Annotated in this window: 35 protein-coding genes; 13 read left to right on the top strand and 22 right to left on the bottom strand. The window is 52.2% G+C overall.

Annotation, left to right across the window (positions count from 1 at the left end):
* The 4 genes from JW953_04795 to JW953_04780 all read right to left on the bottom strand — a co-directional run.
* A partial coding sequence (locus JW953_04795) for a family 43 glycosylhydrolase (GenBank protein MBN1991998.1) occupies window positions 1-494 on the bottom strand: 494 nt, incomplete at its 3' end.
* Between the two features lie 519 nt (window positions 495-1,013).
* Window positions 1,014-1,427 carry an LD-carboxypeptidase gene (locus JW953_04790; GenBank protein ID MBN1991997.1) on the bottom strand — a complete coding sequence of 138 codons (414 nt, stop codon included), beginning with the start codon at window positions 1,425-1,427 and terminating at the stop codon, window positions 1,014-1,016.
* A 97-nt stretch (window positions 1,428-1,524) separates the two neighbouring features.
* Window positions 1,525-2,379 carry an LLM class flavin-dependent oxidoreductase gene (locus tag JW953_04785; GenBank protein ID MBN1991996.1) on the bottom strand — a complete coding sequence of 285 codons (855 nt, stop codon included), beginning with the start codon at window positions 2,377-2,379 and terminating at the stop codon, window positions 1,525-1,527.
* A gap of 29 nt (window positions 2,380-2,408) precedes the next feature.
* Window positions 2,409-2,795 (bottom strand): VOC family protein, encoded by a 387-nt coding sequence (locus JW953_04780; GenBank protein MBN1991995.1) that lies wholly within the window; start codon window positions 2,793-2,795, stop codon window positions 2,409-2,411.
* A gap of 1,285 nt (window positions 2,796-4,080) precedes the next feature.
* On the opposite strand from JW953_04780, the gene JW953_04775 reads away from it, so the two are divergent.
* From JW953_04775 to JW953_04765, 3 genes are all read left to right on the top strand, one after another.
* Window positions 4,081-6,930, top strand: a complete 2,850-nt coding sequence (locus tag JW953_04775) for a cellulase family glycosylhydrolase (protein ID MBN1991994.1) — start codon at window positions 4,081-4,083, stop codon at window positions 6,928-6,930.
* Window positions 6,931-7,001: 71 nt separating this feature from the next.
* A complete protein-coding gene (locus JW953_04770; GenBank protein MBN1991993.1) occupies window positions 7,002-8,732 on the top strand; it encodes a CotH kinase family protein in 1,731 nt (576 codons plus the stop codon).
* 114 nt (window positions 8,733-8,846) lie between these two features.
* The gene (locus tag JW953_04765) at window positions 8,847-11,717 is read left to right on the top strand and encodes a lamin tail domain-containing protein (protein ID MBN1991992.1); all 2,871 of its coding nucleotides are present in this window, start codon (window positions 8,847-8,849) and stop codon (window positions 11,715-11,717) included.
* 43 nt (window positions 11,718-11,760) lie between these two features.
* Here JW953_04765 and JW953_04760 read toward each other — a convergent pair whose 3' ends face one another.
* A complete protein-coding gene (locus JW953_04760; GenBank protein MBN1991991.1) occupies window positions 11,761-13,092 on the bottom strand; it encodes an alkaline phosphatase family protein in 1,332 nt (443 codons plus the stop codon).
* A gap of 525 nt (window positions 13,093-13,617) precedes the next feature.
* A complete protein-coding gene (locus tag JW953_04755; GenBank protein ID MBN1991990.1) occupies window positions 13,618-14,157 on the bottom strand; it encodes a flavodoxin domain-containing protein in 540 nt (179 codons plus the stop codon).
* Between the two features lie 515 nt (window positions 14,158-14,672).
* Between JW953_04755 and JW953_04750 the strand changes: the two genes are divergently transcribed.
* The 3 genes from JW953_04750 to JW953_04740 are packed head-to-tail and all read left to right on the top strand — an operon-like array spanning window position 14,673 to window position 17,904.
* Entirely contained in the window at window positions 14,673-15,422 is a 750-nt protein-coding gene (locus JW953_04750) for a QueT transporter family protein (protein ID MBN1991989.1), read from the top strand.
* Between the two features lie 20 nt (window positions 15,423-15,442).
* Window positions 15,443-17,119: an energy-coupling factor ABC transporter ATP-binding protein gene (locus JW953_04745; protein ID MBN1991988.1), complete on the top strand. Its 1,677-nt coding sequence runs from the start codon at window positions 15,443-15,445 to the stop codon at window positions 17,117-17,119.
* Window positions 17,116-17,904, top strand: coding sequence for an energy-coupling factor transporter transmembrane protein EcfT (locus tag JW953_04740; GenBank protein MBN1991987.1), 789 nt, complete (start codon window positions 17,116-17,118; stop codon window positions 17,902-17,904). Before JW953_04745 ends, JW953_04740 begins: the two co-directional genes overlap by 4 nt.
* 8 nt (window positions 17,905-17,912) lie before the next feature.
* On the opposite strand, the gene JW953_04735 is transcribed toward JW953_04740, so the two are convergent.
* The 16 genes from JW953_04735 to JW953_04660 form a co-directional block, all read right to left on the bottom strand.
* The gene (locus JW953_04735) at window positions 17,913-20,360 is read right to left on the bottom strand and encodes a glycoside hydrolase family 9 protein (protein ID MBN1991986.1); all 2,448 of its coding nucleotides are present in this window, start codon (window positions 20,358-20,360) and stop codon (window positions 17,913-17,915) included.
* Between the two features lie 331 nt (window positions 20,361-20,691).
* The gene (locus JW953_04730) at window positions 20,692-21,903 is read right to left on the bottom strand and encodes an acyltransferase family protein (protein MBN1991985.1); all 1,212 of its coding nucleotides are present in this window, start codon (window positions 21,901-21,903) and stop codon (window positions 20,692-20,694) included.
* A 14-nt stretch (window positions 21,904-21,917) separates the two neighbouring features.
* Window positions 21,918-22,340, bottom strand: a complete 423-nt coding sequence (locus tag JW953_04725) for a response regulator transcription factor (protein ID MBN1991984.1) — start codon at window positions 22,338-22,340, stop codon at window positions 21,918-21,920.
* A gap of 2 nt (window positions 22,341-22,342) precedes the next feature.
* Window positions 22,343-22,531, bottom strand: a complete 189-nt coding sequence (locus tag JW953_04720) for a hypothetical protein (protein ID MBN1991983.1) — start codon at window positions 22,529-22,531, stop codon at window positions 22,343-22,345.
* Between the two features lie 174 nt (window positions 22,532-22,705).
* Window positions 22,706-23,380: a response regulator transcription factor gene (locus JW953_04715; GenBank protein MBN1991982.1), complete on the bottom strand. Its 675-nt coding sequence runs from the start codon at window positions 23,378-23,380 to the stop codon at window positions 22,706-22,708.
* Window positions 23,373-24,590 (bottom strand): sensor histidine kinase, encoded by a 1,218-nt coding sequence (locus JW953_04710; GenBank protein MBN1991981.1) that lies wholly within the window; start codon window positions 24,588-24,590, stop codon window positions 23,373-23,375. The genes JW953_04715 and JW953_04710 overlap by 8 nt, the downstream gene beginning before the upstream one ends.
* 241 nt (window positions 24,591-24,831) lie before the next feature.
* On the bottom strand, window positions 24,832-27,960 hold the full coding sequence (locus JW953_04705) for a SpoIIE family protein phosphatase (GenBank protein MBN1991980.1): 3,129 nt from the start codon (window positions 27,958-27,960) through the stop codon (window positions 24,832-24,834).
* Window positions 27,961-28,128: 168 nt separating this feature from the next.
* Window positions 28,129-29,520, bottom strand: a complete 1,392-nt coding sequence (locus JW953_04700) for a cobyrinate a,c-diamide synthase (protein MBN1991979.1) — start codon at window positions 29,518-29,520, stop codon at window positions 28,129-28,131.
* Window positions 29,517-30,395, bottom strand: a complete 879-nt coding sequence (locus tag JW953_04695) for a dihydropteroate synthase (protein MBN1991978.1) — start codon at window positions 30,393-30,395, stop codon at window positions 29,517-29,519. Before JW953_04695 ends, JW953_04700 begins: the two co-directional genes overlap by 4 nt.
* 183 nt (window positions 30,396-30,578) lie before the next feature.
* A complete protein-coding gene (locus tag JW953_04690; protein ID MBN1991977.1) occupies window positions 30,579-31,661 on the bottom strand; it encodes a glucose-1-phosphate thymidylyltransferase in 1,083 nt (360 codons plus the stop codon).
* A gap of 21 nt (window positions 31,662-31,682) precedes the next feature.
* Window positions 31,683-32,489, bottom strand: a complete 807-nt coding sequence (locus tag JW953_04685) for a hypothetical protein (protein ID MBN1991976.1) — start codon at window positions 32,487-32,489, stop codon at window positions 31,683-31,685.
* A 1-nt stretch (window position 32,490) separates the two neighbouring features.
* Window positions 32,491-33,843 carry a hypothetical protein gene (locus tag JW953_04680; protein ID MBN1991975.1) on the bottom strand — a complete coding sequence of 451 codons (1,353 nt, stop codon included), beginning with the start codon at window positions 33,841-33,843 and terminating at the stop codon, window positions 32,491-32,493.
* A gap of 30 nt (window positions 33,844-33,873) precedes the next feature.
* A complete protein-coding gene (locus JW953_04675) occupies window positions 33,874-34,527 on the bottom strand; it encodes a CpsD/CapB family tyrosine-protein kinase (GenBank protein ID MBN1991974.1) in 654 nt (217 codons plus the stop codon).
* Between the two features lie 446 nt (window positions 34,528-34,973).
* Window positions 34,974-36,422 carry an Asp-tRNA(Asn)/Glu-tRNA(Gln) amidotransferase subunit GatB gene (gatB, locus tag JW953_04670; protein MBN1991973.1) on the bottom strand — a complete coding sequence of 483 codons (1,449 nt, stop codon included), beginning with the start codon at window positions 36,420-36,422 and terminating at the stop codon, window positions 34,974-34,976.
* Window positions 36,423-36,533: 111 nt separating this feature from the next.
* Entirely contained in the window at window positions 36,534-38,162 is a 1,629-nt protein-coding gene (locus JW953_04665) for a hypothetical protein (GenBank protein MBN1991972.1), read from the bottom strand.
* 57 nt (window positions 38,163-38,219) lie between these two features.
* Window positions 38,220-38,951 carry a hypothetical protein gene (locus JW953_04660; protein MBN1991971.1) on the bottom strand — a complete coding sequence of 244 codons (732 nt, stop codon included), beginning with the start codon at window positions 38,949-38,951 and terminating at the stop codon, window positions 38,220-38,222.
* Window positions 38,952-39,680: 729 nt separating this feature from the next.
* On the opposite strand from JW953_04660, the gene rpoD reads away from it, so the two are divergent.
* From rpoD to JW953_04625, 7 genes are all read left to right on the top strand, one after another.
* A complete protein-coding gene (gene rpoD / locus JW953_04655) occupies window positions 39,681-40,895 on the top strand; it encodes an RNA polymerase sigma factor RpoD (protein MBN1991970.1) in 1,215 nt (404 codons plus the stop codon).
* A 1,044-nt stretch (window positions 40,896-41,939) separates the two neighbouring features.
* Complete coding sequence (locus tag JW953_04650; GenBank protein MBN1991969.1) at window positions 41,940-42,398, top strand: LysM peptidoglycan-binding domain-containing protein; 459 nt, start codon at window positions 41,940-41,942, stop codon at window positions 42,396-42,398.
* A gap of 23 nt (window positions 42,399-42,421) precedes the next feature.
* Complete coding sequence (locus tag JW953_04645; GenBank protein ID MBN1991968.1) at window positions 42,422-42,913, top strand: LysM peptidoglycan-binding domain-containing protein; 492 nt, start codon at window positions 42,422-42,424, stop codon at window positions 42,911-42,913.
* Between the two features lie 303 nt (window positions 42,914-43,216).
* Window positions 43,217-44,140 carry a DnaJ domain-containing protein gene (locus JW953_04640; protein ID MBN1991967.1) on the top strand — a complete coding sequence of 308 codons (924 nt, stop codon included), beginning with the start codon at window positions 43,217-43,219 and terminating at the stop codon, window positions 44,138-44,140.
* Window positions 44,141-44,152: 12 nt separating this feature from the next.
* The gene (locus JW953_04635) at window positions 44,153-44,494 is read left to right on the top strand and encodes a helix-turn-helix transcriptional regulator (GenBank protein ID MBN1991966.1); all 342 of its coding nucleotides are present in this window, start codon (window positions 44,153-44,155) and stop codon (window positions 44,492-44,494) included.
* A 29-nt stretch (window positions 44,495-44,523) separates the two neighbouring features.
* Window positions 44,524-46,194, top strand: a complete 1,671-nt coding sequence (gene murJ / locus JW953_04630; GenBank protein MBN1991965.1) for a murein biosynthesis integral membrane protein MurJ — start codon at window positions 44,524-44,526, stop codon at window positions 46,192-46,194.
* Window positions 46,195-46,327: 133 nt separating this feature from the next.
* Window positions 46,328-47,347, top strand: a complete 1,020-nt coding sequence (locus JW953_04625) for a LysM peptidoglycan-binding domain-containing protein (GenBank protein MBN1991964.1) — start codon at window positions 46,328-46,330, stop codon at window positions 47,345-47,347.
* Window positions 47,348-47,483 lie beyond the last annotated feature (136 nt).

Raw genomic sequence — 47,483 nt, 5'->3', positions numbered from 1 at the left:
TCAAAAGAGCCGGTCTGCCATTTTTCCAGTTGCCCGCCCCACAGCCCGCCAAAGTAGAGGTAAGCCTGGCCGTCATCGTCTATAAAAACAGCCGGATCAATGCTGAAGCTGCCCGGAATAGGTTCCGGTTGAGGGATGAACGGTCCAGCCGGTGAGGGGCTGGTCGCCACGCCAATGCGAAAAATACCCTCGTCATCCTTGGCCGGGAAATACAAATAGTAAGTATCGTTCTTAAAGGCGGCGTCGGGCGCCCACATCTGTTTTTCGGCCCAGGGAACATCGTTTACGTGTAAAACCTGCCCGTGGTCCACCGGCAGAGAATGCATGTTCTCCATTGAAAAAACGTGGTAATCTTCCATGTCATATTGGTCCCCCATTTGGGTTTCCGGGTTGTTGTGGTCTAAATCATGAGAGGGATAAATGTACAGTTTGTTGGCAAACACGTGAGCAGAAGGATCGGCGGTGTAGAGGTGGGTGATCAATGGTTTTTTCATAAGTTCTACTTTGCCGGTTGCAGTGGGAGTGGGCGTGGCAGGGCGGGCAGGAATATTGGTTGGCGATGTTTGAATTTTAAACTGAGTGCAGGCGCATACGCCTAACGCCGTAAAAAAAACGGCCATAAAACCAATCAAGCCTGAAGATTTTTTACGCTGCCACATAAAGAAAAATCCGTTGTTTTTTATTAAACTCAATGGTCGTATTTTTTGCAACCTATGCCCATACATTTTTGAATCTGGCTGCCCCAATTTATTCCTGATTTCTTGCTCATTCGCCTTTTGGTCGAACGACCGACGGCAGACGACGGAAAAGCGGCCAGGAGACCGCCGGCGTTAGTTTAACATGATTTGGTAATTTTTGCACACCGGGGTTGAGATGGAGAATTGAGGTGGATGTGGGCCGGAGCGGGTTTTGCGTCCCTTGAGGTTACCAAAGGATCTGTTTCCCTTTTTAGGCCATAGGGTAGGGACAGGACATTGTCCTGTCCCTACTGCCAAAATTTTGGAATGTACCCGCTACCCAACACATTGTTGCAAGATTTCTATTTTGTGCCCGGCGGCGTCCATGCTCACCCTCCCTCCCACCGGCAAGACGGTATTAGGGCACTTATGGCCAAACTCATTGACTTTGAGAATAGGGAAGTCATACTCAGCCGTAGCGTTCAGCAATACCGAAATGTCGCTGATGCCCAAAAATATTTTGGGGTTGGCTTTGATGGTTTGCCAGTGGAGATAGGGCAAACAAACATTGGCCGTATAGCCGCCTTGCGAACAGATAATGGCTTTGACGGACTCGTCGGCAAACATGGCGTTAATGTCCGCTGCCTTTTTTTGAGGCAAGGCGGCGTAGCCCAGCGTGTTTGAAAATACGTGTTGGCCAAGTACCACTTCAAACCCCATTTCCGCCAAAAACTTGATGCCGTTGTTCATATTTGCGGGTCATCTTGAGCCACCGGGTTTGAGGGCGAAACAATCCCAATTTTATTGCCTTTTTTTAATCTTGGAGCAATCATTACTCAACCTCTCTCTAAATTGTTGGCGGCCCTTGCCGGATGCGTTGATGCATGGCTTCTAGGGGCCATGTTTCTTCCATAGTTTGGCCAAAACTGAAGGGGGTGATATTTTCCAACCACCAGGTAACGCCTGCTTTGGCATATCGGCTGACAATTTCCGCAGCTTGCGCCGGGTCGTCGCCGGGCGTGGGCCGGCCCGCGTAAATCACGTCAAAGGGTTGGTTGTTTTGCCGGTGAGCTTGCACGTAGGCTACGGCTTGTTTAATGTTCTCAATCTCAACCTCAACGTCACCCTCTTTGTTAAATAGGGTAAACATTCCATCCCACCGCGCCGCCCGCCGTAGCGGAGCTTTATTGGGCCAAACGCCGCCCACCCATACCGGAATACGCGGCGATTGCCCCGGCCTGGGTAAAAAACGGGCCTCTTTGATGGGGTAATATGGCCCCCGGTTAGTGATTGTTTCCCCCGTCCACAATTTTAGCAACACCTCCAGCGCCTCGTCCAGCATTGCACCACGTATTTTGGGATTGGTTTCTTCGCCCAGGTAGGCAAATTCTTCTTCGTGCACGCCCAGGGTCAACCGTCCCCTAGAAAGATGGTCAACTGACACCGTTTCCCGGGCCACTTTCCAGGGGCGGCGGCGCGGCAGAGGCGTGATCATGGCGCCCAAGCGTACGCACTCGGTTTGCAGGGCAATGGCCGCCAGCGCCACCCAGGGATCAACCATTTCTCTATTGCCCCAGGCGGCAATGTGATCCCAAATAAAAAAGCCGTCCCAGCCGGCTGCTTCGGCATCGCGGGCCAGGTTAGCCAGGGTCCGGGCATCGCCGTAGGGGCCAAAGTTTGGTAAAAAAACAGCATAGTTCAGCATAGTTTGCTCCCTTAGTTTTGTTGTTTTTATGACCGCGCCAGCCACTGTTCAAAAGCAAAATGGTTGCCCTCGCAATCCTCAACCCACAGAATCAACACCACACCATCTACCTTCTCAAGCGGCCCAGTCTTGACGTCTTTGCCCTGCAAATACGCCTCAACCGCGTAAACATCGGGGGTGGAAATGAATAACCGGGCCGCTTTTTTAATTTTTACGTCCGGCTCAACCCAACTCAAAGCCAGCCGCGCGCCCTTAACCGGCAAGGCAAACTCCGTATGGCAATCGCCGCCGGAAAAAATCACCTCAAAGCCAAGAACATTTTTGTACCAGGCTACTGCTCGCTGCATATCATGCACATCATACTCAAACATAATGGTATCATTTTTGATAAGATCATTGATAGATTCACGCATGGTTTCCTTCCTTCAATCAAGAAGAAATTTAGCTGGGCAGATCCATTTAACCAACGCTCGTTAGCTTGCGCTACCGTTTGTAGCTAACGCTTGGCCCAGGGCAAATGCTTCATCCAGCTTAGACCGGCAGTGAGCCAAAAGTCTTTTATCTCCTGCTCATGCCCCTCCCCGCGGTTAAACCTGCTAGCAGTTTTTTAGACAAAGTAGCGGTGTTGCCGTTCTTATTTGGATTGGCCAACAGAGCAAGGACTCTCCTTTGTTCATCCCGGCTATAGGCTAAAGCGCACCGTACTTTGAGCAAATGCGTAAGGGATGGGGGCTAAGGCTATCTGGCTCACCCACCGCAAAGCAGTCTGTGAACACTTTAATTATATCTCCACTTTACTTCAGAATTGTTGACACCTTGTGTCAGTTAATCAATTCATTGCAGGCTCGTTGCCAAAAAGTAGGGCAACAGAAAGTAGGGGCGACCGGCCGGTCGCCCCTATCTGCCTGACATCCGGGACGCACCCCGGCCGGGTCTGGCCCCCTTTTTAGGCCATAGGGTAGGGGCCGAACATTGCCCGGTCCCTACCGCCAAAATAGAGGTGAATAGATGGATCTGGCAGAAGTGGTTGGTTAAAACATGGCTTCTCATATCCACCCCCTCCATCCCCATAAATCCCCCCTTTGATGGATGACGCTATGGCCAATTTTGGTATATACTGATCTAAAACCGTCAAACCGGCCGTGCCCGTAGTTAATGGGCCTGGGTTAATGTATCTCTGGGCAAGTTGCCGGTCAGGTTGGATTTTTGAAGTTTTAAAACCTTTTGCTGGCGTGGTTCGTATATATTAATGTTGTCATGGCTAAAGAGCACACACCTACTTGAAAAATTTACATCCGGTAGGAATGTCGTTTTAAGAGAATTTGCGGCATTGAGTTTAATAAGTTGAGCGTAGCTTGAAGGAACCCAAGCTTCAGAACATTTTCTTGGTCTCTTGTCAAATTCCTTCTTACATGCCCTTACTCACCTGAGTGGGGCCGTGCCCGCCTAAATATTACTCAAGTTAGCCCCCCCAAAATAATTCAAACAGGTGAGGTCAATTGGCGGCAGAACTGGTATCATGGCAACTGGGCCGGTTAATGCAAATTGGTTGCCATACCGGGGCAACCTTGATCTGGGGCTATTTCTTAAGCTGCCGGGAACCGTGTCATAATTTTTGTGGCTGATGACGTATAAGGATATAGAGGTAGAAGCATGTTGTTGCTGAAACAGTACAAGATTAAATCAAGTTGGATAATTTTGCTCGTAGTTTTTGGGGGGGCAATGGCGATGGTGCTGTTTTTGCCGCCAATTTCATTGGCCGATCGACTGTTTTATGGGGATTACAAACCCATTGACGTAGACAATTATAGCTTGTATACTGATAATGGAGCAGAATTAATTTTTACGCCGGTAACGGGCCAGCCTGCTTGGGTTAAGTTGGATATTCTGCCAGACGATCAGTTTCAGCCGGCGGCGGCGAGTGACAATCTGGCAACCGCGCCAGAAAAGTTGCCCGCCAATTTAGAAACCAAAGGGCCGGTTTATCGTATTACCTATAGCGGAAAGCTTTTACCCACCCTGAACTTAAGCCTGCCCAACCCTGCCGCCAAAAACGACCATACCCTGGACCTGTACGCCTTTAACGGCGAAACATGGGAATGGCAGCCCAGCCGCAGAATTTTGGCCCAAAATATTATTCAAGCTGAACTGGATTTTTTGCCCAAGGCAGTGGCTCTCATGCAAACACACGCGCTTGATCTTGGTATCTCTACCGATTACGCCGGTAGGCATCATAACATCTTGCCCGATTTGCCCGATGTTGACGAAACCAGAACGGTTGAAATCAACCTCCCGATTTTTTATTTGGCCGGTGATGGTTGCCTTACCGGCAATGTTGGCCAAATTCCTTTAGAAATTCAAGATGCCGATCTGGCAGTTATCCCCACCATTCGTAATGGGGCTGAGATTGATAACTTGTTGGTTGACCCGGCCCTGCGCCAACAGCATCTCAAGGCCATTGTTGATCTGTTTACCGGCAGCCAATATCGGGGTATTGATCTTGATTACCGGGACATTTCTCCCGATTTACGCCAGGAGTACACCGATTTTTTGCTGGAGTTACGCCGGGCGCTGCCAGAAGATAAGCAGCTTTTGGTACACGTTGCCCTGCCCCAACAGTTATCTACAGGCGCTTGGGATACCGGCGCTTATGATTGGCCGGCTATTGGCCGCATTGCAGACCGGGTTAAAGTGCCCACCTGGCCTGATCCAAAAGCTTATGCACCGGGCGGACAAATGGAGCAGATGCTCGATTGGGCTACCGGGCAAATTAATCGTTACAAAATACAGTTGCGCTATACCCCCCACAATATTGAGTGGGTAGATGGGCAGGCCCAATCTGTTAGTTCCGCGCAAGCGCTTGAAAAAATCGGCGGGGTTATGGTGGTGAATGTTTTTGAGGGAATTAATCCTGGCAGGAATCTGGATTTTACGTTGTCCGGCCAAGCCTCAACCGGCGTTCAAATTGACGGCACAACCGGCACGTATTGGTTTGGCTATCTGGACCAAGACAATCGCCACCATACCGTTTACCTGGCGAACCCGGCCCGGTTGGTGGATGCCCTGGAGTTGGTGAATTATTACAATTTGTATGGTGTAGCTTTTGAGAATGTTGGTGCTGAAGCGGATGAACAGGTGTGGGAAATATTGCGGACTTTCCAAAATTCAACCTTTACCCCGGCTTTGGCGGACAATGAATATTCCGTGGCCTGGCGAGTGCAAGATCAAGATGGAGTCATTGTGAGCCAAACAACGGTTGATCTGAGCCGTCCTGATTATCAATGGACTGCCCCGAAACAGGGCGGTGTTTTTGCCGTGATCGCCGGTATCTTTTCCGGCCAAAATCCAACGCCCCTTCCGCAGGGAACGCTGGTTGTGCAAGTGGCCACGCCCACCCCTTTACCAACTCCTACGCCCACGCCCACGCCCAGCCTAACTGCTACCCCCACTCCGGCGCCAACCGCAATTCCAACTGCCACGCCCAGGCCGGCTCAACAACAAGCCGCGCCGCAGCCGCCGGCCGTACCGGCCATGAACATTCCCTTTGGCTACGGTATTCAGGCTGACCCGCGCGGCGATACCTCGGCCAATATTGAGCACATCAGAGCTTTGGGTTTCAATTGGGTCAAGTTTCAAATGGCCTGGAAAGATGTAGAATCGGCGCCCGGTGATTACGCCTGGGCAATGTGGGATGGGCTGATCAACGCCTACCACGGCAACGGCATTAACATTCTGTTAAGCATTCCCAAGGCCCCTGATTGGGCGCGGCCGCCGGATGATGACAAAAGCGTGGAAGGCCCGCCCCAAGACCCGAATCTCTACGCCCAGTTTGTGGCGCAAGTATCCGGCCGCTATCGCGGTAAAGTGCAGGCCGTTGAAATTTGGAACGAGCAGAATCTTTGGTATGAAGCCGGCGGGATGGGCCGCATTAATGCCGCCAATTACGTGCAGCTTTTGCAAGCCTCTTACCGGGCTATTAAGTCCGTCAATCCAGAAATGCTTGTGGTGAGCGGCGCCTTAACCCCGGCCGGCAATGTGGGTGAGGCCGCAGTGGATGATATTGACTACCTTAACCAGATGTACGCTAACGGCGCCAGGGGATTTTTTGACGCCCTCGGCGCGCACCCTAGCGGCTACAACTGTCCGGCTCAAGGCGATTGGCGCACTGTGACCGACTTAACCGCAACCAATTTCCGGGGACCGTTTGAGAACCGGCACCACAGTTGGTGTTTTCGGGGCACAATGGAAGGCTACCGCGAAGTAATGGCGGCCAACGGAGACGGCCACAGAGTCATTGTCCCTACGGAATTTGGCTGGGCTGTTTCCGGCAAGCCCAAACCGGGTTATGAATATGCCCTCGATAACACCCCTGAAGAGCAAGCCCGGTGGATTGCTGAAGCGTATCAAATGAGCAAACAGTGGGGCTGGGTGGGGCCAATGTTCCTTTGGAATTTGGACTACGGCGTAACCGCGCCGGGTACTGAACTGGCCGGTTTTGGTATTCTCAATACACCCGCTTACCACGTTCTGGCCGGTTTGCCAAAATAAGAATTCTAGTTTACACCGCGTCTAATAAAATACACCTTAGACGCTTTCAGGAAGATAGCTCAAGGAGGCAAATGATGATGAGCTTAGGTTGGTTCAATAAATTTGGTTTAAGAATATTTTTAATGGGATTGCTCCTGGCCTTATGGGTGGGGATTGAGTTATCAGCTGGTGAAAGCGTTGTTTTTGCCCAAGGGGGTACAGTAAGTGATGAGGCACAAACAGATACCGAAGCCGAGCCTGGTGAAGCGTCTGAACCGAAAGTGGTTGTGTTTCCCGAAACCATTGTCTTTTCGCATGAGGCCATGGTGACCCACCAACCCTTTGTTTTAACTCTGAAAAATCTCACCGGCGGGACCATCCGCTACACCACCAACGGTTCTTTGCCCATGGCCGCCAGCGCCCCTTATACCGGCCCCATCGCCATCAACCAGTCAACCGTTATCCGGGCCCAGGTGTTTAAATATGACGGCACGCCCGCCGGTTATCCCTATACCCGCTCTTACATTGTAGCTGATTATGAGCAGACCATTCCGGTGATTTCTCTCTCCTCCGATTGGGTTCACTTTAACACCCTGCACACTGCGCCGCAAGAAAGGGGCAAAGAATGGGAACGCCCCGTGACCATAGAATACTTTGCGCCCGGCGGACGGGAAGAGTTTAATGTAAATGCCGGTATTCGCATCCATGGCGGCAAATCTCGCTGGTATAGTCCCAAAAAATCGTATCGCCTCTACTTTCGCAAAGAGTATGGCGGGCCGGGCAACCTGGAATATCCCCTGTTTGAAGATAGTCCCGTAACCAAGTTTGACAAACTGGTGCTGCGCGCCGGCTACAACGACAGTTTTGCTTACTGGGGCGAAAACGGCGTTAGAGGCGACCAGGTTTATACCGCCAAGTACATCGGCGACCAGGTAACGCGCAATTTGCACCGCAATATGGGCCAACCCATTGCCCATGGTCGCTGGGTGCTGGTTTACCTCAACGGCCAATTCTGGGGCCTTTACAATTTAACCGAGCGGATTGACCAGCAAATGCTGCGCTCATATTCTACCAAAGACGCCGAATGGGACGTTATAGAAAAAGCCCGTTACTATGACGAGCAAGGTTTGTGGGTTGAGCAGGAAGAAGTGAGAGACGGCGGTTACGGCAGTTGGCTGGAGAACCAGAACTGGGTGGGCAGCGCCGATTTTTCCAATCCGGGCAACATTGGCGGCCTGGAATGGCGGGTAGACCTGGAAAATCTATTTTCATATATGTTTCTCCAGGCGTACGTGCAAAATTATGATTGGCCGCAGAGCAACTGGCTGGTTTACCGGCGCTGGGACCCGGAGGCTTATGGCAGCGATGCCAAATGGCGCATTATGGTTTGGGACGCTGAATTCAGCTTTGGCAGCGGCTCCCAGGGCTTCAGAACCGACATGAATACCCTGGAACGCGCCTACAGCCCGCACGATAGCATTACCCGGCTCATGGAAAAACCCATGATCGGCTTTTGCGGCTTCAAACACCGTTTTGTAGACCGCGCCCGGGAATATCTGGGGGTTGAGAACAAATACGGCAAACCACCCACCGAAGTGGGCCAGCTTTCCAAAGAAAATGTCAAAGCCGAAATTATGACCCAGGCGGAAATTGTGCGGCCCTTCATCCAAATGGAAACGGACCGCTGGGCGCCGGATTTGCCCGGCTTGCAGCTCTTTGACCAAAACGTTCAGAACATGCTGCGTTTTGTGGATGAGCGAGAAAAGGTTATTTTACACCATCTTGATGATTTGAGATACCAGACTTTTACTCAGTGCAAATAGTACTACTCTGGTTACAGTAGTGGGGGTGCTGCATACAGTATCCCCACCTTCATTATAAATCAGAAGTTGTAGGTAATCATGATTCACCTAAAAACTAGAAAAAGATTCTTTTGGATGGTATTGGTCCTCAGCCTGCTGCTCAGCGGCGGAATGAGTTTCACCACGTCTGCCAGCAACGCCAGCGACTTGATTATCAATGAATTTTTGGCCGACAACGGCTCCGGCCTGACCGATGAGGATGGCGATTATTCAGACTGGATTGAAATCTATAATCGTGGCCGGTCGGCCGTTAACCTGGGCGGCTGGGCTTTAACAGACGATCCCGTCCAACCGCAAAAATGGCCTTTGCCGGATATGATTTTGGGCAGTGATGAATACCTGCTGGTGTTTGCTTCCGGCAAAAATCGCACCTCAACGGACCCCGGCGCGGTTTTGCACACCAATTTTAAACTCAGCAAAACCGGCGAGTTTTTGGCCCTGTACCATATCCTTGAAGATAGGTTTATGGATATCATTGAGCCGCAGTACCCGGAGCAGTTTAGGGATACATCATACGGTCGCTACGGGGATGACTTAAACTTTGCTTTCCTGACCCACCCCACGCCCGGCTTTACCAACGATATGACTTCGGCGCGGCTCGACACTATTGCTCCCGTGCAATTCAGTGCAGAACGGGGCTTTTACAGCCAACCGTTTTTGGTTGAACTGACCGGCGTTACGCCGGGAGCCACGATCAAATACACCACCGACGGCAGCGCCCCCACCGAAAGCAACGGCGCGGTTTACACCGAACCCATTCCGGTTAAAACAACCACGCTGCTGCGGGTAGCCGCCTTCAAGCCCAACTCCCGGCCATCGCCGGTAGAAACGCACAGTTATATCTTTTTGGATGACGTTCTGGCGCAACCCGCAGCCCCGGCCGGCTTTCCCTCCCATTGGGGGACTCAATTAAAGGGGCCGCAAGGGGCCGCAAGTGGCTCGCTGGTGGCGGCGGATTATGAAATGGACCCGGATATCGTCAACGACCCGGAGTTCAAAAATATGGTCAAAGAGGGCCTGACCGTCCTGCCCACGCTGTCGCTGGTGATGGACGGGCCAAGTTTTGACCATCTCTACACCAACCCCGCCGACAGGGGTAAATCCTCAGAGCAGCCGGTGTCGGTTGAATTTATCTCGCCGGATGGGAGCGAAACCAACTTTTTAATAAATGCAGGGATCAGGCCGGAGGGTGACCCGGCGTCGCCCAAACAATCCTTTCGCCTGCTCTTTAAGGGCGAGTATGGGGCGTCCAAACTTGTTTACCCGCTATTTTCTGACTCTTCGGTCACCCAATTTAACTCTCTTTTACTGCTGGCCGGCGGCGATGATGGTTTTGCCGGCTCAACCTCAACCGAGTCCAATTTCACCTACGCTCGCAATCCGTGGTTGCGGGCCTCGCAGTTAGCTATGTCTGATCTGGGCGTCCACGATAGGTTTGTGCACCTTTACCTCAACGGCCTATACTGGGGCGTGTACAACCTGGCCGAACGGCCTGATGCGTCATTTATGGCTTCGTATCTGGGGGGCGAAAAAGAAGATTGGTTTATGGCCAACCAAGAAGGGCCGCTGGGCAACAATGATGGAGCAGGCCGGTTAGATGATTTGTTCACGCTCGTCAGCCTGTCCGAGCGGGTGGGCCATGACCCAGACCAACTGGCCCCCCTGCTCGCCGAAATAACCGGCTCGCTTGATCCGGCCCAATTAAGCGATTACCTCATCTTGAATTGGTATGTGGGCGTTGAGCAGTTACCCCGGCAATGGACCATGGCTATTCGTCGCCAGGATGTGATGGGCCGGCGGGGTAAGATCATTGCCGATGAAAATGATGAGGCTTTTAGGCGTGATGGCGCTAACCTGGGGCAGGTGAACGGCTTTGCCACCGACCCTCTTGAGGTGTTATTTCAAAGCCTAAAACAGGACCCTGATTTTCGGCTCCAGTTGGCCGACCGGCTGTATCAGCATCTATTTGCCGGAGGGGCGCTAACGGATGCCAATGCTCAACAGCGTTGGCAACAACTGGCCGCTGAAATTGACCCCGTCATCTTGGGCGAGGCGGCCCGCTGGGGCGATGCCAACCGGGAAAACTCACCCATACAAGATGATTGGGGCCAGGCCACTAAGGCGGTGCTGGTTCAAATGGACGGCAATGCCGGCAGGTTGATGGCCCAGGCCCGGGAGGCCGGTCTTTATCCTCAATTTGACCCGCCGGTGTTCAGCACGAACGGCGGTTTGGTTGAATCTGGCTTTGCGTTGTCCATGGCGGCGCCGGCCTCATGCCCGGATTGTGTGATTTACTATACCACCAGTGGTTCCGATCCCAGGATGCCCTACACCGGCCAGGTGTATCCCGAGGCGATGATTTACACCGGCCCGGTAGTGTTAACCAAAACCACCCAACTCAAAGCGCGAACCTTCAATCCGCAGGCCGAGCAAAGTTGGAGCGCCTTAAACCAGGCCACGTATCACGTGACCCAGCCGGGCAACAAACTGCGCATCACCGAAGTGATGTACAACCCCCGCGATGGCGATGATTATGAATTTATCGAGTTGAAAAATGTGGGCGATAGCGTGATAGAGTTGGCCAATATCTCTCTTGACGAGGGGATTCGGTTTACCTTTCCGCCCAACACCCCTCCGTTAGAGGCGAATGGCTTTGTGGTGCTGGTCAGCAATCCTGCCTTTTTTGCCGAAAAGTATCCAAACGTAACCATTGGCGGCGCGTACGAGGGGCATTTTTCAAACAAAGGGGAGAAAATTATTCTGCGGGATGCCGGGGGGCAGGCGCTGTTGGAATTTGAGTATAATGATGAAAACGGTTGGCCCGTCAGCCCGGACGGGCGGGGGGATTCGCTGGTTTTGAGAAATGAGAACGGCGACCCTAACGATCCCAATAACTGGCTGGCCAGTCGCAACCTGTACGGTTCTCCCGGAACGGATGAACCGTAGAGTTACGGCGGCGGCGACAGTTTAACCGTCGCCCCCGTTTGAATTAATTTGTTTGGGGGAAAATTTCCATCACGGGCCGCCCATCAAAATATTCGGGAATCGGCACATCTAAGGCGTATAACACGGTGGCGGTTGTATCGTAAATATTAATGTGCCCCATGGTAATGCCTTTAGGCACATCCGGCCCCACCGCCAGCCAGGGAATGGTCCGGTCAACGGGCGAATCATCGCCGTGGCGCTGGCCATGGCCGCCGTGGTCAGCCGTAACTATCAGGAGCGTATTGGGCCAATAGCCATTGTTTTTAAGTTCGGCCACAACTTCACCAATCAATTTATCCACGTAAACTACGGTATTTAACTGGTGCTCCGACATCCAGCCTATTTCGTGTCCTGCCCGATCAACGTCTGGAAAGTGGATAAAAAGAACGTTGGGCAAACCCTGACCAATCAACTTGACCGCCTCTTCCTTGACCAGCTCATCATAGCCGTCAGTACCATAAAGGTTGTCCACTGAATCACCCCAAACCAGGTAATTGAGTTTTTCCTTCCCAAACACCATGCCTGTAGTTAGGCCGGCATCGTGGGCTATATTAAACAGCGTAGGCACTTTTAAGCCCGGCCAGCCTATGTACGGCAGCGAATCCAGCAGGCCATGTTTTTCGGCCACCACCCCGGTTAACATGGAGGCGTGGCTGGGCAGGGTAAAACTCTGCACAATGGTTTGCCCGGTAGGGGTAAAAGCGCCCTGTTTTATGAGTTCATCCAGGGTAGGGGTGTGGGCCAGGGCTAAGGCGTCGGGCCGCAAGCCGTCTATGCTGATCAGGACCACGTATTTAATGCCCGGTTCCGGCGGGGGCGTTTCAGTGGGTATTTCCTCCACTATGGGCGCCGGCGGGGGCGGGTCTGGGGGCAGGCCGGTGGCCGTAGGCAAAGGAGTTGGGGTAAAGGTTGGCGTATCAATAATAACGCGCGTTGCGGTAGGGGTTGGCTCCGGCGGCATGGTGGCCTGGGGTAGGGTTAGCGGCGTGGGGATGAGCATACTCTGGGGGGGCATCGGCTTAGACCGTTTGGGCTTGGCCGTTGCCTCTGGAACCGGAACCGGCTGGTAGACCTCATCCGGGTTAAGATGGGCAACCTCTTCCACCGCCTCTGAGGAAACAGCAGTGGCCTCGCCTGGGGTGGAAGATAGGGGTGACGCCGGAACAAGGGCGCAACCCTGAACCAGAATGGCCAGCGCAGCAATGAGTAAAATTGTCAATTTTTGGGCAAAGGGTTTTGGCCAATACCGAGCCGATGGGGTAAATCTCTGCCGTTGAGGGGCCGATGGCGGCGGCATATTGCTTTTATAACATAAAGACGATAATATAGGTGGCATAGGGCAACCTCCTTATGAAACCAGGATGACAAGGTTAGCAAAGCTAGGGTTTTAGTTTTGCATGATCGGCTTAAATCAAACAACTTCCCCAAACACTCATTGTTCCAATATCTCAACCTCTGATCAGGAAGTTGTTCTTCAGGCTCTGTTTATGAACGCGCATCTTATCTGGGCAGATTGCGCTTGTTATTCACGACCAAATGCCGTAAGCCCTTGCGTAAACTCAATCTCTGAGTTTACGTTTAGCCCCATTCTGTTCAATTACTCTCCGGATAATGTTTTATTAGACAATCCAGCCGTTAAGCCAAATATTTGCAAGGATTGTCCCCCCCCATGTGGAGCGCAGCTTCCCAATATGGAACGCGGCGTTTTATTTTAGTGACAATTTATCAATGCCGTCAACTTTACCACATTGCCCATAATAACACAAATCGGCTTTTTGTGCCGCCGGGTGGCATTTAAGCTAACGGGAATGATGACCGGCGGATGGAGGAAGAGGGAATATACAAATCTCTGTGGACGCTCTTACTTTGCCTCTGTTTCTGGCGGGCCGGCTGTTTCCTTAAGCGCATCGGCGATAGTGGCGGCCCAGGCAGTGATGGCCTCCCAATCGCGAAAATCGCCAACCGGGGCTTTGACGTTTTTGATCATCCACTTCTCGATGAAATTCAGTTTGTCCGCATTCACGTTGCCATGAAAAACGGCAATGTCGCGGGGCTGGATACGATCGGCGATAGCTTGCTGGGCCTTGGGCAAACGCCACCCCTGCAATAATTCTACCGGCTCTCTCTCGCCCGTAGGCCCGCTGGAAAACAACCACACCTTTTGCTGGGCCAGCATTTTCTCGTTGGCCTGCAAAAACCTCGCCGCCTGTTTGCGCCATTTGCCAATGTAAACCGCACTGCCCAATACAACGGCCTGGTAAGGGGTCAGGTTGCTAACCTTATCCGCAGGCAGCACATCGGCCGGCAAACCGGCTTGCCGGAGCACTTTGCCAATTCTTTCGGCAATCTCTGCCGTTGCGCCATACTTGGTGGCATAGGCCACCAGAACTTGAATACTCATTGTCCTCTCCTTTTTTTATTATTCTTGGCTAAATACTTTATCTATTTTTGATATAATAATCCAAAGCCGGTGATAAGCGCAAGCAGGGCAGTGACAGATTCTGAGAATACCGGAATGTCCCCTATGGGTGTCCTTTGCAAATCACTCGTAAACCGTCAGAAAATCGTCAATCTTGGCCATCATTGCTCTAAATAAAAACCTCCTTTCACCGAGAACAATGGTATACTGCCAACGGGCATAAAGGGACATTTCTACCAGAGTAAAAAGTGTTCCTTTATGACCGTGCTAAGTATAGCATATTGCCGAAAAATCAACAATCTCTTGCCCAGGCCATTAATTGTTTGACACTTCTTTCTGATTGTAATAAACTACCGACGGATGCCCCCGTATCCCCCCGGCTTCAACAGGCACACAAGGAGGTGATGGTTATTGAACGGACCAAGGTAGAGCAACGCTTCCGCTATTTTTCTCGTGATCCAAAAATTTAATACGTAAAGTGAAAGGAGACAAACGCAATGAAGGCTGCTTTTTCAATGTGGAAGAATACCAGGATGATCATCCTGGTGGCAGTATGTGCCGCCATCTACGGCGCGGCGCTTATCGCCTTTAAAACCGCTATTCCCCTTATTCCCGGCATCACCGAGGTAAGGGTGGCCAACATCTTTCCGATGGTTTTTGGCCTGTTGTTTGGGCCGGCCGGCGCCTGGGGTTCGGCCATCGGCAATCTCATCGGCGATATCTTTGGCGGCACGTTAGGGCCGGGCAGTGTCTTTGGTTTTATCGGCAACTTTTTGCTGGGTTACCTGCCCTACACCATGTGGGCCACGCTCAAACCCCTGGCCGACGGCCAGCGGGAACTGGCGGTGGCCAATTGGCGCTCGTGGGTGCTCTACATTGTTATTGCCCTGGTTTCCGCCGCTGCCTGCGGCGTGATCATCGCTACGGGAGTAGCTGCATTGGGGCTGGTGCCTTACCCTATCCTGGTCAGCATCATTGCCATTAACGATACGGTGGGCGGATTGATTGGGGGCATTTTGCTGCTGGCCATCTATGGCGTCACCAAAAAACAACTGGGCCTGGTTTGGTGGGACGTGATGGAAGAATCAGACATCGGCAAGCCCATTGCCGGGGTTATTGGCGCCTGGCTGGTCACGGCCGGCGCGCTGCTTGGTTGGATTTTGGGAGGTTATCTATTGACTGGCCAGGCCCTGACCATCGGCGTCATTTTCGCCATTGTTATTATTGTTGGCAGCATCTTGCTGTAGCGCCAGCCGGGAGTCCGCAAATGGGCATTGCCGCCTTAATTGAAGACTTGAGTTTTACCTATCGAGAAACCCAACAACCGGCCCTCAACCATGTCAACGGCCAGATTGAGGACGGCACGTTTGCGGTATTAATGGGGCACGGGGGCGCAGGCAAATCAAGCCTGTGTTACGCGCTCAATGCTCTCGTGCCCCGGTTCTTTCGGGGCGATTATCAGGGCCGGGTGACCGTTAAAGAGCAAGTGGTGAGCGAAGCCCGGGTGGCCGAAATGTCGCGGCTGGTGGGGCTGGTGTTGCAAGACTTTGAGGCCCAGCTTTTTTCTACCAGCGTGGAGCTGGAGGTCGCCTTTGGCCCGGAAAACCATCGCCTGAACCGTGACGAAATTGAGCGGCGTATCACGCGCTACCTGGATTTTGTGGGCCTGGCAGCGATGCGCCAGCGCGAACCGGCCAGCCTATCCGGCGGGCAAAAACAGCGTCTGGCCATTGCCTCGGTGCTGGCCCTGGAGCCGGGCATGCTGGTGATGGACGAGCCGACCACCGACCTTGACCCGCTAGGCCGGGAGGAAGTCCTATCGGTGGCCGACCTGCTGCGTCAAGAAAATCGAACGCTGCTCATTGTTGACCACGAGCCGGAAACGGCCGAGCAGGCCGACCAGGTTTGGCTCATGCAAAAGGGCCGGATTATGGCCCAGGGGCCTCCTCGCCAGGTGATGACCGATCTGGCCGCGCTCGAAGCCTGTGGGGTCAAACCGCCGCCCACCGTAGAGCTTTTTCAAAAGATGGGCTGGCCCGGCTCGCCCCTCACCCTGGCCGAAGCCAGGGCAGCCATCGAAAAACATCACCTGGCCCAGCCGCGTCCCCTTAATCTTTCCTTCCCGGCCGCCAACACCGGCCGCCCGGCCATTTTGGAGGCGCAGGAGGTCAGGCACATTTACCCCACCCGCAGCGTTGAGGCCCTGCGTCAGGTGAATGTGAAGATCAATGAAGGCGAGTTCGTAGCTGTTTTGGGGCAGAACGGTTCGGGCAAAACTACTCTGGCCAAACATTTTAACGGCCTGTTACAACCGACCAGCGGCGAAATCCGCGTGGCCGGCCGTCCGGCCCGGGAGATCGGTCGCCGCAAATTGGCCCAAACCGTAGGTTATGTTTTCCAAAACCCTGATCACCAAATTTTTGCCAACACGGTGCGCGAGGAGGTGGGGTTTAGCCTCAAGGTGGCCGGTTTTGACGCCCAAACCGCCAACCGGCGGGTGGGCGAGGCTTTGGCGGTGGTGGGTCTCTCCGGCTACGAGGAAGAAGTGCCCTTCATCTTGACCAAAGGCGAACGCCAGCGAGTGGCGGTGGCCTCGGTGCTGGCCGCTCAACCCCAGGTGATCATTCTTGACGAGCCGACCACGGGATTGGACTATCATCACCAGCGGAGTATGATGGACATGCTGCACACGCTCAACCAACAGGGGCATACCATCATCATCATCACCCATTCAATGTGGGTAGCCGTGGAGTATGCCCGGCGCACAATTGTGTTGCAAGATGGCCAGGTGATGCTGGACGGTCCAACCCGGGCCGTCTTTGCCCACGAAACCGAGCTGGCCGCAGCCGCTCTGCGGCCGCCCACATTGTTGCGCCTGGGTAACTGGCTGGGTACCCAGGCGCTCACCGTGGGGAAAATGGCCCAGGAGTTAAAAGCGCGATGAATATCTTTTTATATCTCGACGAAAATACCTGGTTTCACCGGCTGGACCCGCGCACCAAGCTCATTGGCATGTTCATTCTCTTTATGATGGCCTTAACCTTTAACCATCCCCTGGGCGTGGGCAGTGTGACCCTGTTCGTGTTCGCCATTGCCGTTGCGGCCAAAGCTCTGCCCAATTTCTGGCGCTTGCGCTTTATCCTGGTTTTGCTGACCGTGTTCAGCACTGTGATGTGGCCCTTTTTTGCCGAGGGGCCGACCGTGCTCTGGTCGTGGGGCCGGTTGCAGGTTAGCCAGGAGTCGTTGCTCTACGGCCTGGCGATGGGGTTGCGGCTTTCGACTTTTGTCGGCTCCGGCCTGCTGTTGCTCTCAACCACAAAGAATGAGGAATTAACCAACGGCTTAATCCGCCTGAAGCTGCCCTATCCCTTTGCCTTTGCCCTTTCCACGGCCTTCCGGCTGGTGCCCACCTTTGCCGGGGCCGGGGCCACCATTGTGCAGGCCCAAATCTCGCGCGGCCTGGACCTGGAATCTGGCAATATTTTCACCCGGGCCGGAAAATTCATTCCCCTGGCCGTGCCATTGTTTATCTACGCCATCCGTCATACCAACCTGCTGGCCATGGCCCTGGAATCACGCGGCTTTAGCCCGGAACATCAACGGTCGTTGTATCTCAATCCGCAAATGAGAGGGGGAGATTACGCCGTATTGATTGTATTGGCCCTGGTGTGGTTGGGCATGCTCTACTTGCGCTGGCAGGGTTACGGCGCGGTGCTGCCCCGACTTTAGTATAAATCTCAGCTGGTCCCGTTCAATAAATCATTGGCGGCATTGACCAGGAAGATATATCCCGCGCCGACATTAATCACATATTCATTCTCGCCCCATAAAAAGGGCCAGTCTTCCTGGTTTTCAGGGAAATCCGGCTCAATAATTAAAACCCCCGGCACAACGCCGCCGGCAATAAATGAAAAATCAGCCCGGTTGGTGCCATAGGCCACCTTTTTTGAATGGGCGCCAACGCCCGAAACAAAGGAAATATTAGAGCCAGGATGGCAGCCATAGATATAGTTTAAGCCTCTAAACGTATATTCGGGCTCAATGATGTTGGGAAAGGCTTTGTGCAATAAATAATTGGTAATGGCCCAGCCAATAATCTGGCCGTTTCCGGCCCACCCTCCCCTGGAAATAGGCACGCCAAAAGGATTGATTTTATCAAACTCGGCCAATTCATTTTTATAAGCTTGAACCAACTTTTCTAATTTGGCTGCATAAGTTTCATTCATATAAGGCATCGCCCGCGCGGCCATTGCCGCATTGTGGGCAAACTGGTTTTCAATCGTCGGCCACAATGCTTCTATCCGGGTGGCATATTTAGCCTCTTTGGTGCAGATCAATAGTTCAACAGCCGCTTTGAGTTCCTCTTCTTCCAGGCTGCCGCCGGTGGTGTTGCCGTGAGAAAAAGTGTCTGGCGCATGGCTGTGTTCCTCTATCCATACTTTTTCAGCCGTAGCCAAACATTCAACCGCCAGTTCATCATTGAAGCCACGCAAAGCGCGGCTGGCGGCGGCCAAAGCGGCACTAGAGCCGTAGTTCAAGGGGGTAGATTTACTGGTAAAAGCCCAGCGATCGTCAATCGGGCTGTTATTAAATCCATCCCGTTTGCGGGTAGCCAGTTCGGGGTCTTCGGTTACAATATTATCGGTCATGGTCATGGCATCCCCCAGATGGGTATATTGGGAGATGTTGGCCGCAATGATGCCGGGAATGGCGTGGCCAACCGCGCGGTGTTGCGCAATGAGGGCCAGCACGCCGTGTTCAATCTGCTGTAGCAAATCGGGTTTGCCGTCGGGGTGGTGTATGTCCACATAGCGCTTTTCCTGATCAATCGTGGTCTCATCCCTATTCAGGCCAAAGCTTTCCCAGGTTTGCACCATACTCAACACGACTGCGTATTGTGACTGGGTGCGAATATCAAAATCCCCGGCATCAAACCAGCCGCCCACATTCAAGCCCGGAATATGCTGGCCTGGTTGGTAAGGGGTGTCGGTGGTGGGGCCTTGGGCGTACAAATCAAAATGCACGTGATCCACCGGCGCCTGCAAAGCATCATCAAGATGGGCGGCGCCATGCCAAACGCGATACGCTTCATTCACGTATAGGTGGTCCATCTGGGCCGGAAAAAAGATGTCCAGGGTGGGTTGCCAGGCATTTTCAAATACATCTTCGGCAATGCCAAAGGGTCTGGTACGTTGTTGGCCGTATTCAATAACATACAGCCCACTTTCTTTGATAGCGGTAAAATCAAACGTGAAGTAGTTATATCTGAGATATTGCCCCCATTCTTTGATCTCACCCTTGAGTTTTTCCTTTAATGCGCCTGTTTCGGTGACTTTCAGGAGGCGAGCCGTGGCCTGCGAGCTATCGTTTTTGTCAAGTTCGATCACGGCAATTTTGTTTTGCCAGGGATGGTAACCAACCTGCGAATGGGCGATCATCGGCGGGCGCGTCCAATAGGGAATCGTGTTAGCCGCCAGTCGCCATTCAATAACCTGGCCGGATTTGCCCGCCGGGATCAGGCTGCGCACCACATACCAGCCGTTTTGGGCTTTATTGCGGCCATCAAACAGTAGCAGCTTGCTACCATCCCTGGCGGCTATGGTGACGCGCCGCGCCGGGTCTTCCGGGGCCAAGACCAGGGTTTTACCGGCGGCAATGGGTTTTGGCTCAACCTGGCCCGCCTTGTCCACGGCCGTTGGGCCGCCGGGATAGAGTGGAAAAATCCCGCTTTGGCCATCCATAAGGTACGCTTTGCCAAAATAGGCGGTGGGCAGGAATTCCAGGTTAAAGCCGGCCCGGCCCTCAAGCTCGTCAGGTAGCGGCTTTTCAAGATGAACACTCAGCAGGATACCGCCCTCGCGCGCCTCGGCCCTGATCATAAAATCAAAATCATATTCGGCATATCTGGCATAAGCCTCAATCCGATTAGCGCGTCTATCTACTTCGCGTTTTACAAATTCAGGGATAGGGTCCCATTGTTCGGGGGTGGAGTGCAGTCTTACGTCGCCATTGGTGGCGGTGCGCACTTCATGGTGGATAATTTCCACGCCACTTATTTTAGAATCGCTAAAGTTGCTGTTGTACCAATTGCTAAAAACCAGCACATTAAGCCCGCGCGTTTCAAAATAGTCGAGGTCATTCAGGTTGAGATCATTGGCCGCATTTAAAGGTTGGTGAATGTTCATTAATTTCCTTCCGGTTAGATTAGAGATTGAGTATTTGCTCAAGATAGCCTACCTTGAGTTGCCTCACCTCTATTTTTGCAATGAGACCCCTCGCTCCATTTAGGCGGTGGACAAAAAATCTCCTGGCGAGTACAACCTGATTTTACACCAACTTGGTCAACACGGCCAACCCAAATCAAACACTCCGCTCTATTAAACACGACTTGAGCGACTGTTGGTACGTAATAAAAAATTACGCAGTTATAAAATCTTCCCAGAAACTGAATTTAGCTTCTGGAAAGGTGAACTGTGTAACTTCTACAAAAATCTCCAGCTTATCGAATGTTGCGTTTTATAGGATATTTCTGGCCAGCGGGAGTTTGCGGATAAAGGTAGCCAGCCAGAAACAGAGCGGGACCACAATGAGGGCCACTAAAGGGAACTTGATCAATGGGTACAGGCTCAAATCCTGCAAAGCCAGCGCAACCATAACCGCAACCGGGGCGTGAATAATATACACGGTGTAGACGCTGTCCGACATTGTTTTGGTCAGGTTACTCTGATGATTAAACCGCTGGCGGAACCAGACCAGGAGGGTGATGATCATCGCCATACAAAGGAGTTGCTCCCACAGGGCCAAAGCCAAAGCCTGCCAATGAACGCTGCCCATAAATGGGGTGGGGTCGTCCGCTCCGCCAAATATGATCATAGCGGGGAACAGCACAATGAGGGCGATGGTGATGTTGCGCCACAATTTGCCGGTGGCCTCGGATATGCTCATAAACCAATTACGGCGATAGGCCATCAGACCGAGTGCAAACAGAGCGATGTATTGGGGAAAGTAGGGAAATTGCAGATTCAACAGGTCAAAATTCCAACCTATGGGCAGCCATATCCGCACGATAAAACTGACTACCCCCAGAGCCAGGGCGAACATGGCAATTGCCATATTACCGGGCACTTTTTCATCACGCTGGGACGGGACAGGAATCCCAGGCTTTGCTAATCGTTGCCACAGCACGTAGATGGCGGCGAAGATCAACAAGGTTTCAACAAACCACAAAGGGCCGACGCCCAGCCTGATATTTTCCAAATAATGAGTTTCAAAATATCGGGCCAGGCCCCGCCACACGGACCCCTCGAAGCCGTCAACATTAACCATCAGTACGTAAACGAGCAGTGGCTCGATGATGATCATGTAGAACAGCAAGGGGATGCCCAAACGCAAAAGCCGATCTTTGAGAAACAGCCTGGCCCCCTTGCGATCATAAGAACCGGGGGTGAAATAGGCCGATATCATAAAAAAGAAGCCCATAAAGAAAGCTTGGTTCACGGCGTTAAACATTGTAAGCAGGATAGTGGTGAGGTCGTCCGGCTGACCTTCATAATAATACCATCCCCCGCCATGGCCGTAAGTGATGGATAAGTGGAGCAGAACCACCAGGGTGATCAGCAATATTCTTAAATTATCAATAAAATATAATCGAGCTTTGGCCACTGCTTTAGCCGATATCGGCATTTCTATAGCTCTATTTGCTGCATTGATTGATAGAGTTGTCATCATTATCCTCCTGGGAATTAATTAAAATGTTGAATGGTTTTATAAATTTCGCGTATCTTTTTTTCTAACATGCCGGCGGCTGCGTCTTTCTCAATGAAGGCGTCAGCCCCGACCTGTGCGGCTCGTTCCCGATTGTGTTGGCTACCATAGAGGGTGAGCGTTATTACGCCCCCGGCCAGATGGCGGCTCTTGATTTGCCGGGTGGCCTCAAAGCCATCCATCTCCGGCATTTTTAGATCCATAATGACAATATCGGGCCTCAATTGCTCAGCCATCTGCACGGCTTCCAAACCGTTGGCTGCCTCACCGACCACTTCGAAATCGTCTGCCAGTTGCAGCAGAGTTTTGATCCCTTGTCGGACGTGAGCCAAATTGTCTACGATAAGCACCGTTATCCTGGTCGATTCAATTGGAGAGGAATGTACACTCGTTGCCGTCATTTTTACCACCAGATAGGCTCATCTAAATCGCCATTCCACACCGGATGCGTTGACTCCTGATTTTCATCCAATTCACTATTTTGTTCAGGGACATTGGGGTGGGCTGGCTCATCCAACTTTGTGGTGAACCAGTCATGAATGACACTGGGTAGATCAACTCCGATGGTGATGGTTCTCTGTAAAGCGTTCATTGGTTCCTCCTGTTTCTGTGCTGCCGCCTTTGCAATTGAATGTTTATTTGAAAATAGTGTATCAAGTTTTTCCGCCATCCACATCGGGCCAGCCGTGTATTTTAGGTAATAAAAAAGACCGATCTCGTAGATCGGTCCGGGTAGGTCTTTGGTCTTAGGACTACAGGGGGAGAGCTATTGTTCTGGCCCCAGGCCCTTTTGCAGCGCGTAAATTGCCGCCTGAGTACGGTCGGCCAGGTGCAGTTTGCTCAGGATATTACTCACATGGGTTTTGACTGTTTTTTCGGCAATGGTCAACATCTGAGCGATCTCGCGGTTGCTCAGACCGGTGGCAATGAGCCGCAGCACTTCGAGTTCCCGTTCAGTGAGATCTTCAGAATCAGTTTCACCGGGTTTGGCAGGCGCAGTCTTTTGCTGTTTTGCTTTTGCGGTTACCTGCTGCATGAGTTTTTTAGTCACCTCGGGATGCAGTTGGGCCTCGCCCCGCTGCGCAGCTTTGATTGCTTCTACCAAATCGTCGGGCGACACATCCTTTAACAAATAACCCAAGGCCCCCGCCTCAATTGCCGCAAAAACTTTCTCATTTTCAATAAAACTGGTTAAGGCCAACACCTGAGTTTCGGGGCTGAGTTCCCGGATACGGCGCGTGGCTTCGATACCGTCCAGTTGGGGCATCACCAGGTCCATCAACACAATATCGGGTTGTTGTTGACGCACTTGCTCCACCGCTTCCAAACCATTGGCTGCCTCGCCCACCACTTCAATCCCTTCACTCAACGTGAGAAAGGTGCGCAACCCCTGCCTGACCATCGCATGGTCATCAACAATCAAAACCTTGATCTCATCCATCCGCTTCCTCTCCTTCAACCTGGGGAATCTCTACCCTGATCCGGGTTCCTGCGCTGGGTTGAGAGTCTACTTGAAACGTACCGCCCATCATTTCCGCACGCTCGCGCATGCTGGAAAGCCCCATCTTCGTCTCGTTAAATTTGAGGGCGGCAGGGTCAAAACCTATCCCTTCATCCTCAATCTGGAGCAGCACCCGGTTATCCTCCATGATCAACGTAACTACAGCGTTACCGACCTGGGCATACTTGACGACATTGTTGAGCGCTTCCTGAACAATGCGGAACAATCGGCGTTCTTGAATGCCGGAGAGTCGCCTTTCTCCTTCTATTTGAAGGTCAACCTCCAGTCCTGCTCGACTTTTCAGAGCAGCCAGGTGTTTGCGCAACGCCGAAACTAATCCTTCTTCTTCCACCGCGGGAGGACGGAGTTCAAAAATCAAAGCCCGCATCTCGGCCAGGGCACCTTGCGCCAATTCCTGCAGATGATCAAGCTGAGGGGCAACCTGGGCGGGGTCTTTGTCCAGTAACAGCCGCGCCGATTTGGCGGTGAGGGTGATACTAAAAATGGTTTGCGTCACCGAATCGTGTAGTTCCCGGGCCAGATGGTGGCGTTCTTTGGTTGCGGCCAGTTCCTCGGCCTGGGCCGCATAGTGTTGCAATTGCCGGTGTGCCTCTTGAAGCTCCGTTAGCAACTTTTGACTCTCTTGACGCGCGGCCTCGGCCTCCTCACGGGCGGTATCGGCTTGGCGCATGAAGGCCACGTAGGAACCGGCAAAAAGATAGGCCACCGTGTAGGTTAAGATAAACGGTATCCCCTCACCCCAGCCAAAGCGATAGAGCATCAGGATAGCCATCACCACCGTGAATAAAATTATCCATCGAAATCCGATCCGTGGCGGGAGAACACGCATGGCCTGAAGCGTGAGCGGGATCAACAAAACAGCAAAATAATCGGTGACAATTGAACCGGCTGGGATAAGCAGCAGGACAGCAGTGATGACAGTTTGTACCGCCAGATAGAGCGGCGTATACCACGGCGAACGGCGAGAGAGCCACGGCTCAATCGCCAATAACAGAAAGAAGGCAGCTAATAGCCCGGTTACTAGCCACTGGTAAGTCCGGCCCTGAAAATGAATCAAGCCACGAATGGTCGCGCTTAGGGCAAAAAAGTAAATAATCACGTATGTGATTAATGTTCTGTATCGGGCCATAAACATCTCCGCAAGCCGGTTTACACTTCAGCCCTCGCTGTATTCATTATTTTGGCGTATGGGGGAGTCCCTACAAACCATTGTAGCACCTATTAGATCTCCCTCAAAATCTTCCGGTTCAGCCAAGCAGGGGAAAATAGAATTTTGTGTAAGAATGAGGGGCAGAAGTATATTCTTGCCAGAGGGGTACAATAAACCTCAAGGCAAGGGCTATAGTTCATCGAGTGGCAATAGCACCAATCTATTTTTGCTTGATAACCAACAAGGTTAAATCATCATATAATTTTTGTTGGCCAATAAACTGCCGAACATCGGTTACCACCGCCTCTTTGATTACTTCGGCGGGTTGCGCCCAATGTTGGCCCACTACCGTGCATAGCCGTTCCAAACCGTAGAAATCTCCGGCTTTGTTCTCGGCCTCGGTAATGCCGTCGGAGTACAAGACCACCCCATCGCCGGACTGCAAATCAATGGACAACTCGTCTACAAACTGGCCAATGTTAGTGACCAACCCAACGGGAAAACCCAAATCCAGGGTATTTTGCAACTCTATCTGTCCCCCCTGGCGGACCACAATTAACTGCTCGTGTTGGCCGCTCAAGCGCATCCGGCCCATTTGGTTTTCCTGGGAGGTAGCATAGTCAAGCAAGGCCAACGATAGGCTTTTGTCTACCCTCATTCGTTGCAGGTTGGCGTGCAGCATGCGGTTGATAATGTCCAGAAACCGGATAGGGTCGTCAATGCCACTGGTCAGCAGGGTGCGCACAGCGGTTTGCAGCATGAGCATCACCACGCCGCTTTCCAGGCCATGGCCGGTCACATCGCCAATGCCAATTTTAACCGAGCCGTTATGTTTGAGCACGTCGTAATAATCCCCCCCCACTTCGTCCGCCGGTTCCATATAACCCGCAATATCCAATCCCTTGATTTGTTGTAGCTCTTCTTTGGTAGGCAAAAGCATCTGTTGCAAACGGCGGCTCACGTCCAATTCTGCCGTCATCCGCACGTTTTCAAATTTGAGCCGCTCGTTGAGGCTGGCAATTTCGGCGTTGGCCCGGTTGATCTGTTCAAATAAAGAGGCATTGTTCAGGGCTACGGCTATCTGCGCGGCCAGCGTGCTTTGGATCTGAATATCATCATCTGTAAAATAATTGATTTCATCGGCCTGCACGTCAAGCACACCCAACACATAATCACCCACCATCAACGGCACGGCCAGTTCCGAGCATGTATCAGGTAATAACGGATTGGGCAACCAGTGGGGGGTTTCGCGCACGTTGTTAACGATAAATCCTTGACCCGTGCGGGCTGCCCGCGCAACCAATGATTGTTCCTGGCGGCGAGAAATGGACCACCCTTTGGCGATCATTTGTCGCCCCACTTGACCGGCTCCGGCGGCCAACACCAGATTTTCCCCGCTCTCGTCAAACAGATAAAGATGCGCGTGATACAGCCCAAAACTTTCTTTGGTCAGGTCAACCACTTTTTGCAGCAGTTCGGTTGTATCCAAAACCGTGGAAACCGTGGTACTGACTTTGGCCACGGTTTGCAATTGCCGGAACCGCTTTTCCTCTTGTTGCACCAGGAGCGCGCCTTTCAGGGCGCTGCTAATCATCCCCCGCAGGGTGTCATAAACTGAGGTCAACCGATCAATCAGGACTACGGCCCCCATTTCAAATAGAACAAAGCCTATTTGCTGGTCCTGAAAATAGAGGGGTTCAACCACATAGTTATACCGTCGGTCTGGGGGCAGCATGCCCGGCGGCGCCAATTCCCGCGCCGGAAAACGAAGCCCTTCAGGGGGTAAATCAATCCGTTTTGGCGCGGCAGGGTTTGCAGCGTCGTAGGCCAACATCAGCCGCGCCCATTCGTCAGGCGCTGCCGGGTCTTCAAATAAGGCCAGGTAGGCGCTGGGAATGGGCAAAGGCGGCAAGCCTTCCGCCAGGATATCCATCAGCTTGGTCATGTCAAAGGTGGTGATCAAGGTTTGGCTGAACCTGTCCAGCCTCTGGGTTCGTTGTTCGGTTTGCACCATTTGGAACATGACGACCTGCTCGGCCGTTTCGCCAATCACCACGCGAGCCTGTTGCCACAGACTATCGGCCAGAACAAGGTCATCATTGGCCAGATAAGGGCGCAGGTGACGTTGCAGCACCGAAATGGCCCTTTGCCAGGCGGTTACGCCGCGATTTGCATGCCTGGCCTGGCGTAATACTCTGTCCAATTCCTGCAAAAAAACGTTCGGCGTTTCCTCTTTGTTTGCGGCCATAAGCGCGGCGGCAAAGGCATCCAGTAACTTTTCGGCCCATTCCGACATCCTGGCAGGTTCAACTTCCGTGAAGATGGGAGCTATTGCTTTTAATATGGCGGTAAGAATGTCATCCCGTTGCTTAGAAAAAACAGCCTCAAAGCCCTCATCTACCGGCACTACCCGCTGCACAACGGCTTGCCTGGCCGCCAGGGAAGAACAACCGCACGATTGGCGGATAATCATTTCTGATTGGAGCGTGACCAGTTGAGGCACTTCTTCACCCTGGCCTTGAGCCAGCACCATCTCGGCCGCTTTACGTCCCATTGCAGCCAGGGGTCGCCCCACGGTACTCAGGGGAGGAGGAACAACCCGATTGACCGTTCCGTCGCCAATGCCCACAATGGCCACATCGCCCGGCACATGGATATCCCTGGCTTCCAACACCTGCAAAGCGCCTATCGCGGCCAAATCATTGGCGGCCACAATGGCTTCAAAGGTAACATTTCGGTCGAGCAGCATCTGCATAGATTTCATGCCGGCCTCAACCTGGTAGTCACCCGGCACCACCAGGGCCGGGTCAAGGGGCAGGTTATGTTTGGTCAGAACTTCGGCATAAATCTGGTAACGCTGCTTGGCTTCCAGGTTATGTTGAGGCCCTTGCAGAAACGCAATCCGGCGGTAACCGTGGTCAACAATCAGGTGGGTGATCAGGTCTTGCAGCCCTTTTGTATCATCAATGATAACGCTGGGAATGCCTTCCAACTTTTCCAACACATTCACCACCGGCAAGGGCGCATACCGGCGACAAAAAGCCGTAAACTCTGCGGTGGGCACGTACGAGCCGATACTGCTGGACACCATGATCAGCCCATCAATCCGTTCCGGGCTGACCAAATTATAGATAATATTGCCCTGGGCCTCAAAATTTTGCCCCGGATTGCGCACGGCTTCGCCCACGTACATTATAAAATTAGCCCCGCATTCCCCGGTAACTTCAGTTACCCCGGCCTGGATGGTGGCATGGAACTCGCCAAGACTCTTGACAAATAGGCCAATGGTCGGACGTTTAGGCTGTAGGCCGGTTTGTTTTTTATGGTCAGGTTTTTTGCTCTTCATCATCTGGTTGCCTCATTGTTGTTGAAATTTTTTAGGCAGAGGCTATTTTGGGGATAGACTCAGGTCAAAACTGGCTTTGATCAAACAAGCCACACTTGATTCTAATCTTATTGTACCAGACATTTGGGTTGAATCAATCCCCAGATTTTGGTACTTTTTAGTCACAACTTTTTATAGACTTATCCTGCCCAAACGCGCAAAACGAACCGCCAATTCCGGCTTGCTCCAAAAATGGAGATGCACGTAAGAGGCCCAGAGATTGTCGAAGTAAGCGCCTTCTGGTTGGGGTTCTCCCTGACCGGCGGCAGGGAGTAAATGATAAGTGGGGGGTAACTCAGAGGGACGGCCTGACCACTCAGAATAGTGAAACTCGTGGCCGCGCACCGTTTCGCCTGCCGCTAGCAACCAGGAATCATTGGCCGCCCGGGCCAGCCGGTAACCCAGGGTGAGGCGGCGTTCGGTCATCACCGAATGGCCCGGCAGCAGGCCGACCATGGGGTATTTTTGTCCGGCCAGGTCGGTGATGGATTCGGTGAGGTACATCAGGCCGCCACATTCGGCGTAGATGGGGATTTTGCGCGCATGGGCCTGGCGCAGCGCCCGCCGCAACTCAACATTGGCCGATAGTGGGGCGGCGTACAACTCCGGGAAACCGCCGCTCAGGATAATGCAGCCGGCGGCCGGGGGCAAGCCAACATCGTGCAGGGGGCTAAAAAAGGCAAGTTCGGCCCCGGCAGCGCGGAGTAAATCCAGGTTGTCCTGGTAAGTAAAGTTGAACGCCTCATCCCGCGCCACGGCGATGACCGGAGCGTCGCCCGCAACCGGCGGCTCAATTGGCAAAATATTAGACAGGTTTGGCGCGGGCAAAGGGGGCGCTTGCCGGGCCACGGCCAGCAGGTGATCCAGGTCAAGATAACGTTCAACCTGCGCGGCGGCGGCATCAATAAAAGCCTGCCAGCGCCCGGGTTCGGCGGTGGGCACCAAACCCAGGTGCCGTTCGGGGATTTCCAGGGCGGCGTGGCGGGGCAGCCAGCCAAACACCGGCCGGCCGGTGGCCTGTTCAATGGCCGCGGCCACGCCCTGGCCATGGCTGTCGCTGCCAACTTGGTTGACCACAAACCCGGCCAGCGGCAAGTCCGGGTCAAACTGCGCATAACCCAGAGCCATAGCCCCGGCGCTGCGGGCCATTTTACCGGCGTCCAGCACCAGCACCACCGGAGTATCTAAAAGTTTGGCAATCTGCGCCGTGCTGCCGGTTTCGTCCTGGTAGCTAAAACCATCGTACAGCCCCATCACGCCCTCAACAATCGCCAGGTCAACTAGGCTGGCGGCATGGGCAAATAGCGCCTGCACATAATTTGGGGGAACCATCCAGGTGTCCAAATTGCGGCAAGGACGGCCGGCGGCCAGGGTGTGGTAGGTGGGATCAATATAGTCCGGGCCGGCCTTGAACGGCTGTACGGCCAGGTCGCGCCGGGCAAAAGCGGCAATCAAGCCTGCGGTGAGGGTGGTTTTACCAACCCCACTGTGTATTCCCGCAATGGTCAGCCTGGCCCGGTTCAAGGTTGGGCTGCCACGGCCTTTTGCCGCCGGCGATAGGCTTGCAGCCAGCGCATGGCGTATTCGTCCCGGCCCAGGGCCAGGTCGGCGGCTAAAACGGCGGTGATAATTTCCGTGACTAGGGGGTTGGTGATGGGGCAGGTTAGGCCCGCCTTTATGGCCATAGCCATAAAGGCGGCGTTGATGTATTTACGATCAGGCAAGCCAAAGGAAACGTTGCTGGCGCCCATGGTGATGTTGACCCCAAATTCCTGCACCACCAACTCAATAGTTTCCAGCGTAACGCGACCCGCATCACTATCGGAGCCTATGGTCAGGGTGAGGGGGTCAATCACAATGTCTGCCGGAGCGATACCCAGTTGGCCGGCCCGCTCGATGATTTTGGCCGCCACCGCCAGCCGCGCGGCGGGGGTGGCCGGGATGCCGTTGTCGTCCATGCACAGACCAATCACGGCGGCCCCGTGCTCTTTAACCAGGGGCAATACCGCCGCTAATGATTTCTCCTCGCCGTTGACCGAATTTACCAGAGCCTTGCCCTGGTAAATTGAGAGGGCGTTCTCCAGGGCTTTAGGATTGGCCGTGTCAATACACAGGGGTACATCGGTTTCGGCCATGACCGTGCGCAAAACCTGTTTTAGTAGCTCCGGTTCGTCGGCGTCGGGCACCCCGGCGTTAACATCAAGAACGGCAGCGCCGGCCGTAACTTGCGCGGCGGCATCCTGGCGCACCAGCTCAAAGTTGCCTGCTTGCAAGGCCGCCAATACGGTCTTACGGCCTGTTGGATTGATCCGCTCGCCAATGATAACGGTGGGGTTGTCCCGGTTGATTTCCACAGTTTGAGTGGCTGATGAAAGCGTGGTGGTCAGGCTTTTGGTCATGTTTGCCTCCAAAATTAAATTTTTACGACGAACGACCCACGACGAACGACCAACAATATCTGTGCCACTTATTTATGGGCCGTTCGTCGGTTGTCGGTTGCCGACCCTTATCAGGATACCGGAGAATTGGCTGAAGTGAATGGATTTTGTGGCAATTGTTTGTTTAATTTGGTCTGAAATTAGTTACTCTCCGCCGTTGCCCAAAAGGCCCAGGTGCGAGTTATCGCCCAGGGTAAATTTGTAGGCCCGGGGGCGAATGGGCGAGCGATGCACCACCACATTCCGCCCAATCAGGCTGTCTTCAATGCGGTGGTTGATGTTACGAATCTGGCTGTGCTCCAATACAATGGAGCGGGAGATTTCGGCGTTTTCAATCAGGCAGTGATGGTAGATGCTGGTAAAGGGGCCAACGTAGGCGTTGATAATGCGGGTCTCTTTGCCAATAATGGCCGGGCCGCGCACCACGCTGTTGATGATTTCCGCGCCTTGTTCCACCGTTACCCGGCTGTCCACTTCGCTATCGCGGTCAATGTAACCCTCAACAGTGGGGGTCAGTTCTTCCAATACCAGGCTGTTGGCCTCCAGCATGTCGCCGGGCGCACCCGTATCAATCCACCAGCCCCGGTGGACGTAGGCATGAACGTTATGGCCGGCATCAACGAGCCATTGAATGGCGTCGGTAATTTCATATTCGCCGCGCCAACTGGGGGTGATGGCTTTGACGGCTTCAAAAATGTGCTGATCAAACATGTAAATGCCCACCAGGGCTAAATCGCTGGGCGGCTCTTTGGGCTTTTCAATGAGTTTGACAATCCCCCCTTTGTCGTCGAGAACAGCCACTCCGTACTCCTGGGGCCGGTCAACGCGGGTCAACACAATCTGCGAGTTGTAATCGCTGTTGGCAAACTCGGCAATGAGGGGGCTGATGCCTCCTTCAATTACATTATCGCCCAAAAACATCACAAAACGGTCCTGGCCCAAAAAATCCTCTGAAATTTTTACCGCGTGGGCCAAACCCAGTGGCGCTTCTTGGGGGATGTACGTGATGTTGACGCCCCACTGCCCGCCCTGGCCCACTGCCCGCTCTATGTCGGGGGCGGTATCGCCAACCACAATGCCAATGTCGCTAATGCCGGCATCGCGGATAGCCTCAATCACCCGCACCAAAACGGGTTTATTGGCCACGGGGATAAGCTGTTTGGCGCTGGTATAGGTGAGCGGGTACAGGCGAGTGCCTTTGCCGCCGCTTAAGATTAATCCTTTCATGGATTAACTGTCTCCTTATTTTCAAATATCATCTTCAAATATTGGTGGTGGGTCAAACAAGGTTAAAGAATCGCTGATGATAAAAATATCTTTGAGTTCCGTCTGATTTAGAAAGTCAATTGCTTCGGGGATAGCTTCAAATTCATAAGATTGCACTTCGCCCAGATTAGAGTGGAATTCAAGGACAACTTTACTGATTTGGCGTTCAACTGTGTCGTCAAGAATATTCAATACAAGCATTTCTAATTCAGCTTTGATATCGTTGACCATTTCTACGCCAATATTCGCTCGCTGGTCATTACTTAACCTCAAGTATCTTTGCCATGAAACAATTGCGCTTTCTCTATCTTTTTCGTCCCAGTCAAAATCAATATCATGTTGGGCCAGCAAATCACAGATACGACTAAAAGGGATAAGAAAAATATTGATATCGTGGCTTTTCATCATGGTGATGGATGATGAACTCCAATTCCCGGCCAAAACGGCGATGGAACTTCTGATGCTGGCGTATCTCCTCCGTAAAGCGGGGTGAGCCGTACAGACCCAACTGCCTTTATCGCGGTTGTGCTTTTTATACCGGATATATTTTGACTCGATAAGAATCACAGGCTGCATACTTTCATTGGCTATAACCGCATCCACATTGTAAGCAGTGCCAAATTTATCATACATTAAAAGTTTTTTTCTATTCTTGAAGGGGCTTTTACTGATGAAATAAAAATTTTGACTTTCAACGAGGTCGGTTAAAAAAATATTTAACGCCTTTTCCATCTCGGCACCAATTGCCTCACCGAGCGCGCTACCGGGGTTTTGGATGTCGTTATTCATCTTAATTTTTGGTCAGGGTAACGATAGATTCTCTTAGCAAAACATTATGCCGTTGGGGATTATCTTTCCATTTCCCGCCACGGGTGCGCAATACATCTATTGTGTATCGGTCAAAACCAATATCTACGCCGATTTGGCCAATTAGTTCATCGGTAGGGATGTGAACGCCATAAGGCGCAGAATCGCCTAACACAAAAATGGCCCTATGACCCGGTTTTAATACCCTAAATACATCCGAAATAATTAAAAACATATCGTTGAAATAACCTGAAACAAGATGGTCATAACTCTTTTTGCCGCCTTTGGTTAAGCGAATTTGACTGAGTTTAGATACGGCGTCAGAGAGAAATCCAAAAATTTTCGGGGAGGCTTTTTGTAGATTCTTGGATAAATTGTATTTGGGGTCATTTCTGGAGATTTGGGTGGTAGCAGAAGTAATCAGCTTGGCGCGGACATTTTTGGTGATATCGCCCCAGGTTTTGGCCTCGCCAAAGAAATAAAGTTCAAGCCGGGTGCGGTCGGCATAATCAAAATTATTAAGATAGGGTGGGGAAGTAAAAACAAAATCAACCGACTCTTCAGGAATCTGGGCGGTGGTATTACGGGAATCGGCATTGAAAATTTTGTGAAATGACCATTGGTAATCTTGCTCTGCTTCATTGACAGTGATTTCTATATCATCTAACATCTGCCAAATTTGCCTGGAAAATTCAAGCAACGCATCTTTATTGAGAGAGGTTGACTTTTGTTTTTTGGGCGCGACATAAGGCCAGCCGGTAGCCGCCGTGGAAACTTGACGGAGGATATTGGTTAAACCGACAAAAAGAAAATCCGTGACGTCGGGGGCAAAATCACCCTCGCTTAAAGCATTACGCAGAAATAACAAGTCTAACAAGGTCTTATCTTCGTAACACTTTAATACCAATTCTGGAAACTCAGTTTGCAGGTAGTCATGAAGATCGCCAGAGAAATGGTTTCGGGCTTTGCGAACCATTGTCTCAATTTTGGAGATCGCATCAATAACTGCTCTTCGATTTATATCCCAATTAAGTTTAACTTTAGCTACTTTAAAAACAAACGGATGCGCTTCAACACCATAAGAATTGACCCCTAACTTCTTGGCGGTCACATTTGTTGTGCCTGATCCCATAAACGGGTCATAAACAACCTTGCCGGGGGTAATATGGTTATTTTTGAGACTGGTTTCAACTGCCTTATATGAAAATCCGGCCGGGTAAGTAAACCAACTATGAATAGGGGCGCGTAGACTATCTTTGAAAGTGCCCCATTCTTCAGTATTGGTTATTTCTTCCTCTTCTTCAATAATAAATAATGGCAGTTGTTTAGCGTACATCCATGCTTTCTCTAATTTTGGCGTATTATTTTACGTATATTGTAAAGCGCCATCGGCCCGGGCGTTGGTCAACACGGCCCCAATCAAACGGGCGTTGACTTTTTCCAGGCGATCTTTGGCGGCTTTCACGTAATCCCGCTTGGTGCTGCCTGCGCTAACAATCAACAACACCCCATCCACAATTGAAGCCAGCAAGGAGGCATCGTTTACGGTAATGAGGGGCGGCGCATCAAAAATTACCATTTCGGCCATGTCGGCCAGGTGAGCCAGCACAACGGCCATTTTTTTTGAGGCCAATAGCTGGCTGGGAATGGGAGGGAGGGGCCCGCTGGTCAGCACCCGCAAACTGGTGTTGGGGACAGTTTGTAAAGACGGCGTTTTAAAAGTCTCGTCATTTCTGAAGAGACTGGTGAAGCCGTGTTCGTTTGACAGGTTGAAGAGAGTGTGCTGCATGGGGCGGCGTAGGTCGGCGTCAACCAGAATAACAGGACGGTCGCCGTCGGCCATAGCTACGGCCAGGTTGGCCACCGTGATGCTTTTGTCGTCGGCAGGCGCGGGCGAGGTGACCAGCAACGTTTTTAGTTGTTCGTCCACGCTGGAAAACTCAATATTGGTGCGCAAGGTGCGATAGGCTTCCGCCGCCGTTGAACGAGGGTTGGTTAAAGTGACAAGTGTGTCTGACATAATTTAATCTCTAATCCCTACTTTTTTTGAGTTTATTACCGGATATGTGGCTATTTTGACAATGCTAGATTACTATGTCAAGTAAATACGCCGATATTAGATAACATAACGATTTTTAGTCGGTTCAGGAGTCCAGAGCTTGCTCTGGAATCAGCTTTTCCCAAAGCAAGCTTTGGAATCCTTTTTTCTTTTACCTTGTTTTTGCGCAGAGGCGGGTTTTATTGTTTTTGTTGCCATAATCCAACTTGACGTAATAATGTAACATTGTCAAACTATTCACCTTGCCATGTCATTGACCGTCATTTTGAGGCCAGAGGCCAAAAAATCTCCATGCGGCCCTGCTTTGCTTCGTTTTTGATATACTGCATGGAGATTCTCCGCTCGTTCCTCGCTCAGACCTGTCCTGAGCGCAGCCGAAGGAATGATATGACCTGAATAGCTACGGCTTATTTTTGCAACTGCTCGCGCAGCATTTGCTCGGCCAATTGGGGATTGGCTTTGCCCCGCGTAACCCGCATCACCTGCCCCACCAAAAACTGAATAACGGTGTCTTTGCCGCCTTTGAACTGCTCCACCGGCCCCGGGTTGGCCGCAATCACCTGCTGGGCAATGCCGGCCAGTTCGGCGGTGTTGCTGATCTGCTGCAAGCCCAGTTCTGCCACTATCTTTTGGGGCAAACGGCCGGTTTCAAACATGACCCCAAAAACCTGTTTGGCCGCCGGCCGGTTGATAGTGTTGGCGTTGACCAGCTCAATCAGTGTAACCAGGTGTTCCGGTTTGATTTTGAGTTCGCTTACATCCGTGCCGCTTTCGCCCAACAGGCGGAACAGTTCGCCCGAGACCCAGTTGCTAATGAGTTTGGGTGTCACCTCCGCCGACTGGCCAGCGGCTTTGACCACGTTATCAAAAAATGTAGCAATGGCCGCATCTTCAACCAGAATGGCTGCCTCTTTGGGGGTCAGACCAAAATTTGTGGTGTATCGAATTAACTTGGCCTCGGGTAATTCAGGCAGCCTGGCCTTGATCTCCTCGACCCAAGCCCGGTCCAATTCCAGCGGCGGCAAATCCGGCTCCGGGAAGTAGCGGTAGCCGGTATCGCCCTCTTTGCTGCGCTGCAAAAAAGTGACGCCGCGATTTTCGTCCCAGCCGCGGGTGGTCTGCTCAATCACGCCGCTTTCATTTAGTACTTTGAGCTGGCGCTCAATCTCGTAGGCAATTGAGTTACGCACCGCGCGGAACGAGTTGAGATTTTTGATCTCCACCTTGGTGCCCCACTCGCCCGTGGCCATATCTTGCAACGACAGGTTGACCTCGCAGCGCATGGCGCCTTTTTCCATATCGCCGGTGCTCACGCCCAGGTAACGCACCACCTGGCGCAATTTGGTCACGTAGGCATACGCTTCCTCCGCCGAGTGAAGGTCGGCTTCGGTCACTATCTCCATCAGGGGCACTCCGGCCCGGTTCAGGTCAACCAGGCTGTGGTCATTGACGTGCGTCAATTTGCCGGTGTCTTCTTCCAGGTGGACCCGCCGGATGCGGATACGTTTGGGCGTATGGTTTGCTTCAGTTTCAAGGTTAACGTAGCCGTTCACGCAGAGAGGCAATTCGTATTGGGAAATCTGGTAACCTTTGGGCAGGTCGGGATAAAAATAATTTTTGCGGGCAAAAACATTGTGCAATTGAATGTGGCAATGTAAGGCCAGGCCGGTCATAATGGTATATTCCACCGCCCGTTGATTAATTACCGGCAGCACGCCCGGCATGCCCAGGCAAACCGGGCAGACATTGGTATTGGGCGGCACGCCAAAAAAGTCGGCGCTGCAACCGCAGAACATTTTGCTCTTGGTATTCAGTTCAACATGCACTTCCATGCCAATGACGGGTTGGTATTTCACGGGTCATCCCTCTGGCGCTATTTTGGTTTGCCCAAACGCCAACAGATTATAATCAATAATTGGGATTGGGGCAATGTATGGGGGCAGGAGGGGGAACAGGTGCACCCGCCGCTATTCCTCAAAGGGGATAACGGTTTGTTTAAAATAGCCGGGGTAATAGGTAAAGATCACGTCGTAGCTGGCCTGATCGCCGGGGGCCAGGTTGGGGGGAGAGACGTAGGCAAAATTCACGTTGATCACTCGATGGTCCCGGCCGTAAATAACGGCCGCTACTTTGGTGCGTTTGGCAATGGTGTTGCCTGTATTTTGAATAATGCCCTTGACGTGAAAGAAGCCTGCCTCATCCTCGAAACGCCTGGTTTCCACTACCGCCAATTGGGGTTTTGGTTTGGCCGCCACAGGGCGAGCCGTGGCCCGCAGGCTGTAGGAAGCCAGGCCGGTGGGCCGGGTCAGAGTAATCAGGAAGGGAGCAGTTTCGCCGGGCGGGATGGCCTCAAGCAAGGCCAGGCCGTGGGCCACGTCAATCACGGTGCCAACGGCATCGTAGAAGGTAACGGTGATATTGGTTTCTCCGACCTCTTGCCGCGAGTCGTTGCGCACCTCGCCGGCAATGGTGAGAGTGTTGAAGTTATCGGTAAAATTGTGATCGCTGACCAAACCCAAAAGGATGGTATCAGGTGATAGGGTGGTGGAGTCGGCAGTTACGCCAAACGTTGAGGAATCGGGTTGATGAGTCAGGGTGTCGCTGACGGACGGGTTGGCCGGGGTTTTGACCGTAACTTGAGCAAGAACAATCTCCTGGTCAGGTTCCAGGTGGGTCAGGCGATAACGATAGGTCATGCCCGGCCGTAACATTTCGTCAACAAAGGCAGGCTGGGTGGCAGTGTGAGTTTTATAAACGTAAACGCCGTAGCCGGTGCCCATATCGCTGTAAAGGCGGTATTGCCTGGCTTTTTCCAGTGGCTCCCAACTGAGCGCGATACTGCCGTTGGTTAAAGGAATGGCCTGGATGGGCCTGGCCACGCTGGCCGGCGCTTGCTCGGCTTGGGCGAGCGGGTCAAGTGAATCATTTAAGGCGGCTGCGGCAATGGCCGTGGCCGGTGGGGCGGGTGTCACGGTAAAGGTAGGCGTGGGCGATGGGAGACGGGTGGGCGTAGAACTGGGTGTAAACGTGGCGGTGGCGCTGGGTCGAGGGGTATGGGTTGGCGTTGGCGTGCCGGTGGGTCGAGGGGTAGAGGTAGGCCGGCGGGTGGTCGAGGCGCTGGGTCGAGGGGTATGGGTTGAGGTGGCGGTAGGCGTGGCGGTGGGCAATGGCGTACTGGTGGCAGTAAGGGTATGGGTGGGTGTAGCGGTAGGAGGGGGAGTGTTGGTTGGGCTGGGCGTTGGGGTTGGCGTAGGAGTGGGTGGCGGGGTAGGAGTAACCGTTGCTTGGACCGTGGGAGTGGAAGTTGGGCTTGTCGGCGAGGGCAGCGGAGCCGGGGAAATATTGACCGGCGGAATGGACGTAGGGGTAGCCGTAGCAGTGTTTATGATTTCGTTCAAACCGGCTGTTTCACCCTGGCTCAACGGCGACGGAAAGGGGGTGGCCGAGGGCGCGGCGGTAATAGTTGGCCCGGGTAACGCTGATGCTGGGGTGGTGGGTAAGACGACCACCTGGGCCGGGGCGGGTGGGGGCACTCGCCAGAAATCATTGCTAATCACCACATAGGCCAATGCCCCCAAAACAATGCAGTTGAGCAACAACAAATATCCTAAAAATGCAATTTGCCAGGGCTTCCAACCTCGCATCTGTTTACCCTAACGGACCTTGGTAAAGATGACCTCAAACGAGTAATGGTAAAGCGAATTGGCCACGCCATTATCGTTTGCTGGGCAAAGTTCGTTGCGAGGAATATCGGGTGAGATGGGGCCGATAACCTGGCTTGACCCATCCATCACTTCCACAAAATATTCCCCCTTGAACATGGCAAAATCGGTCAGGCCGGGGTCTTCCATTTTGGTGCCGGTGATGATAATGGCCTCGCCGCCGCTGCCGCCGGGCCAAAAAACCCTAACCTTTACGTCGGGGAGGCCATTACCGGCTTGATCGCGCACATAAACAAAAATGTGGTGTTTGCCCTGGTTTTCGCAGGGCGTCAATTGGCGCACCGTGCCAATATAATCATACGCCGGGGTAGGCGTATGGGTGGGCACCGGCACGCTGGTGGCCCGGATAGGGCTGGGAGTGGGGATAAGGGTGGGGGTGGAGGTTTCGGTGGGAATGGGCGTAATGGTGGGGGTCCAGGTGGGAACGCGGGTGTTGAGGGGCGTAGGGGGGGGCAAATTGGTCGGCGTTGGGGTAAAGGTGGGGAAGGGGGTTCGCGTAGCCGGGGCCTGGGCCAGCACCCGTTGAAAACTGCCCGGCGATTGGACAGCCAGCAGCCAGATCAGTCCGCCCAACACCACAATATTAACCAACGTTAAGAGTGAAATCAAGACCGTCCATTGCTGGCTGGTGATGGTTGAAATTTCTCTCTTAAATTTGTTCATGACATCTTTGGGGCAGTTGGCCCGGCTGCCAATAAATTATATAGCGGGGATGGGTTGCTAGCGTCCTTATCGTCTGGCCTCAATAAAACTACAATAGGACCCCACCCCCGCTATAGTCTGGTTTATGCGACGAATTATTGGGCGGGGTTTTAGAAATTTTAATAATATCCACTTCAATTGCCGCCAGCCAAAATTCGTCGTTAAACAACAACTGTCACCTCTGTAAAAATGAGGAAGCGGAAAATCTAAGGTCTACAACTTTAACTTGACATATTCATTATATCATCCCTCATGTATTATGGCAAGTAAATTATGGAAAGTAAACAAGGCCTTGCGCCAAAAAATTTGTCAATTAAAATTTACTCTTTTGGTCTGATATTTCAGATTTATGTAAAAAAAGGGGGTTGACACGACCATTGGGCTATGATATAATACCGACGTTGTTCCAGTTATTTAGTGGTGACCCCATCAAACAGTAACTCACAGGCCAGGAGAAGCGTCTTACCTGGCTCATTCTTTGTAAGAGGAACTTAATTCTCCATTCTAGTAAATTTCCACACAGTTATTGATAGACGCAAAATTTGAGATAACCTCGCTATTATCTTTATTAACAATAACCATTTCTATTGAGCACAAGTACTCCTGTTGTACCTGAAAATCTGGATTAGCTGAATTTTATCTTCGTTTGTCTGGATGCAAAAATCGGGCGGCGTAGGATTTGAGGTGAGCATGATCGAAGAAAAAGTACAAGAATTAGAAGATTTTGAGATCTACGACCCAAAACAAAACAATGTATTAGACAATTTACTGAACAAAGCCACATCTTGTGGCTATCTTACCACCGATGACTTATTGGCCAGTTTTCCCGAAGCGGAAGACAATATGGCCCAATTGGAAGAGATTTTTATCCAATTGATCAATCAAGGCATCGAGGTGTATGCAGATGTCGAAGAAGCCGAAGAAGAACGACGTCTCAAAGAACAATCCCCTACTGAAATCCCTCTGCCTGCCATTGACCCTTTTGATTTAAGCGGCATTGCCGCCGACGATACCATCAGCCTTTATCTCAAAGAAATGGCCCGGGTGCCCCTGTTAGCCCCCGCCGAAGAAATTATGTTGGCCAAATCTTTAGAAAAAGGGCGAAGTGCGCTCAAGAAACTTAGAAAAAATTGTTCCGGCGAAGAGGAAACCCTCAAACTGCGCCGTTTTATTCGCGATGGTAATAAAGCCCGCGACCACTTGATAAAAGCCAATACCCGTTTGGTCGTAAGTATTGCTAAAAAATATATGGGGCAAGGTGTCCCTTTTTCGGATTTGATTCAAGAAGGCAACCTGGGCCTGATGAAAGCGGTTGAAAAATTTGACTACCGGCGCGGCTACAAATTTAGCACGTATGCCACCTGGTGGATTCGACAGGCCATCACCCGCGCCCTGGCCGACCAGGGCCGCACTATTCGTGTGCCGGTTCATATGAGTGATCGCATCCGCAAACTCCACCAAATTTCTCGCCAGCTTGAGCAAGTTTGGGGCCGCAAACCTACCCCCGAAGAATTGGCCGATTATATGGACCTGGACGCCTCCAAAGTGCGCTGGATGCTGCGGGTCAGCCGCCACCCCGTTTCTTTGGAGCGGCCTGTGGGTGAAGAAGAAGATAGTGAACTGGGCAATTTTATTGAAGATGAAGACGCCCCCACCCCTCCCGATACGGCTTTTCATCATCTTCTCCAGGAAAAATTGGAAGATGTGCTCAGTACCTTGACCCCGCGGGAGGCGCGCATTTTGCGTTTGCGTTTTGGTTTGCAAAATGGTCGCAGTTACACCCTGGAAGAAGTTGGCAAAAAATTTGGCCTCACCCGAGAGCGGATTCGCCAGATCGAGGGGCAGGCTTTACGCAAATTGCGCCATCCCCGCCGCAGCCGCCAATTGCGTGACTATCTGGGTTAAAACTTAACTTATTTGACGTTTTGGAATAAAGAATAGGGTAGCCAACAGCTACCCTATTTTTATGAGGGGTTAGGGGGTCAGCGTATAGATTCTGTAGTGTTAGCGTAATGTAAATTGTTATATATTATGTTATATTAAGTTCGCCGGATGTGACCAGCACAATGGTCATTTGGGTTTTCAGGTTACTTTGTTAACTTGGGCCAAAGGCATGTTCATCTTCTCCTCCTTTTTGGGAAACCCGGCCTACGGGCCGGGTTTCTTGCTTTAAAAAACTTCTTCTTGACCTTTTTCTAAACACGACATAATATAGGACAAAAGTCTATGACGTTATGTTAAATATCTCTTGAAACTAAAGCGATTCATTGATACAATAAGAAGTGCCTGGGATTTTGTTCATAAATAGCGCGGCCTAATATGCGTTTGTTATTTGTGGACAAAATTGGGACGTTGTTTTTAGACAACGCCTCATTGCTCTTTGACAACTACAAATAGTAGGATCATCGCAGGTCCTTTTTTTAATATTTAATTCGCAGGGAAGCGTTTGTATGAAGATAAACCAAAAGCCCAAGCCAATCAGTCAAACATCGGTTTGGGCTTTTTGTTTGGGTCAAGGAAGAGTTTCTGGCGAATTTTATTAGGTTACCTACATTATGGTAAGTTAATTTTTACATTATGTCTAATAAGGGTTGCAATTAAATAAAAGTACCGATATAATTGTTTTAACATAAAAGCTTTACATAGTAATAACCTGCCTTTGAGTTGGATGCAAAGGCTGATGATAGCCCAAAATAAAAGAAATTCCTGAAAAAAGTCTGGAAGTTGCCTGAATCTGCGTTCAATTTTTCTGCTCCTGCAAAAAATTTAATAAGAACATTTTGGCATAATGGCTAAAGTTTGATGGACTGAGTTGCCGGAAATGGGGATGACCGGCGGCCGAGAGAAAGGAAAAGGATATATGTAGGGATTCCAGCTTTAAATTTTTACTAATTGGGGATGATTGAAGGGCCTATGTATGGTCAAAAACTAGTTGTATAGGAGGAAAACGTGAAAAAAGTATTACCTATTCTCAAGATAATTTTACCCATTGTCTTGACCGTTGTTTTACTGCAAATGGTTAGCGTGCCCGATAGCTATGCCGCCCCACCGGCCAGCGGCGGCATGTATCACACTGTCCGGTACGGCGAGACCCTTTTTAGCATTGGCCGGATTTATGGAGTCAACCCCTATTCTATTGCCAGTGTTAATGGCCTGGCCAACCCGGATTGTATTTATGCCGGACAGGTATTGTACATCCCGTCCGGCGACGGTTGGTCCGGTTGTGGGAGGTGTGGCTGTGGTCAGCCTTGTCCACCTCCTGCCCCTAGACCTTCTCCTTGCCGTTATCCCGGTTGTTACCCTAGTTATGGCCATGGCTACGACTACACCGGCTACTATTATTGGAACAACTATCCCACTTATAGACGATATAGCTACACCTGTGGCTACTACCACAATTGCTACTAGGTGACAGAGGTGAAACTATGAAAATGCATATCAAAAAACCCTTGTTCATTATCATCCTGGCAATAATGCTGCTGGTCCTGTCCGTGCCGATGGCCTCTGCTTCAGGCGGCGCTTACCACACCGTGCGGTATGGCGAAACACTTTTTAGCATTGGCCGTTATTATGGGGTAAATCCCTACTACATTGCCGAGGTCAATAATCTGTATAATCCCAATTACATCTACGCCGGGCAAGTGCTGTATATTCCTACCGGCGGTTATCCGGGCGGTCATCCCGGCGCAAATCATTATGTAGTGAGATATGGGGATACGCTTACCAATATTGCCTATCGGTATGGGGTTAGCCCTTGGGCTATTGCCAAGGCCAATCATATCTATAATATGAATTGCATTTATGCCGGCCAGGTGCTCTACATCCCTACGGGGTATGGCTGCTATCAGCAGCCCTGCGGCGATGGATACTACCCGTCCGGCGGCATGCCGGTGGTCGCCCCCCCCGTTATTGTGCCGTATTAAGATGGCGGGGAGTTGTGGCCAGGTCCAACCTGTTCAATAAGTCTTCCTATCAAAGAACCCCGCCTTAAATGGGTGGGGTTTTTGATTCGCCGGGGATTTTCACCCACAAAACGCCTGACCTGCTTTTGCCGAAATTTTTATTGCAAATATAATGCTTTTTGCTAACAGTAACTTGACACTATCTCTAGCAAGTTTATTGATAGAGGCCCGCTTAAGTTAGGCGATTAATCTTTATAGGCCAATACTTTAGCCGGATTACGTTGATTATCAAGCCAAATTTGGGCAGGGTGAGGAATAACTTACATGGAATTTAAGGATTATTATAAAATTCTGGATCTTGACAAAACCGCCAGCACCGACGAAGTAAAAAAAGCCTATCGTAAACTGGCCCGCAAATATCATCCAGATGTTAACCCCGGCGATAAAAAAGCCGAAGAGAAGTACAACCAAATTGACGAAGCCAATGCCGTGCTAACCGATCCTGACAAACGGGCCAGGTACGACCGCCTGAACGCCAGTTGGCACGCTCACCAGCGTTCTGGAGCCACGGGCGATTTTGATTGGGGACCGTGGGTGAGCGGCCTTGACCCCGACGGCAGTCCTGTTGATCTCAAGGAGATTTTAAGCAGCCTCAACAAGAGTCGCCCTGGCGGTTTTTCTGACTTTTATGAAGTCATCTTTGGTAGCCCAGAGCCGGCTGCCCCAACTGCCCGGCAGGGGCAAGATTACCACCAGGAAATTGAAATATCCCTGGAAGAAGCATTTAAAGGCGCTTCCCGCATTTTAAATATTGGCGGCCGGCGGATAAAGGTAAGAATTCCCAGGGGGGCTAAAACCGGCACCAAAGTTCGCGTCCGCGGCGAAGGAGGCGCAACTGAAGGGGATGGCTCCCGGGGAGACCTGTACCTTGACATCAAAGTTACCCCCCATCCCCTCTACGAGCAGGTTGGCGACGACCTCTATGCCGAATTGCCGGTAGATTTATACACCGCTATTTTGGGCGGCGAGGCCATTGTACCCACTTTTAGAGGCAAAGTGAAACTCAGAATTCCCCCCGAAACCCAATCGGGCCGCACCTTCCGGCTGCGGGGACAAGGTATGCCGCGCCTGGGCGAGCCTGACGAGCGGGGCGATTTATACGCCAAGGTCATGGTCAAACTCCCCGAAAACTTAACCCCGGAAGAAATAGAACTGTTTGAGGAATTGGCCGACATCCGCGGTTTATAACGAGACAACTTGATGTTTGACGATTACCCGCTAACCGAACAACCGATGTACGTGATCAGTGTGGCGGCCAAAATGGTGGGGCTGCATCCCCAAACGTTGCGCCATTACGAAAGCCAGGGCCTGGTCATCCCCAGGCGGAGTAACGGCAATGTCCGCCTCTACTCCCCGGCTGATATTGATCGCCTGCGCCAAATTATCAGGCTAACCGATGAATTAGGGGTCAATCTGGCTGGCGTGCAAATTATTTTGGACATGCGGGAACGGCTGGAGCGCCTGCAACTGGAAATGGACACCCTCCGCGCCGAAATGGAAGCCGAAATTAACCGTTTGCGCAAACGTTTGATTGAGGGATAAAACTTTATCCGTGTTGAGGGCTACCCTGATTGGAAATCAACAAAAATGAAGCGGCCCAGGGGCAAAATAAAAATCACCAGGCCGCTCCGCTCCCTGCGCAATTATCCCCTCTCCCCCCTACCCAACCTCCCCCGGCCACGGGCATGGCCCGCGCAGCTTCAATAATTGCGGCCGGCAACGTGACCAGCCGTATCTTGGGCCTGGCGCGTGAAATTGTTATTGCCAACCTGTTTGGCGCCACCGGCCTGGTTTCTGCCTTTCGCGCTGCTCAAATTATCCCCATCATGCTCTATGATTTGCTCATTGGGGGAATGGTGAGCAGCGCCCTGGTGCCGGTTTTCTCAGAACAGGCCGAGCGAGACCGAAACGCCCTGTGGCACCTGGCCAGCCTGGTGTTGAGTATGGCCGTGGTGGTGCTGGTGGTGGTCGTGCTTATAATGGAACTGGCTGCGCCGCAGGTCGCTTTTTTGCTGGTGGGTGGCTTTGATGAAGAGCTGTTGGCCGCCACCGCGCGCCTGATGCGCCTGACTACTCCGGCGGTGCTGTTTCTCAGCTTGTCGGGGATTATTACCGGCCTGCTTTACGCTTTAAAACGGTTTGCCTTGCCGGCTTTTACGGCGGCTATTTTTAACGCCACCATTGTAGTAGTAGCGCTAATTGGGGCGTTTGTTTTTAACTGGGGCATCGAGGCCCTGGCCATTGGCCTTCTACTGGGCGCATTTTTCCAGGTGGGGCTGCAACTCCCCGGCCTGCGCGATGCCCGCCTGCGTTTTGTGCTAAACATTCATCATCCTCACCTGCGGCGGATCGGTAAACTGTATCTGCCCGTTATTCTGGGCCTGGTCGTCAGCCAGGTGGCCATTGCCCTGGATCGTAACTTTGCCTCGCGCACCGGCGAGCAGAGCATTGCCTGGATGCAGTACGCCACCACCCTTATCCAATTCCCCCTGGGCCTTGTGGCCGCGGCCATCTCCCTGGCTATCTTGCCCACCCTCTCCCGCCTGGCTCTAGCCACCACCGACGCCCTGGCCGGCCTGGATGAGTTCATGAACACTCTGGCTACCGGCCTGCGGCTGGTGCTCATCCTCATCATCCCGGCCACTGTTGCTTTGTTTGTGCTGGCCAAACCCCTGATTGCCCTGATCTTTGAACATGGCGATTTTACTCCTTTTGACACTCAACAAACTGTGTTGGCCCTACGCCTCTACCTTATCGGCCTGACCTTTGCCGCCGTTGACCAACCCCTGATATTTGCCTTTTACGCCCGCCAAAACACGCTTACCCCGGCTTTGGTGGGCCTGTTAGGCGTTGGTTTTTATCTGATTGCGGCCTTACTGCCCACCCTGCTCCGCCCAATGCAAATGACCGACCTGGTTCTGGCTAACAGCATCCAACTGGCCGGCCACGCCCTGGTAATGATCTGGCTCATCCATCGCCAGGCTACTTTACGCGGACGAGGGCTTGGCCCAACCACGCTCAAAGCAATGGCAGCTTCGTTGGTAATGGGGATAGGTTTGTGGGCCGGTTTGCCCCTTTTGCAAAACCGGCTCCCGGGCCAGGGAGTTGGGGCTGAAATAACCCTGGTGGGCCTCTTAAGCCTGGCCGGCGGCGGCCTTTACTTTTTGGCGCTGGCGCTGCTCAAAACGCCGGAACTGGCTTTGTTAACTTCCCTGCTGCAACGGTTTTTACCCAAACAATGAATACCCCCTCGCATTGTCAGTCGAGTCAATCTGAGGTATAATGAATATATCAGATTCACTCTACAAGATGTTGTGCTTTTTTTTAATCTATCATACTATATATAGTGGCTCTCTTCATTATATAGGTTGACCCATGGATGACCCCCGGTACGACCCAGAATATGAATATGACGATTACGAGGATTACGGCCAAAGCGGAGTGACCAATGTGGGGCTGCCCGCCAGCCAATTGGCCCTGATTATTGGCGTGAACGCCGTTATCTCTCTGGTCATTAGTATCAGCGTGGTCCTGCTGGCCAACCGGCAGGCGCTGCCGGGCGACATGGCTGCCCTGCCCGGCGCAACAGATGAGTCCGGGGCCGAAGCGCAAACCGATGCCTTGCCGCCGGCTGAAGCAGGAGTTGAGGCGGAAGCTTCAGCCGAAAGCACGCCCATTCAATCCGTTACCTACCTTGTTGCAGCCGGCGACACCCTGAGCGGAATTGCCCAAAAATTTGCCGTATCTGTTTCCGACTTAATGCTGGCCAACGGCCTGACCAATCAAGATTTTATCCAGGTGGGACAGGAACTCATTATCCCGGTGGGCGGTCTGGCTACTCCCACGCCTACCTTCACCCCGGTCCCCCTACCCACCGACACCCCCCTGCCCTTTGACCCCCCTACCCCCCTACCCACCGACGCGCAAGTCCCACTTGAACCGGCGGCCACGGTTGGCCCATCTCCTACACCAAGCCACACTCCTACCCGCACGCCTACGCCTATTCCCACCTCTACCCCCGCGCCCTTTGGCGAAATCAACGTAGTGATCAATGAAGTTATTGGGCCGGGTGATTTTACCCGGGAAACCCTGGTCATTCTCAACAAGGGCGCCGGCGCCAGCCTGGCCGATTGGAAATTGGAAGGCTCCTCGTTGGGCATTTTTGTTTTTCCCGACATCTTCCTTTTCAGCGGCGGCAGTATCCGCATCCATACCCGGGCCGGTGAAAATACAGCCAGCGATCTTTATTTAAATCAAGGCGAGTCTGCCTGGCCGCCTGGCGCTACCATTTTCTTGCGGGATAACCAGGGGGTTGAGGTTTCCAGGTTTAGCGTGCCTTCAGCAGAAGCAACGCCCTCGGCAGAATCGTTCTCCTCGCCTACCGCCACGCCTTGATTGGCCGGAGCAAAATAAAAACTGCGCCAAGGGCAGTCTGTCTATGAAAAAAGGTAACCGTTCAGGGGGCAGGGGCTGTCGGCAGCAAAGACGGGGCTGGTCGGTTTCCATTGGCCGCATCACAGGCTTCCGTGAG

It is taken from the genome of Anaerolineae bacterium (genome assembly GCA_016931895.1).
Lineage (GTDB): Bacteria > Chloroflexota > Anaerolineae > 4572-78 > J111 > JAFGNV01.
The sequence above is the reverse complement of the archived record's forward strand: the minus strand, read 5'-3'. Positions and strand labels throughout refer to the sequence as shown.

Bases quoted from the DNA above. Each gene is read 5' to 3' on its own strand.
- JW953_04710 (MBN1991981.1), bottom strand. From the start codon at position 24,590: ATGGCCCGATACAGAACATTAATCACATACGTGATTATTTACTTTTTT.
- JW953_04755 (MBN1991990.1), bottom strand. From the start codon at position 14,157: ATGAGTATTCAAGTTCTGGTGGCCTATGCCACCAAGTATGGCGCAACG.
- JW953_04735 (MBN1991986.1), bottom strand. From the start codon at position 20,360: ATGAACATTCACCAACCTTTAAATGCGGCCAATGATCTCAACCTGAAT.
- JW953_04645 (MBN1991968.1), top strand. From the start codon at position 42,422: ATGCATATCAAAAAACCCTTGTTCATTATCATCCTGGCAATAATGCTG.
- JW953_04715 (MBN1991982.1), bottom strand. From the start codon at position 23,380: ATGGATGAGATCAAGGTTTTGATTGTTGATGACCATGCGATGGTCAGG.
- JW953_04675 (MBN1991974.1), bottom strand. From the start codon at position 34,527: ATGTCAGACACACTTGTCACTTTAACCAACCCTCGTTCAACGGCGGCG.
- JW953_04740 (MBN1991987.1), top strand. From the start codon at position 17,116: ATGAATATCTTTTTATATCTCGACGAAAATACCTGGTTTCACCGGCTG.
- JW953_04745 (MBN1991988.1), top strand. From the start codon at position 15,443: ATGGGCATTGCCGCCTTAATTGAAGACTTGAGTTTTACCTATCGAGAA.
- JW953_04640 (MBN1991967.1), top strand. From the start codon at position 43,217: ATGGAATTTAAGGATTATTATAAAATTCTGGATCTTGACAAAACCGCC.
- JW953_04725 (MBN1991984.1), bottom strand. From the start codon at position 22,340: ATGACGGCAACGAGTGTACATTCCTCTCCAATTGAATCGACCAGGATA.
- JW953_04730 (MBN1991985.1), bottom strand. From the start codon at position 21,903: ATGATGACAACTCTATCAATCAATGCAGCAAATAGAGCTATAGAAATG.
- JW953_04635 (MBN1991966.1), top strand. From the start codon at position 44,153: ATGTTTGACGATTACCCGCTAACCGAACAACCGATGTACGTGATCAGT.
- JW953_04760 (MBN1991991.1), bottom strand. From the start codon at position 13,092: ATGCCACCTATATTATCGTCTTTATGTTATAAAAGCAATATGCCGCCG.
- JW953_04685 (MBN1991976.1), bottom strand. From the start codon at position 32,489: ATGAATAACGACATCCAAAACCCCGGTAGCGCGCTCGGTGAGGCAATT.
- JW953_04705 (MBN1991980.1), bottom strand. From the start codon at position 27,960: ATGATGAAGAGCAAAAAACCTGACCATAAAAAACAAACCGGCCTACAG.
- JW953_04765 (MBN1991992.1), top strand. From the start codon at position 8,847: ATGGTATTGGTCCTCAGCCTGCTGCTCAGCGGCGGAATGAGTTTCACC.
- JW953_04770 (MBN1991993.1), top strand. From the start codon at position 7,002: ATGATGATGAGCTTAGGTTGGTTCAATAAATTTGGTTTAAGAATATTT.
- JW953_04720 (MBN1991983.1), bottom strand. From the start codon at position 22,531: ATGAACGCTTTACAGAGAACCATCACCATCGGAGTTGATCTACCCAGT.
- JW953_04625 (MBN1991964.1), top strand. From the start codon at position 46,328: ATGGATGACCCCCGGTACGACCCAGAATATGAATATGACGATTACGAG.
- JW953_04750 (MBN1991989.1), top strand. From the start codon at position 14,673: ATGAAGGCTGCTTTTTCAATGTGGAAGAATACCAGGATGATCATCCTG.
- JW953_04790 (MBN1991997.1), bottom strand. From the start codon at position 1,427: ATGAACAACGGCATCAAGTTTTTGGCGGAAATGGGGTTTGAAGTGGTA.
- JW953_04680 (MBN1991975.1), bottom strand. From the start codon at position 33,843: ATGTACGCTAAACAACTGCCATTATTTATTATTGAAGAAGAGGAAGAA.
- JW953_04690 (MBN1991977.1), bottom strand. From the start codon at position 31,661: ATGAAAGGATTAATCTTAAGCGGCGGCAAAGGCACTCGCCTGTACCCG.
- JW953_04695 (MBN1991978.1), bottom strand. From the start codon at position 30,395: ATGACCAAAAGCCTGACCACCACGCTTTCATCAGCCACTCAAACTGTG.
- JW953_04780 (MBN1991995.1), bottom strand. From the start codon at position 2,795: ATGCGTGAATCTATCAATGATCTTATCAAAAATGATACCATTATGTTT.
- rpoD (MBN1991970.1), top strand. From the start codon at position 39,681: ATGATCGAAGAAAAAGTACAAGAATTAGAAGATTTTGAGATCTACGAC.
- JW953_04660 (MBN1991971.1), bottom strand. From the start codon at position 38,951: ATGAACAAATTTAAGAGAGAAATTTCAACCATCACCAGCCAGCAATGG.